The sequence below is a fragment of the Vibrio mexicanus genome (assembly GCF_001012815.1).
GTDB lineage: Bacteria > Pseudomonadota > Gammaproteobacteria > Enterobacterales > Vibrionaceae > Vibrio > Vibrio mexicanus.
This window is the reverse complement of record NZ_JYJP01000086.1, coordinates 1-55,490: the sequence shown is the minus strand read 5'-3', so window position 1 is coordinate 55,490 and position 55,490 is coordinate 1. Positions and strand designations below refer to the sequence as shown.

Annotated in this window: 37 protein-coding genes and 6 pseudogenes; 33 read left to right on the top strand and 10 right to left on the bottom strand. The window is 44.0% G+C overall.

Features of this window, described 5'->3' with window-relative positions; translation table 11 throughout:
- From UA76_RS12250 to UA76_RS12240, 4 genes are all read left to right on the top strand, one after another.
- Nucleotides 1-772: hypothetical protein (locus UA76_RS12250; RefSeq protein WP_238322279.1), on the top strand; the 772-nt coding region annotated here is incomplete at its 5' end.
- An 8-nt stretch (nucleotides 773-780) separates the two neighbouring features.
- The gene (locus UA76_RS22510; RefSeq protein ID WP_157617626.1) at nucleotides 781-996 is read left to right on the top strand and encodes a hypothetical protein; all 216 of its coding nucleotides are present in this window, start codon (nucleotides 781-783) and stop codon (nucleotides 994-996) included.
- Nucleotides 996-4,370 (top strand): OmpA family protein, encoded by a 3,375-nt coding sequence (locus tag UA76_RS12245; RefSeq protein WP_047046489.1) that lies wholly within the window; start codon nucleotides 996-998, stop codon nucleotides 4,368-4,370. The genes UA76_RS22510 and UA76_RS12245 overlap by 1 nt, the downstream gene beginning before the upstream one ends.
- On the top strand, nucleotides 4,328-5,749 hold the full coding sequence (locus UA76_RS12240) for a hypothetical protein (RefSeq protein ID WP_157617625.1): 1,422 nt from the start codon (nucleotides 4,328-4,330) through the stop codon (nucleotides 5,747-5,749). Before UA76_RS12245 ends, UA76_RS12240 begins: the two co-directional genes overlap by 43 nt.
- A gap of 100 nt (nucleotides 5,750-5,849) precedes the next feature.
- Here UA76_RS12240 and UA76_RS12235 read toward each other — a convergent pair whose 3' ends face one another.
- On the bottom strand, nucleotides 5,850-7,505 hold the full coding sequence (locus tag UA76_RS12235) for a sigma-54 interaction domain-containing protein (protein WP_047046484.1): 1,656 nt from the start codon (nucleotides 7,503-7,505) through the stop codon (nucleotides 5,850-5,852).
- A complete protein-coding gene (gene tssH, locus UA76_RS12230; RefSeq protein WP_047046480.1) occupies nucleotides 7,492-10,170 on the bottom strand; it encodes a type VI secretion system ATPase TssH in 2,679 nt (892 codons plus the stop codon). Before tssH ends, UA76_RS12235 begins: the two co-directional genes overlap by 14 nt.
- A 476-nt stretch (nucleotides 10,171-10,646) precedes the next feature.
- Here tssH and UA76_RS12225 point away from each other — a divergent pair, with 476 nt between their 5' ends.
- The 13 genes and pseudogenes from UA76_RS12225 to tssG all read left to right on the top strand — a co-directional run bounded on the left by UA76_RS12225 (nucleotide 10,647) and on the right by tssG (nucleotide 26,074).
- Entirely contained in the window at nucleotides 10,647-11,165 is a 519-nt protein-coding gene (locus UA76_RS12225; protein WP_047046477.1) for an Hcp family type VI secretion system effector, read from the top strand.
- A gap of 70 nt (nucleotides 11,166-11,235) precedes the next feature.
- A pseudogene (locus UA76_RS12220) lies at nucleotides 11,236-13,313 on the top strand (type VI secretion system Vgr family protein).
- A complete protein-coding gene (locus tag UA76_RS12215) occupies nucleotides 13,313-13,804 on the top strand; it encodes a hypothetical protein (RefSeq protein WP_047046474.1) in 492 nt (163 codons plus the stop codon). The pseudogene UA76_RS12220 and the gene UA76_RS12215 overlap by 1 nt, the downstream one beginning before the upstream one ends.
- Before the next feature lie 15 nt (nucleotides 13,805-13,819).
- The gene (locus UA76_RS12210) at nucleotides 13,820-15,055 is read left to right on the top strand and encodes a hypothetical protein (protein WP_047046470.1); all 1,236 of its coding nucleotides are present in this window, start codon (nucleotides 13,820-13,822) and stop codon (nucleotides 15,053-15,055) included.
- 75 nt (nucleotides 15,056-15,130) lie between these two features.
- Nucleotides 15,131-16,117, top strand: a complete 987-nt coding sequence (locus tag UA76_RS12205; RefSeq protein WP_047046467.1) for a DUF2169 family type VI secretion system accessory protein — start codon at nucleotides 15,131-15,133, stop codon at nucleotides 16,115-16,117.
- Nucleotides 16,108-17,046: a hypothetical protein gene (locus UA76_RS12200; protein WP_052772034.1), complete on the top strand. Its 939-nt coding sequence runs from the start codon at nucleotides 16,108-16,110 to the stop codon at nucleotides 17,044-17,046. Before UA76_RS12205 ends, UA76_RS12200 begins: the two co-directional genes overlap by 10 nt.
- A gap of 216 nt (nucleotides 17,047-17,262) precedes the next feature.
- Nucleotides 17,263-19,244: pseudogene (locus UA76_RS12195) on the top strand (serine/threonine protein kinase).
- Nucleotides 19,245-19,246: 2 nt separating this feature from the next.
- On the top strand, nucleotides 19,247-20,818 hold the full coding sequence (tssA, locus tag UA76_RS12190) for a type VI secretion system protein TssA (protein WP_047046464.1): 1,572 nt from the start codon (nucleotides 19,247-19,249) through the stop codon (nucleotides 20,816-20,818).
- A 31-nt stretch (nucleotides 20,819-20,849) separates the two neighbouring features.
- Nucleotides 20,850-21,354: pseudogene (gene tssB / locus UA76_RS12185) on the top strand (type VI secretion system contractile sheath small subunit).
- Between the two features lie 8 nt (nucleotides 21,355-21,362).
- Entirely contained in the window at nucleotides 21,363-22,841 is a 1,479-nt protein-coding gene (tssC, locus tag UA76_RS12180) for a type VI secretion system contractile sheath large subunit (protein ID WP_047046461.1), read from the top strand.
- A gap of 66 nt (nucleotides 22,842-22,907) precedes the next feature.
- Nucleotides 22,908-23,318, top strand: a complete 411-nt coding sequence (tssE, locus tag UA76_RS12175) for a type VI secretion system baseplate subunit TssE (protein WP_047046459.1) — start codon at nucleotides 22,908-22,910, stop codon at nucleotides 23,316-23,318.
- 12 nt (nucleotides 23,319-23,330) lie between these two features.
- On the top strand, nucleotides 23,331-25,079 hold the full coding sequence (gene tssF / locus UA76_RS12170; protein ID WP_047046456.1) for a type VI secretion system baseplate subunit TssF: 1,749 nt from the start codon (nucleotides 23,331-23,333) through the stop codon (nucleotides 25,077-25,079).
- Nucleotides 25,076-26,074: a type VI secretion system baseplate subunit TssG gene (tssG, locus tag UA76_RS12165; protein WP_047046453.1), complete on the top strand. Its 999-nt coding sequence runs from the start codon at nucleotides 25,076-25,078 to the stop codon at nucleotides 26,072-26,074. Before tssF ends, tssG begins: the two co-directional genes overlap by 4 nt.
- A gap of 49 nt (nucleotides 26,075-26,123) precedes the next feature.
- Here the strand turns inward: tssG and UA76_RS12160 are convergent, their stop codons facing one another.
- The 3 genes from UA76_RS12160 to UA76_RS12150 are packed head-to-tail and all read right to left on the bottom strand — an operon-like array spanning nucleotide 26,124 to nucleotide 31,350.
- Nucleotides 26,124-26,576 carry an Lrp/AsnC family transcriptional regulator gene (locus tag UA76_RS12160; protein ID WP_047046450.1) on the bottom strand — a complete coding sequence of 151 codons (453 nt, stop codon included), beginning with the start codon at nucleotides 26,574-26,576 and terminating at the stop codon, nucleotides 26,124-26,126.
- A gap of 41 nt (nucleotides 26,577-26,617) precedes the next feature.
- The gene (tssM, locus tag UA76_RS12155) at nucleotides 26,618-30,016 is read right to left on the bottom strand and encodes a type VI secretion system membrane subunit TssM (RefSeq protein WP_047046448.1); all 3,399 of its coding nucleotides are present in this window, start codon (nucleotides 30,014-30,016) and stop codon (nucleotides 26,618-26,620) included.
- Between the two features lie 14 nt (nucleotides 30,017-30,030).
- The gene (locus UA76_RS12150; RefSeq protein ID WP_047046445.1) at nucleotides 30,031-31,350 is read right to left on the bottom strand and encodes a type VI secretion system ImpA family N-terminal domain-containing protein; all 1,320 of its coding nucleotides are present in this window, start codon (nucleotides 31,348-31,350) and stop codon (nucleotides 30,031-30,033) included.
- Nucleotides 31,351-31,923: 573 nt separating this feature from the next.
- Here UA76_RS12150 and UA76_RS12145 point away from each other — a divergent pair.
- The 5 genes from UA76_RS12145 to icmH are packed head-to-tail and all read left to right on the top strand — an operon-like array spanning nucleotide 31,924 to nucleotide 36,651.
- Nucleotides 31,924-32,526, top strand: coding sequence for a hypothetical protein (locus tag UA76_RS12145; protein ID WP_047046442.1), 603 nt, complete (start codon nucleotides 31,924-31,926; stop codon nucleotides 32,524-32,526).
- A gap of 9 nt (nucleotides 32,527-32,535) precedes the next feature.
- Nucleotides 32,536-34,023 carry a type VI secretion system-associated FHA domain protein TagH gene (gene tagH / locus UA76_RS12140; RefSeq protein WP_047046440.1) on the top strand — a complete coding sequence of 496 codons (1,488 nt, stop codon included), beginning with the start codon at nucleotides 32,536-32,538 and terminating at the stop codon, nucleotides 34,021-34,023.
- Nucleotides 34,016-34,525 carry a type VI secretion system lipoprotein TssJ gene (gene tssJ, locus UA76_RS12135; protein WP_075202574.1) on the top strand — a complete coding sequence of 170 codons (510 nt, stop codon included), beginning with the start codon at nucleotides 34,016-34,018 and terminating at the stop codon, nucleotides 34,523-34,525. The genes tagH and tssJ overlap by 8 nt, the downstream gene beginning before the upstream one ends.
- A gap of 9 nt (nucleotides 34,526-34,534) precedes the next feature.
- Nucleotides 34,535-35,860, top strand: a complete 1,326-nt coding sequence (tssK, locus tag UA76_RS12130; protein WP_047046438.1) for a type VI secretion system baseplate subunit TssK — start codon at nucleotides 34,535-34,537, stop codon at nucleotides 35,858-35,860.
- Nucleotides 35,857-36,651, top strand: a complete 795-nt coding sequence (icmH, locus tag UA76_RS12125; RefSeq protein ID WP_047046435.1) for a type IVB secretion system protein IcmH/DotU — start codon at nucleotides 35,857-35,859, stop codon at nucleotides 36,649-36,651. Before tssK ends, icmH begins: the two co-directional genes overlap by 4 nt.
- 70 nt (nucleotides 36,652-36,721) lie before the next feature.
- Here the strand turns inward: icmH and ald are convergent, their stop codons facing one another.
- Complete coding sequence (gene ald / locus UA76_RS12120; protein ID WP_047046432.1) at nucleotides 36,722-37,846, bottom strand: alanine dehydrogenase; 1,125 nt, start codon at nucleotides 37,844-37,846, stop codon at nucleotides 36,722-36,724.
- A gap of 156 nt (nucleotides 37,847-38,002) precedes the next feature.
- On the opposite strand from ald, the gene lrp reads away from it, so the two are divergent.
- From lrp to UA76_RS25655, 3 genes and pseudogenes are all read left to right on the top strand, one after another.
- The gene (lrp, locus tag UA76_RS12115) at nucleotides 38,003-38,497 is read left to right on the top strand and encodes a leucine-responsive transcriptional regulator Lrp (RefSeq protein ID WP_017033863.1); all 495 of its coding nucleotides are present in this window, start codon (nucleotides 38,003-38,005) and stop codon (nucleotides 38,495-38,497) included.
- 178 nt (nucleotides 38,498-38,675) lie between these two features.
- Nucleotides 38,676-39,233, top strand: a pseudogene (locus UA76_RS25660) (DNA translocase FtsK 4TM domain-containing protein); the annotation flags it as partial.
- 903 nt (nucleotides 39,234-40,136) lie between these two features.
- A pseudogene (locus UA76_RS25655) lies at nucleotides 40,137-41,632 on the top strand (DNA translocase FtsK); the annotation flags it as partial.
- A 71-nt stretch (nucleotides 41,633-41,703) separates the two neighbouring features.
- On the opposite strand, the gene dsbB reads toward UA76_RS25655, so the two are convergent.
- Both dsbB and nhaB read right to left on the bottom strand, forming a co-directional pair.
- A complete protein-coding gene (gene dsbB / locus UA76_RS12105; RefSeq protein ID WP_047046429.1) occupies nucleotides 41,704-42,216 on the bottom strand; it encodes a disulfide bond formation protein DsbB in 513 nt (170 codons plus the stop codon).
- Nucleotides 42,217-42,331: 115 nt separating this feature from the next.
- Complete coding sequence (gene nhaB / locus UA76_RS12100; protein ID WP_047046426.1) at nucleotides 42,332-43,924, bottom strand: Na(+)/H(+) antiporter NhaB; 1,593 nt, start codon at nucleotides 43,922-43,924, stop codon at nucleotides 42,332-42,334.
- 633 nt (nucleotides 43,925-44,557) lie between these two features.
- Between nhaB and fadR the strand changes: the two genes are divergently transcribed.
- Nucleotides 44,558-45,397 carry a fatty acid metabolism transcriptional regulator FadR gene (gene fadR, locus UA76_RS12095; protein ID WP_047046424.1) on the top strand — a complete coding sequence of 280 codons (840 nt, stop codon included), beginning with the start codon at nucleotides 44,558-44,560 and terminating at the stop codon, nucleotides 45,395-45,397.
- Between the two features lie 71 nt (nucleotides 45,398-45,468).
- On the opposite strand, the gene UA76_RS12090 is transcribed toward fadR, so the two are convergent.
- Both UA76_RS12090 and UA76_RS12085 read right to left on the bottom strand, forming a co-directional pair.
- Nucleotides 45,469-46,623, bottom strand: coding sequence for a DUF1887 family protein (locus tag UA76_RS12090; protein ID WP_047046421.1), 1,155 nt, complete (start codon nucleotides 46,621-46,623; stop codon nucleotides 45,469-45,471).
- 420 nt (nucleotides 46,624-47,043) lie between these two features.
- Nucleotides 47,044-49,035 carry a methyl-accepting chemotaxis protein gene (locus tag UA76_RS12085; RefSeq protein ID WP_047046419.1) on the bottom strand — a complete coding sequence of 664 codons (1,992 nt, stop codon included), beginning with the start codon at nucleotides 49,033-49,035 and terminating at the stop codon, nucleotides 47,044-47,046.
- A 239-nt stretch (nucleotides 49,036-49,274) separates the two neighbouring features.
- Here UA76_RS12085 and hinT point away from each other — a divergent pair, with 239 nt between their 5' ends.
- From hinT to UA76_RS12050, 7 genes and pseudogenes are all read left to right on the top strand, one after another.
- Nucleotides 49,275-49,625: a purine nucleoside phosphoramidase gene (gene hinT / locus UA76_RS12080; RefSeq protein ID WP_047046417.1), complete on the top strand. Its 351-nt coding sequence runs from the start codon at nucleotides 49,275-49,277 to the stop codon at nucleotides 49,623-49,625.
- A gap of 131 nt (nucleotides 49,626-49,756) precedes the next feature.
- Nucleotides 49,757-51,163, top strand: a complete 1,407-nt coding sequence (locus UA76_RS12075) for a COG3014 family protein (protein WP_047046414.1) — start codon at nucleotides 49,757-49,759, stop codon at nucleotides 51,161-51,163.
- On the top strand, nucleotides 51,160-51,549 hold the full coding sequence (locus UA76_RS12070) for a YcfL family putative periplasmic lipoprotein (protein WP_047046411.1): 390 nt from the start codon (nucleotides 51,160-51,162) through the stop codon (nucleotides 51,547-51,549). The genes UA76_RS12075 and UA76_RS12070 overlap by 4 nt, the downstream gene beginning before the upstream one ends.
- Before the next feature lie 76 nt (nucleotides 51,550-51,625).
- A complete protein-coding gene (lpoB, locus tag UA76_RS12065) occupies nucleotides 51,626-52,216 on the top strand; it encodes a penicillin-binding protein activator LpoB (protein WP_047046496.1) in 591 nt (196 codons plus the stop codon).
- A 39-nt stretch (nucleotides 52,217-52,255) separates the two neighbouring features.
- Nucleotides 52,256-53,109, top strand: a pseudogene (locus UA76_RS12060) (phosphotransferase).
- A 100-nt stretch (nucleotides 53,110-53,209) separates the two neighbouring features.
- On the top strand, nucleotides 53,210-53,740 hold the full coding sequence (gene ycfP, locus UA76_RS12055; RefSeq protein ID WP_047046408.1) for an alpha/beta hydrolase YcfP: 531 nt from the start codon (nucleotides 53,210-53,212) through the stop codon (nucleotides 53,738-53,740).
- A gap of 418 nt (nucleotides 53,741-54,158) precedes the next feature.
- On the top strand, nucleotides 54,159-55,448 hold the full coding sequence (locus tag UA76_RS12050) for an NAD(P)/FAD-dependent oxidoreductase (protein WP_047046494.1): 1,290 nt from the start codon (nucleotides 54,159-54,161) through the stop codon (nucleotides 55,446-55,448).
- Nucleotides 55,449-55,490: the final 42 nt, after the last annotated feature.

Below are 55,490 nucleotides of genomic sequence, written 5' to 3'. Positions count from 1 at the left end.
AATTTACGTAGGAGAGCACAATTACTACGTGATGGCACCCAGTGAAGTGAGCGAATACAAGGGCACGTTTGACTATCAAGAGAAGCTGTTTCCGCGCTACTACATTTATCGCGCCAATGAGTGGCCGCGAGAAGATCTAAGCGATGCCAGTTCTTACGATTTACCCCGCATCCAGTTCTACTGGGCCAATATGTCTGATGAAAGCCACCCGATGTACACCGATTATGAGGGTCAAGTCAAAGTATGGAGCATGAAAACAGATGGTACGGATTTACGCTTGGTGTTAGATGAGTTTCCTGCGCCAACCGCATCAGGTTCTGGGAAAATGGTTCGTTCGCCGAATATGCGCTATCTCGCCTTTGGCTTTTCTGGCTCTGGGAAAGCCGTGTATGACCTTCAAACTGGCGAAACACATCGTCTAGATTACCGTGGTCCAATAGGTTTTTTATGGGCAGAAGACAGCAGCTATTTGTACTACCGAGTCCATGACGAGAGAGGCCACTCTACTCATAAATGGGATGCAGAGACTCATGAGAAGACTCAGGTTGATGTGGTAATTAATGACACTAGTCTCATTATTGATGGTATTAGAACAACAGTTGATTTTGGTGGAGTTGGCGTAGAAAACGAAGAAACCAATGAGGAACTCAAAGTTCTTATCTGGCATGAGGGTCTCACTTACGAATCGGCGCGTTCCGAATATCGCTCTTTAAGCCTGAAGGGAAATACGCCTGGGCGGCTTCAAAGAAGCACAGATTCTTTGTCGATGTAGAAAAAGAATTGGTTGAAGTAACCAATAGCTATATGCCCTACATCTTAGGAGTTGAAGGCCGTTTTGCTACAGGAGTACGTCACGCTATGGTGATGGATGTGCGCGATAACAAAACCAAGCAAGCATGGAAATGGCGCCCTTTAGGAATGAATCGCTCATTGGAGCAAAGTAGTTTGTATAATGCTTTTGCCAACATGGGCCTGTGGTTTAAGGAGGGGGAGTGATGAGGTGCACAGTTTCAGATGAGTTTTTCCTTTTTGGGTGTTATTTTGAAGCAGAATTTGATGGGCGAACGAACCAGTTTCCAAAGTACCATTTGGAATCGAGTCTAGAAGAAAAAGGTTCATTATTTGAAAAAATCCGCCCAATCCCTCTCACCCCTATAATGATCAACGCCTTTGCTGGTGAAGATAAACAGAAACAGCTGTGGGGTAGTGATAAGTTTGGTAAGTTAAAAGAAGTCTCTTTGGGTAAACCCGACTTGTTGTGTGCGGTAACGGGCGGCAATAACCAAGAGGATACTGATTCAGAAAATGTGGTGTTACGCCACAGTGCACGTAAAGAGAGAATAAAACCGGATGAAAGCCTGCAGTTTACGATTCCGCCACTGAATTTGCTGGCTCAAATGGTTGGTGAACCAGGCAGCGAAGAAGGTGCGAGCGACAATAAAACATTAGCGAAAAACCTTGCCGAATTTTCTCAGGCAGTTGACGCGAAGTTTACTGGTAAAGACAGTACATTCAAGCTAACTCAAATATTGCCTAGCCAGCTTGCGAAATATGATGAAAAAGAGTCTTTAACCGAAGAGCAACAAGAGTACAATCAGTGGCGAGAACAGAAGGTAGAGCAAGGTAAGCCGTTAAAGGGCTTTATGATGCCCTACATGCACTCTGTAGCGGTGGTTTTTAGTGATCCGCTGTATGCCGGAGCTTCCGTTTCATTGGTTCGCCCTAAAAAAGTGTTAGACGGTGGTAAAACAGTTATTCCTGAAAAAATGTTATCTCAGACTACGGTGTCATTACCAGAAACGCTAACCGAAGATTTTGAGAAAATAAAAGGTGAACTCCCATGTGCTTTGCTGAATTTTGATGCAACAGCCATTGATGATGGTTTTTACCTTGTTAAAGTCGAGTTTTGGGAAGAGGATTATAAGAAGTTCTATCAAGACCAAGGTGAAATAGATGTAGAGTTACCTCAGAGCGTGATACATGCGAATGTGGATTACTCCATGGCGGTAAAAGATGACGACTCTGCCCCACAACGACGTTATCGCTATGAATTGCATGAGAAACTGCAGTTTAAGCCTGCCCCCGGTATTGGCAAGATTGCTTGTGTGTGCGGTGACATGGTTTCTCTTGAAGAGACACTGATTCAACAGTTTCCTGAAAAACACCCAAGCTATGCCGACTTTGCTACCAAAGGGCTCACTGACCAGAACGCGGTGAAACCGGGCTTGGCGGCCATGTCTCTCACGGGTACTTTGATGAAAACAGCAGAATCAGTGATGGGTGATTTTGTGACGTTAAACGGCCCGAATATTCCAGGTTCTACCAGTGAACTCGCAGAAACAATAGGCCTTGCATTGTGGGAAAGCTCGGATAAAAGTGAAATTCCTTCGTTTGTGATGAGTGGCTTGGCATTGGGATCTGCACTCGCTGCGTCTAAAGAGTCATTAAAGCAGTTTAATGACGCAAAAGTTCTGGCTAGCAGAGGTATCAGCGCTGCTGAATCGGCTAAGCTGATTTTCAAAAACAATGTGCTGAATATGGACTATTTTCGTCGTTTACACGGAATGGGGCAGTTGGCTGAAGGTCAAAACCAAGTTTCTCGCACCATGGGTAGGATGTCAGAGTCTTGGTATCGGGGTAACCTAACTAAGCGCATCAAGGCCATTGAAACTGCGCAAAGTGCGTATGAAATGTACCAAGATTATAAAGGCTACACTGGAGCGATTGAAGATGCCGATTCGGCTTTTGCTCAACTAGAAAACATGGCCGAGCAATATTTGCAACATCTGACTTATGTTCAAAAGTACGACAACGTAGACGAATGGGAACAGCAGGCTAAGGAAGTGACTAATGCCCTTGGCGAAGAGGCCACTGTGCTCGTCGATCAGCAAGGCGTCGCCATCAGTCTCTATTTTCAGTTTAATTCTGCTGAAAAAGAAAATCAGATCGAAGTCACGAACACCAATTTCGAAGCCATTTGCGAAAGCTTATGCCAGTTCCTAGAAGATAACCTTGATTACCAAGTTGTGATTGAAGGCTTTGCGGGGCTGATTGGCACGGCAGAAGCCAATATGCGAGTCTCTGAGGCAAGAGCAAAATTTGTTAGTGACAACATTTTAGGAAATGCCAATGACAAGGCTGCGCTAGAATCACGAATCGCTGTGCGCTTTTATGGTAAGTCCCAATTAGTGAAGGGGAATGAAGCGAACTATTCGGATCACGATGATCGCTCAGACAGTGCTGAACAAGCTATGGACCGTCGTGCTGACGTTCGCTTAGTGATACCAAACTATAAAGTTGCTCTACCGCCAAGTCGAACGGGTGCAATGAAGTTAGAGAGCATTCACCAAATTTGGCAATCTCATTGTATTGAAGCGAACGATGCCAAGAACAAGATGATCATGTCGACCATCGATGTGCTTTGCGGTATGGCGTTATTTACACCCGCAGCGCCTTATGCGGCCATGTACTTTATGGCCAAAGACAGTGGTTCGCTTATGATGAGCGCTGCAGATTTTATGGACGATCTTCATGGCAATAAGATCTTTGAAGAGATCAAGGAAAAGTTCGCGAACAAACATGACTTAGCCGTTCTGGGCCGCATTAATAAAGTGCTGCTGAAAAAATATGAATATGTGAACGTTGATATTGAAGCTAAAGCGCTCAGTGCAGAAGAAGCCGCGAAGCATTTGAAAAGCAGTTTAACGAAAGAAGAGTTAATCAAGCGCTTTATTTTAAGGGCGTACGCCCTTAACTGCTTAACGGAGCTATTAGCAACGATATCCGTTAAATCGAGCACCTCATTATTTGCACGTGACTTGGAGTCTCAGGTTAAGAAGTACAAAATAAAAGAGTTTATTGAAACGTATGTCATGTCGGAAGATTGGGATATGCCTTTGTACTCGGGTTATTCTTTAGCTCAGTCTTGGGTGAATAGAATAGAACAGTCGGCAGGGGGAAGTTACTGGGGTATCTCCGGTTATGAGTATTTGGGTAAGAAGATTCAAGGTGGTATTTTTAATAGCGGTTTCCCAGTTCAAACTCAGCTTCACCTTGATAGCAAATACGAAAATCCGCTGGTTCAGTTTGCCCGTGACTTTGATATTACTAAGCAAACTATTCGTGAAGGAGATATCGGATTTTCTCGTCTACTTGTCTGGAATACGGGCACGGAGAATTGGCAGTCCTATCAAGAATTACTTGATTCTGGTAAGAGAATTATTTCTCCGTTTACCCGAGTTAAGCTACAGATTATATTGAAAAAAAATGCTTCAGATAAGTCTAAGTCCTTGTTCTTCCAAACCCTGAAATATCGAGCAATTGCCTCGTGGGGGACGCACACGGGCCGGAATTTGAAGTTCTGTTTATGAAGAAAAGTAAGTCAGATTTCACGGTCGATCCTAATGGTGCAATTTCTAACTATTTTAAAACCCAATTTACTGAAGGCGTAACAAGTGGCGGCGAACCGAAGTATTTAACAGGTTGTGAATTTGAACCCAGTTACTGGTTTGGCAGGCACGAAATTCAGGGTGTGAAACCCTTGTTTCCAAAAGATGCTTCGGACTCCATATTCCTTGGTATCAAAAGTCGTTTTTCAGATAAGTCAGTCTTCGAGTTATGGCTTGAAGAGCAACATCATAGAGACATGGAGTATAAGTTTAGGCTGGATAAGGTGGATATTGAGATTGCCAAAGTTAGTCAGCAACGTCGCGTATATGGGGATAAAAATACGTTTGAAGTCATCGTTCCATCAAGTGTTTTCAGTGTAGGGGTTGATAGTAAACTACATGATCAAATGACATACAATGGTCAGCATAATCAACAGCTGCGCCTCTCTGCTGAAGATTTAATGATTGAGGACTTTGTCCGTAGTACCTCTTCTTCAATGGCAGACAATACGACGTTACTTCTAACGGGACAGGTTATTACTGTTGCTGCTATAGACTTAGCAGGTAAGCGCCGATTCTTATCGGAAAGCAATCGTACCGAATCTGCGTTTGACTTTAATTGGGCCACCAATAAACAAGAAAGTATTTATATCGCAATACTGGCTGATGAAATTAATGCCGACGCATACAGTAAGATGTCGCTCGACACAGATTCGGTTCAAATGCAGATGCAGCTTTCCGATACTGGCCCTATTTTCCATACCAAAATGCATAATTTTGGACGTGTTGAAACGAATGAGAAGACAGAATACAAACAGGATAGAGAGGGAAGTTTAACTTCAACTAACACTTACCATTTGGAGCTAAGCGAGACCATTAGCAATGGCGATGATGATTCTTCTAAGAGTGAGTTTGTTCAACAAGCCTTACAACACATCAATGAGAATCTCTCAGACTATGCAGGTAATTTAAAAGGTGGGAAGTCCAAAGCTATTTACGTGATGAAATTTGAGCTTGACTACATTGCACCAACCGGTCAGAAAATAGTTGGTTTAAGGCCATTTGGTAAAGCGGAAGAGTTCAGTACGCATCTCTTTGTTTCGACTTTGAGGCAAGCTGGTTTGGCGAAACATTATGACGTTCCATCCAGCAAGCTGCTGGTTCCGGCTGTTAATGATTTAGCATCCGAAAACAACCCTTGGTCAGGGGATACAGATGTGGGTTCTGCCGATGACCCAAGTGCAGCGCAGTATTGGAATACACTGACGAAAGAAGAAAGAATCGAACACCTTAAGGAGTGGTTGACCAAGCATTCACACTCGCGTGGCGCACCAAGTTTGGAGTTAAAGCAACTTGATTAAGCTGACGCCTTAACAAATCGCGTGGAGTAAACAAAAATCCCCTAGCTGTTTAGCCAGGGGATTTTTATTATTTAACGGTGAGTCAATTTCTGAGAGATTGTTATTCAGTGGTTGAGATCTCATACTTACGCATTTTGTGATTCAGGGTGCTCAATGGCAGTGCAAGCTGTTCGGCAACGCGTTTAGTTTGCCAGTTACAGGCCTGCAGGCAATCGAGAATAACGTTACGTTCATAGTTGCCCACGGCTTCCTTCAAGCTGCTATCTATTAACCCATCGTCATTCATAGTCGTATTTGTTGGCTGGCTGTCTATTGGGGGTTGTATAGCTTGAGTCGATTCAGGTGATACTGCTTGGCTTGTCGTAGACAGTGGCGCGGTTTCAGGTACCTGTTCACCAAATTCGATGTGAGAAATGGTCTCAAAGTCAGATAACAATACCGAGCGTTCGATGATGTTTTTAAGCTCTCTTACGTTGCCGGGGTAGACGTATTCACTGAGCTGTTTTCGGGCATTAGCACTTAGCCCAGGGTCTTGCGAAAGCCCTAGTTTTGCGGACATTTGGCTAACAAAATGCTCCGACAAAGGAAGTATGTCCTCCACTCTTTCGCGCAGCGGCGGCAGAGTGACTGGAAACACATTAAGGCGATAGAATAGGTCAGCACGGAACTCTCCGTTCTTGATTTTTTCCATCAAGTGGCAATGCGTCGCGGCGATGACACGTACATCAACAGAGACTTCTTTGCTTGCACCAACTGGCCTGAACTTTCGCTCTTGCAGTACTCGCAGCAGTTTGGCTTGCAGAAGCATCGGCATGTCGCCAATTTCGTCCAAAAACAGTGTGCCGCCGTTAGCTGCCTCAAACAAACCGACTTTGTCTTTATCAGCACCAGTGAAGGCGCCTTTTTTGTGGCCAAATAGCTCGGATTCAAGCAACTGCTCTGGAATCGCCGCACAATTTTGCACAATCAGGGGCTGCTTCGAACGGTCGGAATTTTCGTGTAAGTAAGTTGCAATTACTTCCTTACCCGCGCCTGTTTCGCCTCGAATGAGGACATCGACCGGCAGAGCCAAGATTTTGTCGATACGCTGCAAGACATTTAGCATTGCTTCGCTCTCCGCAATCGGGCCGTTGTAGCGTTTTTGAGTTCGCTGTTTTAGTTGGGAGTTTTCTCGCTGAAGGGCTTGGTTATCTGCGCTCAGATTGCGAATGACTTGTCCGTGCTGCTCTAGCCAAATCGCTTGTCTGATATGACTTGCTGCAATTTTGACAAACTCGGTAAGTACCGCCTCGTTGTCTATCACCTTAAGGTCTATAAGTACCAATAAGCCTACGGTGTTATGGTTGTCATCAACGAGTGGCCATGCGAGTAGATTTTGGCTTTTTTGACCCAGTGATTTTTCAACGCCATAGACAAGTTCACAGTCATAGCCATTGTACTGATACAAGTCGTTGATGAGCACAACTTCACCATTTTGGATTGCGAAGCTAAATGGGTCAGTTTCGCTGCTGTGTTCAAAAGCCAGCGGTTGCCATGGGTGATTAGCCAACGGCTGTTCGTTGTTGTGCGCAGCACTTGGAATCATGGCTTCTCCCGTTTGGTCGAGTACGTATATCACCCCATGGCTGGCAAACGTAATTTGCCGAGCCGCGGTGAGTACTGCATCCAAACTTTGGGAAAGCTGGCTGCGATCAGCCAAAGACTGGCTGATCGCAAGTAGTGCATCGCTTAAGTCGTTTTGACTAGCTGAATGCATAACTGATGGTTCCTTGTTCATCCACAGAGATGTCGATGTGGCTGTGTTCTTCATCTTTGTCGTGTGTTAGCAGCTGGGTTGAAAGCTGCGGCAACAGTTGACGATTGATTACTGCGTCAATGTTACGCGCTCCGGTTTCTGCTAAACGACAATTACCCAGTACGAATTCAACAAGATCATCACTGTAACGAAGTGCTAGCTTATGGTGGCTTTCTAAGCGCTCAGAAACCTTACGCAGTTTGTGATGGATGATGTCTGTCATTGCGGCATCGGATAGAGGAACAAATGGCAACACTGACATACGCGCCAACAGAGCTGGTTTGAAGTGTTGATTTAGCGTCGGACGAATGGCCTCTGCTATAACACCCGCTTGAATATCGCTAGATTGCTGAACAAGTGACTCAATCTCATGGGTTGCAAGGTTACTGGTCATAATGATCAGCGTGTTTTTGAAGTCGATGCTGCGACCTTCTCCATCATTCAGAGTACCTTTGTCAAATACTTGATAGAAGAGGTTAAGTACTTCTGGGTCTGCTTTTTCAACTTCGTCAAGCAGCACGACTGAATAAGGGCGCTGACGTACAGCCTCGGTTAACATGCCACCTTCACCGTAACCCACGTAGCCCGGAGGTGAACCGATTAGGCGAGAAACGGTGTGTTTCTCTTGGAATTCCGACATGTTGATGGTGGTCATGAAACGTTCACCACCAAATAGTTGGTCAGCAATCGCACGCGCGGTTTCAGTTTTACCTACGCCACTTGGACCGACTAGAAGGAAAACGCCAGTTGGAGCGTCTGGATTGCCTAAGCCTGCTTTCGCGGTTTGAATTCCTTCTGCTAGAGCATCAATGGCATACTCTTGGCCTTTAATGCTTTCAATAAGATTCGCCTTAAGCTTAAGAGTGGTTTCTGCTTCATCTTGAAGCATTTTACCCATTGGAATTCCTGTCCAGTCAGAGATGACGTGGCTGACTTCGTCTGGGCCTACTTCGAAATGAACAAGTGGGTTTCCTTGACGAGTCGCGTCTAGTTGCTCTTGGCAAGCTGCGATCTCAATTCTTACTTCTTCTTCAGTTAAGTGCGAGAACTCAGAAGCTTCGACATCAACGTCATCGAGCACTTCTTCTGTTACTTCTTCGTCAGCTTGTGGAGGGAGAACCAAATCGTGTAAGTGAGAACGCAGAGCAATCATACGGTTGATGTGTTCTTTTTCAGTATGCCACTGGCTTTCAAGCGTAGTGAGTTCTTCGCTCACACCTTCGATTTTGGTTTTTAGCTCAGGGATCGTTGCTAGGCTGTGTTTATCCCCTGTTTGCTGAAGAGAATCACGTTCAAGTGCTTCAAGTTCACGTGTTAGAGCTGCTTTCTCTTGTTGTAAGGTTTCGACTGCCGCAGGTACTGCGTTTAAGCTGATGTTTACACGCGCACAGGCTGTATCAAGCACATCAATCGCTTTGTCTGGCAGTTGTCTACCGGAAATGTAACGTGCAGAAAGAGCGGCGGCTGACGTAATAGCGTCATCTCTAACGTAGACGTTATGTGCTTTTTCATAGGCAGGGCGAAGACCACGTATGATCAAGGCCGCTTCACTTGGTGATGGCTCATCCAATTTCACGAGTTGGAAGCGACGCGCAAGCGCTGGATCTTTCTCAAAGTACTTTTTGTATTCGGACCAAGTGGTTGCTGCAATCGTTTTTACTTCACCGCGAGCAAGAGCCGGTTTAAGTAAGTTTGCGGCATCACTGCCACCTGCTTGGTTACCGCCACCAACTAAGGTGTGCGCTTCGTCGATGAACAAGATTATAGGTGTCGGTGAATTTTTTACTTCATCAAGTACGGCATTAAGGCGTTTCTCGAACTCACCTTTAACGCTGGCACCTGCTTGCAGCAATCCCATATCCAGCCCAAAGAGCTCCACTCCCTTAAGGTTGTCAGGTACTTCACCTTGAACGATTTTTAGGGCTAACCCTTCGACGACTGCCGTTTTACCTACGCCAGGTTCACCCACTGCAATAGGGTTGTTTTTACGTCTTCTAGCAAGAATATCGACGATTTGGCGAATTTCTTGATCACGACAAAAAACAGGGTCTATCTCACCTTTACGAGCTTTACCTGTGAAGTCGGTGGTGAATTTGCTTAACGCTGAACCTTCTTCACGCGCTTCTTTGCTTTCCGATGTTGCCACGTGTGCTTCAATTGAGTGGCTAGTGAGTTCGGCGAAGTTACGTTTTAGCGAATCGGAGTTCACAGATTCAAGAATTGAGGCATAGCCATGTTGACCGTAGCGAAGTGGATTGCTGACTAAGGTGAGCAATAGTGCGCCTGAACGAATTTGGGTTTGAGACAAGTCGAGTGATGAAACTAGCCAACTCTCTTGTAGCCACTCGATTAACAGCGAAGAGAAAACTGGCTTAGCACCACTTCCACTGCTGTTGTTGTCTAAAGTTGAACGAATAGACTGTCTGAGTAGGTTTTCTGAACACTCAAAATGGCCTAGTAACACGTCGAAGTCACTATTTGGTCGCTCCAATAAGCTTAGGAGGTAGTGCTCAATTTGAACTTCTGTTGCTTTTTCGGCGACAGCTAAAGCAGCAGCATCTTCTAGCGCTACCTTTGCTATAGGATGAAGCCTTTCAATTAAAGAAGATAGGTTGATGTTTATCATAATCTTGTATTTCGCTACTTTGTCTAATTAGTGAGGATCTAAGTTGGCAAGAATTATACAAAATATGGCCATACAATTTTTTGAATGAGTTATTTTTACTATTGTAAATTAGGCATTTTAGTTATTTCGTTAAGCAATACAGTGTTAATGGTTGTAAATATTGCCACTAGAACGATTTTTATAATAGTTAAAATGTACATATTGCCAGTTTATATGACTTTTTTAAGGGTTTTGTTCATGGTTAAAATACCTTTTTATTTCGGATCTAATAAATTAAAATCTCAACCAATAATTTGTATAAAATAACAATTTGTTAATTTAATAAATTGACTTGATTTTGATGATTTTAGTGTAAATTATTGTATTTAAAGCAATTTAAAAGTTGGCATGCGAATTGTATTAGAGGTATCAAGTCGCGATGATAAGCGATTTGGTGATTAAACGATTTTATAGATTGAATTAAGAAGGAAATTACGATGCCAACTCCAGCATATATGTCAGTTACAGGTGAAACTCAAGGCGATATCACTAAAGATGCATTCTCAGCGGATTCTGTAGGTAACTCTTGGCAGGAAGCTCACCTAGATGAGTTCCTAGTACAAGAACTTGATCACGTACTAACGATTCCACGTGACCCACAAAGTGGTCAGCCAACTGGTCAGCGTGTTCATAAGCCAGTTGTTGTAACAAAAGTTCAAGACCGCAGCTCTCCACTGCTATTCAACGCTTTGGTTTCTGGTGAGAAGCTTCCTGAGTGTCAAATCCGTTTCTACCGTACATCTGTACAAGGTAAGCAAGAGCACTACTACACAATCAAACTGATTGATGCACTGCTTGTAGATATGGAAACTCGTATGGCTCACTGCCAAGACGCATCAACTGCTGACCGCGTAACTGAAGAAGTGCTTAAGTTCACTTACCGTGCAATCGAAGTTACACACGAAAATTGTGGTACTGCGGGTAACGATGACTGGCGTGCTCCTCGCGAAGCATAATAGTAGCAATATGTTGTCAGGGTCAGCCTATCGCTGGCCCTATTTTGATTATTAGCATCAGGTAAAAGATATGGTTAATGACGTAGAGTTTAAATTTGAAGCCACTGGTGTGGAGCATGAATTTCGAGTGGAGAGCTTTCAGGTGTCTGAAGAGCTCTCTAAGCCGTTTCATATTAGTCTTTCATTACTTTCACTTGATGCAGATATCAGTTTTGAATCTTTGATTAGAAAGCCAGGCGTATTGTCTCTTTTCGGGCAGGGAGTAGGACCTGCTCGTACATTCAATGGTGTGATCAATGAAGTACGTTATTTAGGTCAGGGGCGTCGATTTGCCCGTTATCAATTAACGTTAGTGCCTCAGTTTTGGTTCTTATCACAAAGACAAGATTGCCGCATATTTCAAGCCCAAACGGCGCCAGATATCATTTCCCAAGTACTCGACGAAGCTGCGGTGACCAACTATCGTATGGAGCTATCTGGTACTTACCAAAATAAAGACTATGTTCTGCAGTACCGAGAGTCCGATAGCCATTTTGTTCAGCGCATGTTAGCCGAGCACGGTATGTGGTATTACTTCGAACACGGTATTGAAGCGCATACAATGGTTATTGTTGATAGCAATGATGCCATCCCAGAGCTGCTTTCTACCCCTTTGAACTCTTCATATATGGGGCCCTAGTCTTTCATTCAGATGCTGGTGGTGTTCCTGACCGCGAACACGTGTCAAATCTAGAGCTTTGTAATCGGGTTCGAACAGGTCACGTCACCCACACCGATTACAACTATGATCATCCTAAAACCCCTCAAGAGATGGAGAGTGGTGGTGATCGAGACCAAGATCTGAAAGTGTTTGATTACCCAGGGCGATATACCGACCCAGAATTTGGTAGAACGCGAGCCACTGAATGGATGTCAGATCATTTGGTCGAGCGTGAGCAGGTAGAAGCAGCTGGCGATATCATGCGTTTAATACCTGGGCACAGTTTTGATTTGAGTGAGCATCCGAGAGGCTCATTGAACAGAGATTATCTGCTATTGTCTGTCAGCCATTCGGGTCATGATCCTCAAGTTCATGAGGACGAAACTAATGGTATGCCGACGACCTACCACAACCAGTTTGTTTGTATACCTCGAAACGTTGATTTCCGAGCGCCTAAGTATCCAGCTCCTGTTGTTGATGGCCCGCAAACTGCTGTTGTCGTTGGTCCAGCAGGCGAAGAAATTTACACCGATCCCATGGGGCGCATTAAGGTTCAGTTCCATTGGGACCGGTATGGAGGCTTTGACGAGCATGCAAGCTGTTGGATTCGCGTGAGTCAATCAATGGCCGCACCAACTTGGGGAGCGGTTTATCTACCAAGAATTGGGCATGAAGTCGTCGTCACTTTCTTAGAAGGCGATCCCGATAGACCTTTGGTTACCGGGGCTGTTTATAACGGCTTACATTTCCCTCCCTATTCTTTGCCAGAGAATAAAACACGCACAACTTTCCGTACGCAAACTCACAAGGGTACGGGATACAACGAGTTGAGTTTTGAGGATGAGTCAGATGAAGAAGAAATCTATATTCATGCTCAAAAAGATATGTCGACAAAGGTTTTAAATAACCGTTATCGAGATATTGGCAATGATGAATTTTTAAAGGTAGCCCGACATCAAACAAACGAAGTGCACGGAGATCACTCTGAAACCATCGATGGGCATAAAACAACTCAAGTTAACAGCACATTTACCGAAACGGTAGAGCAAGACGTCACGGTGACATATAACGCCAATGAAACTCAGGCGGTAAAAGAAGACGTTGAGCTAACTATTGGTGAGAATCGAAACACCCAAATTGGCAAAAACGATACTCTTGATGTTGGCGACAACAGCACCTTAAAGGTCGGAGAATCACGAAGTGTTGATATTGGAAAAAATGATACAACGTCTATCGGCAAGGATCTTACAGTGTCTGTTGGTGGCAATACGAACTACAGCACTGAACAGGCGACAGAAGTAATTAGCGGCGACAAGATTGTTCTAAAAACAGGTGGATCTTCGCTTGTTATGAACAAAGATGGTTCGATCAAACTTACGGGTAACGCAATTACCATCGAAGGCAGCGCGAAAGTCATTGTTAAGGGCGGCAACGTAGCGATTAATTAATGGAGCCTTTAGAGACCCGCACTCTAGTTATAGAGAAAGCCTTATCCACAACGCAAGCTGATAAACCAGCTTGCTTTTCTTGTTTTGGTAATGTTCAAGGTTTGTGCGAAGAGTTTGACTTAATAAAAGTAGACTTTAAAGGGAACCCGTTCCGTCACCCTATACCTGCAAAGCTCCAACACCGTTATTTGCGACATGAACTTCAACACGCCGCTAAGGGCCGTTTTGGTTGCCATATCAAATTTCATAACGGAGACTTGACGCTACCAATCGTTGAACAAATTTTCTTTGTGGCTAGCGAAAAAAGTCAGCTTTGCTTGCAGGCAAGCCGAGTATTACTTGAAGCACAAGACCTTCTAACCGTCAAAAGTCGAGAAGCGCTTCAATCTTATTCTAAACAGTCAGGTCGATTGCTCTATCGAGCCAAAGCCATTGATGTCAATGCATCCAAAGGATTGAGAATTCTAGGTGCAACTGTCGCTCTAAACTAATACAAGAGGGTCTATATGCAGCAACGAATTGAGCTAATGCAGCTTGATGAATCTCTCTCGTCAGAGGATATAGAGTTAGCTCAGCAACTTATTCATCAAGAACAGCTAGAACTGGATGGTTGCCCAGAAGAAATTTTACATTTCTGTCGGAGTAAAATTGAATTAGCTGCGGAGAACATAACGTTTTTTGTGAAGCAGTCGTTTATCCATCATCAACAAGGGTACCCAAGTTCAAAGAGCCCCGTTCTTCAATTATCTGCTGATAAGCTAACTTCCCAGTTTAAGGCTTTGCGCGCTTTCTATGACTATCAGCCCGGTTTGATTTGGGAGTTAGAGTCTTCAGCACCGGACGTTCTGTTGTGGTTCGTTCTAGACGCTCAAAATCTCCTTTTTAGTGGCAAACGCATTGAAACTGAGCGCGATAGGTTAATCCACCTTTTTCTTTTTCAAGTAGCAAACCAATTACCAACTCATTACGTGACTTTTATTTTTGCTCAAGTGCCTGGCCCTTTAATAAACATATTGCTGGCTAAGTGGATTGAAGGTGGAGACGGCTTACAAACAAAAGGTTGCATGTATCTTGCGTCTCGCCAAGGCCTCAGTCAATCCTTGGTTAAACATTGGGTTAGAACTCAAAAAATGCCGGAGAAGCAAGGGCATGCATTTTTATCACTCAATGGGGTTTCTGAAAGCACAGAGTGGTTGGAAGAGAATAGCTTAAGTGACAATTTATTCGAGTTACTGTTAGCAAAGCAGGAAAAACGAGCGTGGATGCGCAGAAACTTTGAGATTTCTTATCTTACCGAGGAGCAAGGGCTTTACGCGAGAATGCTTGACTTTAGAGAGCTTGAACATTTTGACCTTGACTCGCAAGGTGCGCCCATGCACTTAGTGATTGGAGCAAGGTTTGATTGGTGTTCCCTAGTCCTAGAGCATCTTCAACAGCTTAGTGAACCAGAAATTTGGCTAGAGGCACTCTATGTTATCTATGGCGATAAATTGCCCTGTCGACCTTCTCAACTAGATATTGATTACGATTTTGATGAAGTGTGTTTGAAAATAGAAGACTGGATCGAGCAAGGCGGACATCTCTTTAGTGGTCAGTTACGAATGGGAGATGCGATGAATTTTTCCAGTACTATAGAAGCGATGAGGTCTGAACATATTGGATTTAGAACGAGAGAGTGGTTGTGGCGACAGATTTGTTTACTGGGGTGCATCTATGTGCCTTGGAGCCTTATTTACCATTGAGCAGTCAAGAGGAGATTTTATCAGCGCTTGAACTGACCAAGGGTATTGGAGAGAGATTTAATATGAGGAGCCAGGATGGAACTTTGGTCCGTTAAACCCCATGAAAAGCTGTCGACAAAGGGACGACTATCGCGAGATCTAGAAGGTGAAGCTGTTTGGTTAATCACGGGAAAGCAGGGGTGGAAGTGGTCTGGCGAAAAGTGGAACAAGCTAGACGATGTCGAGATCTTTGAAGCACCTCAGTACATGGGTGAGCCTGGCATTTCTGCATTAAAATACGAAGATGACTTCGCCTTTTGTAAGAAAAATACTGATGTGGTTGTCGTAGGCAGGGCTAGAAGTTATGCAAAAAAGCCAGTAGACACCATGGAATGTCGCTTATTAGTTGATGAACATGTCGACAAAACGATCAAGATTGTTGGTCAAAGGCACTGGGTACCTCATGCAGGTTCTATTACAGTCTCTACGTCTCAAAAGTTTATTGAACGTGAAACGGATTATTCCCATGCATTAGGTGGTGAGCACTATAATCGAGCGGGAGGAGGGGTAGCAACGTCGCTTAAAGGTTACCAAGAGCGTCCAGTTCCTAGTGTTTTTTATCCTGACGAGAATTGGCAACTGAACACCAATAAAGTTCGCGTCGCAGGTTTTGGTCCGCTTCCTGCGTTCTTTGAAGAGCGAACACAGTTTTTAGGAACTTATGATGAAGATTGGCAGGAGAATCGACGTCCATTGCTACCTAAAGACTTTGACATGCGGTTTTATCAATGTGCGCCTAGTGACCAGCAGTGTAAGGGGTTTCTTTTGGGCGGAGAACGTTTGATGCTCAGTGGCTTTTCTCATGACGAAGTATTGGATTTTAGAATTCCAAGCCAAGCATTTTCAGCCATTGCACAAATTGATGGTGTTGACCACTTATCAGACATGCCTCTACATACGGTATTTATTGATGCAGACGAAGCGGTTATCACATTGACCTATACAGGCTCTGTTGTATGTAAGGGTAAGGAACACCTGTTAGCTAACACTAAAATCGTAGAGAGAGAGGCAGCGTGTCTTTAGAAAAGTTTATTATTGCTTCAGAGTTAGTCACTCCTTCAGGTATGAACTCTTCGATATCAATGTCTGTCGCTAAGGCTGAACTATCGCGCTTCGCTAGTCAGACTTGTCCAACGACTGACAAGAAGTATGCTTGCGCTTCGATTGATTTTATAAAAGCTGATTCGCTAGAAGAAAAATGGGTTGAAGTGACGAATTTGCTACTTGACTCTTTATTGCAACAAATTCCACCTAGCCTAAAACCAATACCGATGCTAATTACGCTACCCCAATCGGTGAAGGAGAATGAGTTTAATGAAAAGTTTGCCACCTCAGGTAATTCAAACTTAATTTCTCACTATGAGGTTATTCATTGTGACTCTGGGCCCGCATTGGTCGAGCAAGCTATCAAGAGTTTAGATAGACATGATGCAGTGCTTGTCGTCGGGTTAGACTCGCTGTTTGAAGCGCGTTTGGGGCTCCTTGAAGCAGGTGAGGTTCTAACCTCTGGTGTCCCTTGGGGCGTGGTTCCGAGTGAAGGTGGAGCCGGTGTTATTCTCGCTCGGCGAAATTTAGTCGAGACTTTGAAACTAAACCACGAGGCGAAATTCAACTATTTTAGTGTTGATTACTCGGGATCCTCTCGTCAAGCGTTGATGAGCTTGGTGAGAAATGCGTCGAGAAACATGGCTCACTTGGGGCGGATTTATACCAACAAAACAAATTCACGCTCGCATACTGAAGACTACAGTTTTGCACTTGGAGCAAGGGCTGAAAAGTTTGCCGCTCCACAGCAACCATTAGCGATTGATAAACTTTGGGGCACTATGGGTAAATGTTCATCATTGGCGCTCATGTGTGTTTTTGCCAGTCAAGACAGTGATAAAGAGGGAACAACGTTGATGATGTTCGACCAAGGTTTTCACAGAGGGTTATTATTTATTGAATATTGATGAAACGTATCTGATTAAGTTGCGACTGAAGATCACATTAATATGTAAAGATTAGACACGAATAATACCGACAAAGCGAATACTATTTATTTATACGAGTTAGTTGTTATAACTAAATTTATAGCGATAGTGTTTGTTTTATTTTCCAGCATTGAAAATAGATATCTGGCCTTATTAATATGCCGCTTACTTCAGTAAATCGGTAAAGAGTAGATAGTGTCAGATAATTCGCAAGCGTCGACTAGCTATATTAACCAACTAGTCGTTAAGGCCATTAAAAAACGAGAAAAAAAAGTTTCTAGTCATAGTAAGACAAAGCTAGAGTACGTTCTTTTTTCTCAGTTTGATGTTCTCGACACAATTCCTTCTCAAAGCGGTGATACGACGCTATATCACCTCGCTAAGAAAGATGATCCTACAAAACAGATTTGTTGCAAAGTACTGAACGAAGGTGCTCCTGAACATAGTAAAACCATTCTAATTAACGAGCTAGTCGGTTAGAGGTGTCTCAGCACCCGAGCGTTGCCGAGTTCATAAAAATTGGCTCTGAGTTTGATCGCCCTTATCTAATGTATGAGTGGATTCAGGGAGAAAGCCTAGCCGAGAAGATGGCCCGCCATTCTAAGAAAGGTTTTAGGCATGATCATATCGCTTGGCTAATATACCAATTAGCGGGCGGCCTAGAATATATGCACACTAGGGGCGTAACTCATCTTGATATTAAACCTGCCAATATCATAATTGCCGAAGGAGATAACGTTAAGCTTATCGATTTTGGGGCGTCCCGTTATATTGGTGAAAAGCAACCTTACTCTGAAGCAAGTATTAAATATGCTTCACCGGATTATTTAGACTCTGGTGTCGCATGCCCAGAAGATGATGTTTACTCACTAGCCTTGTTAGCTGGGCATTTATTCCTTGGCGCTGTATTTGGAGACGGATGGTTAAAGCAGCTCAAGGCTAGGCGATACCCTAAAGTCATACCAAAACATGTTGCTCGCATCCTTCGCAAAGTTATCAGAAATCCACGTGGGCACGGTTATAGCGCATTTACGTTTGCACAGCAGCTTGCTCAAATTGATGCTCAAGCACTTGATAATGAGGCATGCGCGCCTATCTTCAATAACCTTCGAAATGCTGACTTGGTGCTTCGGCCAAAAAGTCGTTTAGACGGTTTTCGGTTCGTGCGGATGCGATATTTAGAAGCCTCCCTAGTCGCGGCGTTGTGTGTAGTGACGGGTTCGTATGTATATCAATCCAATCAACCAGAATGGAAGTCTATTGTACGTGAGAATAATCCGGCGAACAGTTTTGTTAGCTCTATAAAGCCAGCACAAGCCGCTTCATTTTTAGCACAGCCGCCTTGGGAAATAGAAACAGCACTGACTGAAATGTCAAAAGATCTTGTGTCAATGGCTCCCTATAACGAGGCATATCAGGTTCAGCAGCATAGCCTTGAAAAGACTTATAACTCTTGGCGCGAATCGATTGCAGAGAAGCAGATCTATGCGTCTGAAATACCAGCCTCTATACAGGCCATACGTCAAGATGTTGTCTCACTTAGAACGGCGCTAGCGAGTGACGGTGCTTTGTTTCCAAAGACTGATGAACTTCTAATATCCGTCATGTCGCAACTCAATCGTTTAAATGCGGACACTGAACAAATTTCTCGATCGGTAGGCTATACCGAAGATCAGTTGATGGAGCTGATACTGAAGGGCCATGGTGCTCAAGTGGCAGATTATATCAAAGCATCTTGGCATCAAGCGACGGCGAATCAATATTTGTACAGCCAGGCGCTTCCTCAACAGTTAAGTCAAGCTTTGGGTAAAGTGATTGACGAGGACGTGAATCGACATTATTACTCGAGAGCAATTGACAATGTAACCATTGCAATGGGCTACTTCGGTGAGACGCCCGAGCTAAAGCAGAAAGTGCGTGACCTGAAAGTAGCACGAAGCGAGTTTATTCTATTTAGTACTGTGACTGAAAAATCGATCTTCGATGCGAGCAAGCTCAATGCGTCTCTAGTGGACCTTGAACACAATGCGCCGAAAAAGTTCAGTGAAGTAAAAGACTTGCTAGATAAGATGGCTACAGACTCAATTGATAAAAGTCATCAAAAATTTGCACCAGCTAAAGGCGCGATTGCGGTACAGAAGGCTTTACGTGATTACCGAACATCGGTTGAGGGTTGAGTATGAGTATTCAAGATTTAGCCGCACTTACATTACCGATCACTGAAAACTCTCCATCTGGTGATGATGCTCGCTACGAGTTTTGCTACGAGATGATGGAAGCGGAGGTCAAAAAGTTCGGCTCTCTGTTTGGTGAAACAGTTAGCTGGACTGTTGTCGAAAAGCATTCAAAAGAAGTGTTATCTCAACACAGTAAAGATATTAAAGCGATCTGCTACTTAACCCGCGCTCTTATGGAAGAGTTGGGCTTCTCAGGTTTAGTGCAAGGTTTGAGGCTTTTTAATCAACTACTGGATGATTTTGGGAATACTCTTTATCCAAAGCGAAAGCGTGCTCGTGACGGTGCGATTGAATGGTTTAACCATCAAATTGAACTGGCGGCAAGGAAACTATCGATCAATGAAGAAGCGTCCCAGTTACTAGAACAATCATTAACATTGATTGGAGAGGCTCAGCAGCGCTTTGATGAGTGTTTTCCAGATGCAGACGTCGACTTCTTCGAAATTAGAAGTGTCTTAAACGAGATCAAAGAACGATCTGCAATAATGTCTGAAACGGTACCGATCAAAGAAAGTGCTGTGCAAGAGTCAGCAGAAGCTAAACCAAATTTAATTGATACGCCTCCATCCGTAACACCAAACGATGAACATTTACCCGAATCGCCATCCACATCAATAACTCAAGAGCAAACGGCTCAGCCTACAGTGCAGGCGAAACAGGAAAGGCCTCAGGTTGAGCTTGATGTTGATTTCTCGTCTCCCACGGTTGCCAAACGCACCTTGAAGAATGTTGCTGAAATGCTGCTATCAACAAAGCCTAGTGATCCGTTGGCGTATCGAGTTTATCGGCATTTAACTTGGGAAGATATTGACTCTCTTCCTGACGATCGAGAACAAGTGACCGAACTTCGATTAGCCGTGTCAGCGGATCAGCAAGCTGAGTTTGAAGAAAAGTCCAAACAAGGCGGCGATTTAGCGACAGTCAAGCGCCTTGAGAAAATTCTTACCGATGCGCCGTTTTGGCTCACCGGCCACTATTACGTTTTCAGTATGTTGAATCAATTGGGTTACCAGCAAGCGGCGGATGCAGTAAAGCAAGAAGTATTTGCCCTTACACAAGGCCTAAACGGTATTGAAACGCTGAAGTTCAAAGATCAACTCCCATTTGCTAGCGACGAAACTCTGCGATGGATTGAGTCAAGCGCAACCTCAAATACGACAAGTCTACAAACCAGCATTTTTGTTGATGACGAAGAGGATGTGAGCTGCGTGACATTAGACAATTTGGGAGAACATGTAGCAGATTTAGCCACCAAACTGGACCAAGAAGGCTCGGGGAGAGGGCGATTTTTGCTGCATTTGAAAATGGTGAAAATCTATCACCAAGTCGGTTTGTACTCCTTGTGTATGCCATATCTGGAAAGCGTTTTAGATATCTGCAAAGAGTCGAATCTTCCCCAATGGGAACCTCACCTAGCTGCCCAGTTGAATGGTTTAGTAGAAGCGACGTTAAAAGCGCTCTATCCCTCAGACGAACAGCGGCCCCAAAAGTACCAAGATTGGGGTTTAAATTGATTAATAAACACAATTAGATAAGGAACTAATTATGTCACGTGATGGCTCGGTTGCTCCAAAAGAGCGAATCAATATCCGTTATGTTCCAGCGACAGGAGATGCGCAAGAGGACGTAGAACTGCCGCTAAGTATGATGGTTGTTGGTGATTTCTCTGCTCGTTCAGACGAAACGCCAATTGAAGATCGCACGCCGATTAACATCGACAAAGATAACTTTAACGAAGTGCTAGAAGGCTATGCGCCAAATGTAAAAGTTAACGTTGATAACCGCTTGTCTGAAGAAGAAGGTGCGCAGTTAGGCGTCGATCTAACGTTCAAGAACATGAGTGATTTCTCGCCAGAGGCGATTGCGAAGAAAGTTCCTGAGCTGAATAGTCTGCTAGAGCTTCGTGAAGCTTTAGTGGCATTAAAAGGCCCCTAGGTAACGTACCGGCATTTCGCAAGAAAATTGCTCAGTACTTCAGGATGAAGAAGCACGTAACAAACTTCTTGCTGAGCTAAGCATCGGCGATGAAAAAGAAGCTAAAGAAGAGTAAGGAATATCATGACGGTAGAAGCACAAGCGCCTGAACAGCAAGCCTCTCTAGCGGAGTCAGGCTCTCTATTAGACAGTATTTTGAACGAAACACGCTTGAAGCCAAGTGATGAAGGTTTTGATATTGCAAAACGCGGTGTTGAAGCATTCATTGGCGAGCTACTGAGCAGTTCAAACACTGAGAAAGTCGATCAATCATTGGTTGACCTAATGATCTGTGAAATTGATCAAAAACTATCTAAGCAAGTTGACGCAATCCTTCATAGCGATGAAGTTCAAGCTGTTGAGTCAACATGGCGTGGTCTAAAGTACTTGGTAGACCATACAGATTTCCGTGAAAACATTCAGATTGAGCTGATTTCTGCGAAGAAAGATGAAGTACTGGATGATTTTGAGGATGCGCCAGAAGTGGTGAAGTCTGGGCTTTACAAGCAAATCTACACGCGTGAGTATGGCCAGTTCGGTGGTAAACCTGTTGGTGCAGTTATCTGTGACTACCAACTATCAGCGTCTTCTCCAGACATTAAACTGATGGAGTACATGGCGAATGTTGGCGCAATGTCACATGCACCATTTGTGACTTCAGCGTCCGCTAAGTTCTTTGGTGTTGATACTTACGAAGAGCTTCCAAATCTAAAAGACCTTAAGTCTGTATTTGAAGGGCCGCAGTACACCAAGTGGCGTGGCCTACGTGAGCATGAGGATGCACGTTACCTAGGCTTATGTACGTCTCGTTTCATGCTACGTACACCTTACTCAGTGGAAGATAATCCAATCAAAGCGTTTGATTACGATGAGATGGTAACGGATTCTCACGATAATTTCCTTTGGGGTAACTCCGCTTACGCAATGGCTTCAAAAATTAGTGAGTCATTTGCGAAATACCGTTGGTGTCCAAACATCATCGGACCGCAAAGTGGTGGTGCAGTATTTGACCTTCCTGTATACAACTACGAATCTATGGGCCAAATTGAAACTAAGATCCCAACGGAAATTTTGGTTTCAGACCGTCGAGAGTTCGAATTGGCAGAAGAGGGCTTTATTGCGCTGACAATGCGTAAAGGCTCTGACAACGCATCATTCTTCTCAGCAAACTCAGTACAAAAACCAAAGATTTTTGCCAATACACCAGAAGGTAAGCAAGCGGAAATGAATTACAAGTTGGGTACTCAGTTACCTTACATGTTTATTATCAACCGCCTAGCTCACTACATTAAAGTTCTGCAGCGTGAACAAATCGGTTCTTGGAAAGAGCGTTCGGATCTAGAAATCGAGCTGAATAAATGGATTCGTCAGTATGTATCAGACCAAGAGAATCCACCAGCAGAAGTGCGCGGACGCCGCCCACTACGTGCAGCGAAAGTGGTTGTTTCTGACGTAGAGGGCGATCCAGGTTGGTACAAGGTATCAATGTCTGTTCGTCCACACTTCAAGTACATGGGCGCGAGTTTCGATTTATCGCTTGTGGGTAAATTGGACCAGCAGTAACTCGCTGTCGACAAACAGCCAGGCTTTGCCTGGCTGTTTTTCTTGGAATTTACGTGGTGATTCAGCATGGAAAAAGGTTTCCGTTTATTGGAGAGAATCGAATTAGGAGAGCCGAAGAACTCCTACGAACGAGTTTATTCTCATCAACATTTGATCGAGTCTGTACACAATCATTTAGCTGATCTACTCAATACCCACTCGGGCAACGCGATGATAGATGGTGATTATGGCCTGCCAGACTTTAATGATGTACTTGCTAGTAACTCCAACCTAGTGCGTACCGTTCAACAAAACATTCAAGAGACCATCGCCAAATTTGAGCCACGCCTACAAGACGTGTCTGTCCATTACCGAGAGGATCATCATAACCCCTTGCAACTTGGGTTCGGGATCAGCGGAGTTGTTACACATAACGGAGGTAATGTCCCGTTGGCCATTAATGTGTTTTTAGGAACTGATGGCCAGTTCAATGTATAAAAGAGGACTCCAGTGAGTAGTAGTAAGTACTTTCAAGACGAGCTGACCTACCTACGAGAATCGGGCAGTGAGTTTGCAAAATATCATCCTAAGCTAACGCACTTTCTATCTGAAGGAACGTTTGATCCTGACGTAGAACGTTTGTTAGAAGGTTTTGCTTTTTTGACAGGCCGCATTCGTGAAAAAATCGATGATGAGCTTCCAGAGTTGACTCAATCTTTAGTGAACTTGTTGTGGCCGCATTACATGCGCTCGGTTCCGTCAATGTCGATTAGCGAGTTGAAACCACATTCAGGGAGTGTGACCGAGCGGACGACTATTGCTCGGGGTGCTGAAATGGCAAGCGAGCAAGTCGAGGGAACCCAGTGTCTTTTTAGGACGTGTTACGATGTGGATATCTATCCGTTGAGAATTGATCAGGTGAATCAAACAAATAGCCGTTCCAATTCAACGATATCAGTTTCCTTAGCCGGAGAGAATGGGGTAGACATATCGAAGATCAACCTGAATACGCTTAGGCTCCATTTGCACGGTGAACTGCATATTACTCGACCTATTTTTCTATGGCTGTTTCGCTATCTTGATTGTATCGAACTTGACGCTGGTGGCGGCTTCACACATCGTTTATTGCCAAATCAGATAAAGCCTGTGGGTTACAGGGAAGAAGAAGCAATGTTACCTTACGGTGACAATTCGTTTTCAGGATATCGGTTGCTTCAAGAGTATTTCTCTTTGCCTGAAAAATTTATGTTTGTCGATATTGAAGGCTTGGAGTGGCTGAAAGGGGTACCACAACGTTCCCACCTTACGGTTAATTTTGTGTTTAACCGAGCTTTACCCTCAGAAGTCATCGTTAAGCAAAAACACTTCCGTTTGCATTGCACGCCGATTGTTAATCTTTTCGAACAGGACAGCGACCCGATACGTTTAGAGCATCGCCGCAATGAGTACAAAGTTCGCCCTCAAAGTGAAAATCAAGAGCACTACGAAGTGTATTCAATAGAGTCAGTCGACAGTTGGAACAAAGAGGAGAGGCGTCGTAAAAAGCTCATTGAATTTGAATCGTTCGAGCACCACATCAACCAAAAAAGTCAGCAGGATTTCTATAAATCGAAAGTGGCAGAACGAATTAATGGACGAGGATTAGAAAGGTATATTTCCTTCCACAGCCATAATAGCGATGTTGCTAGCCTAGGTTCTGAAACAGTATTGATGAAACTCTTATGCAGTAACGCTGACCTCAGTGAAAGGTTGTCGGTTGGGGATATTATTTATACCACGCATAAATCTCCCGCGTTTGCGTCATTTACAAATCTGACTAAGCCCACTGAATCGGTAAGCCCACAGACATCAGGTGAGCTCCAGTGGCAGTTAATCGCCAATATGTCACTGAACTACCTGTCATTGGCGAATGAAGATGTACTCAAAATACTATTGTCAACTTACGACTTTCCTTCGCGCGCTAATCGCCAAGCACATCGAGCGTCATTGCACCGACTGGAAGGGATACGATCTACAACGCTAAAACCGATTGACCGCGTATTTCGAGGTGTCTCAGTTAGAGGTAGTCAGTTAACTATTAACGCGGACTCCAGTTACTTCGTCAATGAGGGAGATATGTTTTTGATGGCAAGTGTACTCAACGAGTTTATTCGTTTGTACTCCAGTGTTAACTCTTTCACTGAACTCAAAGTGTTCGACGAAAAAACTGGAGAAACCTACCTCTGGTCAAGTTTGGTGGGGCAGCAAACAATATTATGATCGAAACTTTAGTAAAAGAGACTCATGAGTTTAGCTTTTTCCAAGCGGTTTCCTTGCTAGAAAAACACTATCAAACTTCCATTGACCATGATTTCGAAGCGGTTGGAGAGAACAAACATTTTCATCAGGAGTACATTCGGTTTTCGGTTAGTCCAAATCTATGTTTTCCAAAAGCAGATATAGATAGCATCGAAACCTTATCGATTGCTGATTTTGACTACACGAATATCGAAGTTAACTTTTTGGGTTTACATGGATCAAGTTCGCCACTGCCAACTTCTTATACAGAGAAATTGGCAGGTAGGGACCCTGAAGATAACCCGGTAAAGGACTTTTTTGATTTTTTCCATAACCGGTATGTATCGTTACTTTATCGGGTGTGGAAGAAATACCGTTATCACGTCTTGTATGAATCAGGCGCAAAGGATCGTTTTTCAGAAAGGATGTTGCACTTGGCTGGTCTGTCGAGTGTTATTCAGGAGCGAGAAACCGTCGAGCTTGACCGTGCCAAACTGCTTTCTTATGTGAACCAATTGTCCACTCGGACGCGTTCACCAAAAATGATTGCCGGTATTGTTGCTCACTATTTCACTTTGGAAAATGTAGAGATAGAAGAATGGGTGCTGCGGCGGGTATCCATTGCTCCCTCACAAAGAAATATATTGAATCAAGTAAATTGTATTTTAGGTCATGATCTACACCTAGGGCAGCGGTTAAAAGACTTGAATGGCAAGTTTAACCTGCATATTAGAGGTATCGACTTTCGTCAGTTCGTTCAATTTTCCAGAGGTGGTGATAACCACGAGATTTTACTTGGTTTAATGCGTTTTATTCTTCGAGATCCCATGTCTTGGGATTTGGTCCTTACCGTGGATGTTAAAACTGTACCGAAAAACAAGTTAGGGCACGGAGAAGCAAACAGGTTAGGTCAAACCCTTTGGCTTGGGAACCCTACGTCTCATGATATGAGTATCCATGCTATAGGCAATATATAAGGAAAAGCCGCTCTCAGAGCGGCTTTTTCATCAACACTGTCTATAGAGGCTAGCGTCTGATCGGTTGGTGTAAGACAACTGTGGTATTAAGGGAGCCGATACCATCAAATGACTCGATTTCATTGCATAGGTTGTGAATTGACTGAAGGTCAGGCGCCTCAATGAGCGCAATAATATCGTAGGTGCCGCCCACAATGCTGGTTAGTCTTACTTCTGGTAACTCTTTCAGTGCATTGCTGACGTCGTTTTTACGACCTTTTTCACATGAGATAAGTAAGTAGCTTGCGGCTTTTCTTCCTTCATTCTCAATGCGAATTTGAGCGGTATACCCTTTAATGATTCCAGTTTTCTCAAGTCGGTTAATCCGTTCAGCTACGGCTGTACGGGATAAACCTATGTTACGAGAAAGGTTTGCGATCGATTCACGACCGTTGGATAGTAGGTTGGATAATATCTTACGGTCCAGTTTATCTAAGCCCTGTAGGCTCATGTTTGACATCATAAGTTGTGCCTCTGCGTTGTTTTATTATGTATTGTGTTTAATTAAATAATGTTCTCTGGGAGCGTAAATCCATACAACTCAGCCAAAGTGAACGGATTTCTTTGAGTAAGCGGCGTGATTTTCAAACTGATATCGCGTCCGGATACTTTTACGTCGCTAACGAAGCTCCCATTGTGATTATTGGTTAACGTTGATGCGCCAAATAATCGATGCACTGCCCATTGTCCGCTATGGGAGAGTACATGCTGTTTCCCTTCATCAGTCACATCTTGAATCGTAATGTTGACTGAGAAGTCACCACTTTGTGGCGGCCACTGCAGCTCTTGAATTCGACTTGGGCCGTGATAATAGTTAATGCTGGAATCAGCGACTTGGACGTTTGCGCGTATCGCACTCGAATCCAAATCCAAAACTTTGGCACTAAATGGTATATAGAATCTGTTCGTGCTCTTGTTGATCAAAGTATCGCGAATAACATTGTAGTTTCGTAGTTGCACTAAAAGTTCAGGTGATAACGGCATGACTTCACCATCTACGCGCTTAGGGACCCAGAGGTTTGTGTCGTAGAACTGAGCAAGATTTTGCTCTACAAAGCTATCTAGTACACCACCTTGAGCAAAGAAGTGTTCAAAGTCTTCAAGAGATATCTCATCTGACGCGCTAAGATTGAATGGATATCGATTAAGACCAATATCTCTGAATCTTGCATATACTTCGCTATACCACTGGTCTTGAATACCTTTCGCGGATTCAGCCATCATCACAGACCAACTTTGATTAACGATACCCAATAGCCAACTTCGCACTGGTTCTGGAGATTTCTGAGCAATCTGTCTTAGCCTAATGATTGGATCCGCTTCCGCACTGGTCATTCGTGCTTTTGTCGCCTCTAGTGCGGCCATTTGTGCGTTTGGAGAATCGGCAATATCCTTGATATAGGTTCTTAAACGACTGAGAGCCGTTATGATCTCTTCCCAAGGCGTCGGACTGTTTGCTGTTTCGCTAATTTGGAGTTGATTAAGATGCTGGAAAGCATGCTCGACTCGCTGCATTAGCAGATAATCGGGTTGAATCGTCTCTTCAGCGGTGCTTGTAGCAGCCTCAATAGCACCAGCAACTAACGGATTGTTCCCACCCGGAATTATAGCGGCCACACCGCCTTGTGGAGAGAAACGAGTATTGTTATAAACTTGATTGAGCACTGCAGTCATTGGAGAAGATGGTCCAGAGATCAAGTCAATAGCATTCGAGAGCTCACCGATGTTGTCATAACGTTTTACCTTCAGTTCACTGAGAGCGTTTCTCCACATCGATATATAATCGTCGGTGTATCTTTTTCTGACGGTGTCTTTGAATACTTCTTGTTCTTCCTTGGTTGGTACAACATGATTCGATAAACCGAGTACCCAGTTATCCGCAATGACGTGCTCGGACATCAAATCTAGTCTTGGGCGATAGAATGTACTAAAGCCCATTGAAGTAAAGACTCGGTTAATATCCAAAATTTCTGTTTCGACGTCGTCTTGGAAAATGTTGCTGAAATCGAAACCAACGGCTCTTTGGATACTTAAGGTCCCTAGATCAACCTCATCAGCTTGATCAAGCAAGCGGTTATATACTAAGTCGACATTGGATCCTGCTAAAAGGGTTCGACGTGTCGCTCGAACGATATCCATGCTTATTGGAATAGCGGGGAATTCAGTCCGAAAGAGTGCATCCAAGTAGTTCATTGCCTTATTAACAGAATCTGTCTGTGTGCTGAGACGCATGAGGGTGGATTCTGTTTGTTTTCTAAGAAAGCGAGTATCACGTTTACTAGGGTCGTTGAGCATCAAATAGGCCTTTAACAAGGGCAACGACTTCGCTTGTTCAGATTGAGTATTCGATAGGCGCAGTTGGTAACCGTACTCGACGACCGGCATAAGTTCTTGAGTTATCTGATGGATTAATGCTTGATAAGCCTGCTTGGTCGTTGGCTCTAGACGACTCACATTCAGGGATAACATCTCTTCGTCTAGCGCGAGGTTACCATCGATCCAAGCCTGATAGGTCGGCGCTATGCTTGCCACAGCACGTTCGAAGTCAGCATTAAAATCATTGATACGGCTATCCGCCAGTGTATCGTCATTGATGTCGAGTAATTGCGATATCACTGACAAGTTGCTGACTAGATTTTGGCTTAGCAAGTAACCACCACCAACGAGCAATGTGATTGACGCCGCCATAGCTAAATGACTGTTTCTACGGATCTTCCTGAGATATCTCTTGTTTTCGCCTGCAAATTCAGCTTCAGGAAGTACTTTGGAGTCAACCAAGAAACGAACAAAATAGGGAGTTTCCGTGAGTTGACGATGCTCTGAAGCGATTATTGGTAGGTTGAAGTAGTTGCTACAACTTTTAGCTAAAAGGTTGTATTTTCGACCACCTTGCAAACCGGAACAAAAGAAAACTTCACGGAAATCTATTGTATAAATGCCCCTGTTAATGTCGTTCAGGCGCTCTATAATCTTGCCAATCTTATCATTACATAGTTCAAACTGTTTTGAGAAGGTCAGTATTGATTGGCGTTCAGAAGTGCTGTTGGAGTGGGAAGCCGTGTCCAATGCGTTACTTTCGATGACGCGCACCAGGTTGTTATGGCTATCAGTGTAATAGTCGACTAAAGCCCCTTTGGCTTCTTTTAACGGTATAGATAGAAACTCTAACGTAGATTTTAAAGTACTGTATTGGATGTACTCTTTGAATCCATCGAGTTTGTCGAGTTTATTCATGAATAGGTAAAGGGGTAGAGACATCGATGTCTCTTTACCTATACTGTGGATGCGCTCTGTCAATGAAGAAAGCACATAGTCATATTGATCTTCTTCATTTACGATGATGAACTCGAAATCAATAAAAAGTAGGCAACCAGAGAAAGGCTTTCGGGGCCTAAAGGCTATAACTTCTTTTATTAAGCGATTCCACAATCCAGCATCGGAAGCTGATACCTCTTGAAAGACTAAACGTGGGTTTGGTTTCAAATATGCGGCATCGTCTGACTCATACCATTCAAAGAAGTCATTTTTGATGGTGCGTGTCTTGTCGACGGGTTTGATAGCATTAGAATGGTTAAGAAACTGAGCCTTGCCTGAACCTTTGTTACCTAATAGTAAATACAGAGGCTTTTTTCGAGAAGCTGAAAGTAGCGGGTCGATAACCATAGCTAAGCTTTCTTCTTCTGTTTCGATATGCTGATCTTGTTTAGTTTTTCTTCTTTTTAAAATCAGTGATGTGATAAAGGCTAAGTAAATGAGTGCTATCGCCCCAATGCCTATCCAGAAGATATTTGTGCCAAGAGTATCGAGCCAATAATAGTGAGCTGCAGTCCATGATAGAAGCAAGATCAAAGCGCATAATGACGAGATAATCACAGGGTTTCTTGTTAATGAATTTCTTAGCATAAGTTTTCTGGCCTTTATTCCTGCGGTTCTTGATTCATGCGCTGATGAAGCTGGGTTATCTTGTATAAATAGGTATTGACGATTGTAAGTGAACGTTCCAACTCCGCAGAATCTTGATTGCTCTCAGCATATTCAATACGACCCAATAGTGGGAACAGCGAATTGCTATATTGATAGGCACGTTTCGCTTGCCGACTTTCATCATCACGTATTACATTGGCGAAGACTGTTCGTGCTTGAGAGAACTGATTGCTAAGTTGCAGATAGTTGTCATCGAGTTGCTGCTTTTTGGTTGAAAAGTCACTTTCGAGAAGATTGATTGCCGATGAAGAAGGATAAACTGCGTTTAAGGATGTAAAAATCGCCTCGATATCATCTGCCTTCGTTACAGTTTCTGGTCGCAGATTCCAGTCTTTTAATCTGACGTCTAGATTGGAAATAATGACAGGTAGTAAGGATTCCAAAATAGGCTCTTCATATCTAGGTAGTTGAGAGATTAATGGACCAAGTTCGTCAAGCGTTGCACCTGTGATTTGAGATTTGAAACTGGATACTTGATAGTATTTAGCTCCAAAATGTGCGGCAAGTGCGATAGAGAAAATCACTAATATGATAGTGAAAGTGCGCAGTCGAACGTTATTTTGTTTAGGTAGTTTCTTAGCCGTTTCTTCCGTTCTGATCTCTGATGCTTTAATCATAACGGAAACGTCCGAGTTCGCTCTTTGTGCTACTGGCCTTGCTTCTTGCTTTTCATTAGTTTTTGGTTGTTGGAGTAGTTTCTTTTTCTGTTGCTGATCACGGATATCGTCAATCCATTGTCCGAACTGTCGACGTATTGAACCAAGTGAAGGAGCCTTGATGCCGTAATGTAGTCTCATCTCTTCTTCGATTCGGAGACAAATTTGATGGCCGGCTTCGAGTAATGGCAGGTCGTCTTCAGTGACAGACAGACGTTTGATTCTTTTTTCACCGTGCTCGGTGAGCCACTCAATCGCGCCAATTCTTGCATTAGACTTCTCAGCGCTAGGGTAGGCTGTAGTCCAATATACAACAGTAAGGTCAAGAATAGCGTTTAGTCCCTCGATGAAGCCTTTGATACCGTCAAGGTGGGCTGCCGAGACGGCGTAATAGGAGGCGACACGAAAATCTTTACTGTGATGCGTTAGAAGCGTTTTGGCTGATTTGTGAACTTTCTTCCAAGAGACAGTAGCGGTCACTTTGCTAATGTTGTTGATCTGTCTTTTAATGTCATCAAACTCTTCAAGTTCAGTTGGATTTATTCCCTGAGGAATATCACCAATAATTGGTCTCCTGGCAAAGTCTGAAAGATACATATAGATACCGCTACTTAATGAGTGATTAAATTAATTTTTATAACTTTATTTAGGTGTGGGGTTTACAGTTTTTGGATTTTATATCTATATTTTACAAATGGTATATGTAATTAGGTATATTATTTTCTTAAATTGATTTTTGTGATATTCATTCAAGGATCTAATCCTTGTATGCAAGTGTATTGTCATTATGATTGATTGTTTTGTCGCAAAATATAATGAGTAGGTTAGGTGGCAAAATCTGTATTTATTGTTGCCTGCCGTTTGAATGTAACATTTTGTAAAAATATTGAGGTTATTTGTAATAAACTATAGGGTCATTGAAGTGTAAGTCTATTTTATATTATTTATATTTATGGGGCTTTTCTGGCTATTATTTTTAGAAATTATTACTGTTAAAAATGTTATTAATTTCCTTCGTGGTTATTTTTTTGACTTCAATAGTCATAACGTTCTTATTGATGGTCAAATTGCCTAAAGTTAATTCCAATGCGCTACGTATATTGAAAATGAAATATCTTCCGGTATTGTGCGCTAAAAGTGACGGTCTTTAGTTGGAATTAAGGATATATGATGCAGAAGACTATTTATGTTAGTGCAATACTATTGATTGGTTTGCTCTCGTCTGCAGTAAACGCAAAAGGTAACCGATACGGCGGTACAATCAGCCAGTTCAGTATTGAAAGTATCGATTACGAACAGGGTAAAAGTGGTGAAGTAGATGCTTTGCGCTATGGCTTAACTTATACACGCCCAATTGACGAGAACAACAATCGATGGCGTTGGTGGTTTGGTGCCAACTATTTGAATGAATCAGTAAAGGCGCCGGACAATGGCGTCTATCAAGAGGTATCGAATTTCGAATTTCGAGTTGTTCCTCAGTACGCATTAACAAATGTATCATTTATTACACCATATATTGGTGCAGGCGTGTCATTGGGTTACTCACAATATTCTCGGCGTTGGGTCGTTGATGACGAAGGTTATAAGTATGGTGACCAGCTCGACGATATTGATCAGTTTGAGGTGAGTTTAGTTGGATCCGTTGGCACTGTTATTAAATTGGGCAGTAATCCTAATGCTCATTTGCAATTTATTCCTCAGGTCTCTTATCTCTTCCCTGTTTATAACGATGGTATTGGTGGGTTAGAGCTTTCTGTTTCGCTACTTTTCTAAGGTTATTCTATGCAATTGAAACAGCTTATTCTTGTAGTTGATCGGTGCCCTGAAGAATATTTGGGAACAAAGCAGGTTGAGTTGCCCGATAGCGGGGGATCAATTGGCCGAAACAATGGTTGTACGCTAACGTTAGTCGATCATAACCGTTTTATTTCCGGTACACATTGTCTGATATCGGTTTATGGAGACACATACTATCTAAGTGACGTTAGTACGAACGGTACGTTGATCAATGGGGAGAAAATATTAAAGAATCAACCTGTCTCATTACACGATGGTGATTCAATATCACTCGGACAGTATGATTTCTCTGTTTCATTTGAATCGATTAGCACCACTGTGGATATAGCCTCTGATATCGCACCTGAACGTGACTCTATTGATCCACTCGTTTCACTTGGTAAAGCACCTACAGAATCTCTTCAAGAGTCTCGAGGTGCTTTAGAAGACATGTTTTTAGAAACATCTCAAGCCGAGGACCCTAGCTTAGACCCTGTAACGCATTTGCAGTTCTCTATGGGGGATGAAAGTGAGCATTTGATTGCGGATGACCAAGAACATCGTGCAAGTAACAGTGTTGAGTCCACTGCTGAACCATCCACGCAGCAGTGGGTGGATGATAGTTTGTCAATTGATTCTGAGTTTGATGTGCCAAACTTAATTCCTGAAGATTGGATTGGAAGTGCTGGCTCTGCGAATCATGATATCGACTTTGATGCGGCTGAAAATTCTAACATCCTTGCTGGGCGCAGCGGTTCTGTTTCGAGTGATGAAATGCCTCCTAAAGACGTTGAGTATTCTGCAAAAGTAGACTCGAATTTGAAAGGCTCTGCGACCGCAGTAAATGCTCAAAACGAAAGACCGCATTGGGAAGAAGTGACGCGCCCATTTACTCCTAGCCAAAGTGCTCACGATGCCACCGAAGAACCTCAACGTAAAGACAACTTAGATTCACCAGCACTGAGCTATACGGGTAGCGCGTCAGAAGATGCAAGACTTGCTTTTTTTAAAGGGCTCGGAATCGAAGATCCGAGTCTGTTTAGTAATAAAGATGAGTTTTACCTTCAGATGGGGACGTGTTTAAGGCTTTGTATTGAGAACTTTCAGTCTCAGCTCCAAGAAGTTGTCGAAGCGAAAGGGGAAGAGGAGTCTGAACTAACTGAATCTGATTTGACGACTTTGATGCTTACGTTAAACCAGCAAAGTCTGCTATCCCCTAGAGATCTTATTGAGCAAGTAATTGATGAGCTTGAGGAGCATAAACAACATCATCAAAGAGCGACGAAAGAAGCTCTTGATGAACATATGATGCAAATGGATCCCAAGGAGTTTGCAAAAGAGGTGAGTTCAGAATCGCGATTTATGACAAAGCGCGGCCTTTGGAAAGACTACTGCCGTTACTACAACGAGCATGCAAGCTCAAACAGTACACAGAGTATCAATACCCTAATCAAGAATAAATACCAAAGATTGGTGAAAGAAGCGCATGTCTAAAGTGAAAGCCCTTTCCATTCTAATCATTAGCCTGATTATGTCTGGATGCACCATGTGGGGTCAGCTAAAAGAATCGACAGGTCTGACTCCTACAACGTCTTCAATTGAGCTCATTATTGAGGCCGATGATGTGTTGAATTTGAGGGAAGGGGGACAGTCCTCTCCTGTCATATTAAGGATACATGAGCTCAGCTCTCCAGTATTGTTCAGAAGCTTAGATTTCTTCGCTTTGTTTGAAAATGATAAGGCCTCTTTGGGAGATGAATATCTCAAACGTTATGAGTATCAACTACAGCCCGGAGATTCGATTCATGAAATTATCGAACTTACTCCTGAAACAAGAGCGCTAGGTTTCTCCGTAGCATTTCGAAATATTAGTGGTTCCTCTTGGCGTCGAGTCGAATTAGTTGAAGAAAAAACTGAGTATTATCTGAAACTGAAATTAAAAGGTAGTGAGTTAAGTACTGACGCTACTCGTGGTATCGAACAGACTTACTTCTAAGGATTCAAAATGTCTCTATACAACCCTGTAGTCTGGCAAGACGGCATGTTTATGAAGCCGCAACATTTCCAGCAACTCGATCGCTCACAGCATAAGTTTAGTGGTTTGTTGAGCGCTAATACCTCGCCTCTTTATTGGGGCGTAAAACGAATTGAGCTCAACAATGAGCTGCTCAGTCTTGGGAAAATTGGTATTAGTGGTGTGGAAGGTATTTTACAAGACCGAACACCGTTTAAATTGCCCGAATTTGCGGAGCTGCCAGAAGTAAGAGAAGTTGATGCAGCTTTTACAGACAAAATTGTTTTTTTGTGTTGCCCACTCCCCTCTGAACGCAGTGAAGTTTTCGGTCAAAATGGTAGCGGATCTCGCTATACCATTACAAGTCAGGAAGCAATCGATGCTTGTTACGACAGCCAAGATACGGCTAGCATCTTTGTTGGGCAACTGAACTTCAGACTGATGTTTGATCACGAAGACCGAAGCGCATTCACCTCAATTCCTATCGCCAAGATTTCTGAAGTGAAACCCGATGGTAGTGTAGAGTTAGATGAGAACTACATACCAACGTGTATTGACATTAGAGCTTCGAAAGTACTCTCCAAGTTCACGACCGAGTTCGCTGCGATGCTGAAACATCGGGCAGAAACAATCGTGTCACGGCTAGGCGTCGTTGATCAACAGGGCGTCTCGACAGTATCTGACTTTATGTTATTGCAAACGTTGAATAGGTATGAGCCTCTCTTTTGGCATTACTCCTCCGCCGAGGGTATTCATCCGGAGTCTTTATTTCAAACTCTGCTGCAAGCTGAGGGCGAGCTCGCTACATTATGTTCAGCAACGAAACGACCAAAAGAGTTTACCCAGTATAATCATTCAGACCTAACGGGCTGTTTGTCTGAACTGTTGTCTACCTCGAAGATGACTTTGAGTGTGATGTCAGAGCAGAGAGCAATGCCGTTAGTGCTTAAAGAACAAGGATACGGTATCCGTACCGCGCCTATTTCTGATAGCTCGATCGTTGAGAAGACTACGTTCATCCTAGCCGTTAAAGCGGATGTGACACTCGATATTCTGCATACCCAGTTTGTGAGTCAGACTAAAATTGGCTCAATTGACAATATTCGTGACTTGATTAATTTGCAGCTTCAGGGGATTGAAATTAAGCCAATGCCTGTCGTGCCTAGAGCGCTGCCATATCATGCTGGCTACACTTATTTTGAGCTTGATAAAGGTTCAGAAGAGTGGCGAGCGTTATCGAATGCAGCCGCGATCGCGATTCATGTTGCTGGCGACTTTAGTAATCTTTCGTTGCAGCTTTGGGCGGTTAGACAATGAGTTATGTAGACGGTGATGTAACCGTTGTCCTCTATCAGCCCGAACCTGGCAAGCCAATGGAGGTTATGCCCGCTCCGGATTTGTCGCGCAATATTGCAGTTAAAGACTTATCGATCAACAAAATGGGTGTTAACCCATTAGTGGACCAATTTAGTTGGTTGATTGCTACGCTATCTTGTTTACCTTCTATCCCTTGGATTGATGATCCTATGCCGTTTAGAGAGCAGGTAGGGCGCGAGATTCGCAAGGGCGAAAGAAAGCTCAATGAGATGGAAGTAGATCGAGCGTCGGTTCTCGTCATCCGGTATTGCTTGTGTGCGGCTATTGATGAAGCTGTGTGTCGTCAAGAGTGGGGGAGCAACAGCAACTGGAGCCAAAATAGCTTACTTTCAGAGTTTCATAATGAAACGTCTGGTGGTGATAAATTTTTTACTATCTTGGAAAGGCTAAAAGCAGACCCGCGCAAGTATCGCCACCTGATTGAATTTCTCTATTTACTTATCCAGCTTGGATTCCAAGGGAAGTATGGGCGCGAGGAGCGCGGTGGAGAAAAGCTTGCAGATATTGCGAGCACGATCTATCGCTTGGTACGCGACGATAGACTCGCAGATAACGAAAAGTTGACTTTAGTCGACTTAAAAGCGAAGTACTTGAAAAAGCCGCTTAAGAAAGTAATTCCGCCAAAGCTTATTCTTGGGGTCACAGCGCTGATTTTTTCAGGAATGTATTTAGCGACTTATCTTATTATCGATTCACGCTTCCAACAGCTGCTTGAAGTATATCAGCAATAGAATTTTTTCGACTTAGATATAAAAAATGCCGCTAGTTAACTAGCGGCATTTTTGTTGGGTCTAAGCTGAATTAGTTAAACATTTCGATCGCCGTTTTAGGGTCGATGTATTCTAAATCAAAGCTCTCTGCAACCTCTTTGCAAGTCACTTTTCCGTGGATAACGTTTAGGCCTTCCAAGAAACCTTCATCTTCCAATAGAGCAGATTTGTAACCTTTGTTCGCGAGCTTCACGATGTATGGCAGTGTTGCATTGTTAAGCGCGAATGTTGAAGTACGTGCTACAGCACCTGGCATGTTCGCTACACAGTAGTGAACGACATCATCAACAATATAAGTTGGATCAGCGTGTGTGGTTGCACGCGATGTTTCAAAACAACCGCCTTGGTCGATGGCAACGTCAACAACGGCGGCGCCTGGCTTCATTTTAGCGATATGTTCTTTAGTCACTAGTTTCGGTGCCGCTGCACCTGGGATAAGAACCGCGCCTACTACAAGATCCGCTTCTAACACGTGTTTCTCAATAGCATCTTCTGTTGAGTAAACGACTTTTGCGCGGCCTTGGAACTCTTCGTCAAGGCGACGGAGCGTGTCGACATTGCGGTCTAGAATAGTGACGTCCGCGCGTAGGCCGACAGCCATACGTGCAGCGTTAGCACCCACAACACCGCCGCCGACAACAACCACTTTTGCGGGCTCTACACCCGGTACGCCACCAAGTAATAGACCACGTCCACCGTGAGATTTCTCTAAAGTTTGAGCACCAGCTTGGATAGACATGCGACCTGCGACCTCAGACATTGGCGCAAGTAGTGGTAAGCGACCCATATTATCTGTTACAGTCTCATATGCTACGCAGACAGCTTTGCTCTTGATTAGCTCATCAGTTTGTGGAAAATCTGGTGCTAGGTGCAAATACGTAAATAATATTTGCCCTTCTCGAAGCATAGCTCGCTCGACAGCTTGAGGTTCTTTAACCTTTACAATCATTTCTGCTTTGGCGAAAACCTCAGCAGCAGTAGGAAGAATGGATGCGCCTACAGCGATGTAATCATCGTCTGAAAAGCCGATGCCCGAACCGGCACTGGTTTCTACAAATACTTGGTGACCATGTGAGATTAGTTCTCTCACACTAGCTGGAATCATACCGACACGATACTCGTGGTTCTTGATTTCTTTAGGTACGCCAATGATCATCCTGACTCCTCGTTTTATTTTGGTTGTATTATCTATGTGTAGGGTAATTCTGTCGAATTAATATCTAGTATAGAAGTTAGTTATCAGAATTTGATACTAAATATTAAGAAGTTGTAGTATATTTTTTTGCAAGGAAGTAATAAGGTGGAATAAAACATGGCAGACAACTACAAGAAGCCGTCCAAGGATCTAGACCGTATCGATCGCAATATCTTAAACGAGTTGCAAAAAGACGGTCGTATTTCTAACGTTGAACTATCGAAACGTGTGGGGCTATCTCCAACACCATGTTTAGAGCGTGTTCGTCGTCTAGAGCGTCAAGGCTACATTACGGGTTACACTGCGCTACTCAATCCGCAGTACCTTGATGCCTCTCTATTAGTATTTGTTGAGATTACGTTGAATCGTGGTGCGCCTGATGTGTTCGAGCAATTCAACACCGCGGTTCAAAAATTGGATGATATTCAAGAATGTCACCTAGTATCAGGTGATTTTGATTATCTTCTAAAGACTCGTGTATCGGACATGAGTGCTTACCGTAAGCTACTTGGCGATACGCTATTACGTCTTCCGGGTGTCAATGACACAAGAACCTACGTGGTTATGGAAGAAGTGAAACAAACCAATCAGCTTGTTATTAAAACTCGTTAATTGCTAACGCAGTCAGGATAGCTGTCCATATTCTGACGTTAGACAATTGGGTTTTTGACTTTGATATGGTTAAATCGATCTGAGCGGCTTTTGCCGCTCAGATTGTTTTTATCTCTTTGTATTTCCGCTATCAACCGTCACAATAGGTTGTTGATGCGTAACGAATTCAAGTTGGTGTATGTTTAAGCAGACCAAAAATCTATTAGGCTCATCGAGTTCTAAAGTCGAAACCATTGTGAAAACGGGTCAAGAGTCTCAGCCTTCTCGTTTATCAGGCCCTCAGCGTCTTAAAGAGTGTGGGCTAATTTTATCTGTCCTTCTCGCTATGCTCCTAACTGTTGCATTGATGTCTTTTAGTCCGGCGGATCCTTCGTGGTCGCAGACTGCTTGGGGCGGAGAGATAGAAAATGCAGGTGGCCTTGTCGGAGCATGGATTGCCGATACTCTATTTTTTACCTTTGGCTCATTGGCGTATCCCATTCCGGCGATCATTGTCGTTTTTGCGTGGGTGACTTTAAGGAATCGAAAAGAAGATGAAGCGATCGATCTTATGCTTTGGGGGACTCGTCTTCTCGGCTTAGTGATTGTTATTTTGACCAGTTGTGGCCTTGCAGATATCAACTTCGATGATATTTGGTACTTCTCCTCAGGTGGCGTAATTGGTGACGTGTTAACGAGTTTAGCGTTACCAACATTGAATGTATTGGGTACAACACTTGTACTTCTATTTTTGTGGGGAGCGGGCGTGACGCTTCTCACCGGAGTATCATGGCTAACTATTGTGGAGTGGGTCGGCTCCAGTGCAATTGCTCTGTTTACTTCACTGATCAATAAACTTCGTGGTGAGCAAGATGAAGTCCATGAGCCTGTTCTAAAAGAGCCAGCAGAGGATAGCGTCGTTCAAGAAGTGTCGGCGCAGCAAGAACCCATTATCGGTGACTTAGATGAAGCTCCGTCGAAAGAGCCGCGTCGATTCAATATTCACATGCCAGAATCTCATCAGCAGGACACTATTCAACCGCTCCGCAACCAAGAAGCTCAGGTTGAAGAATTTACAACAGAGACAAAAGAAGAAAAAGACATCGTATTTGCTGATAATCAGCCTGAGCGAGTTACTCAGTTGGGAGCGACAATCGAAGAGCTTGAGGCTGCTGCATTGTCCGCAGACGATATGCCGTTACAAGAAGAGCCTATAGAGCCTCAGATGCAAGAACATCTTGAGTACGCTTCTATGCCAGATCCTGCAGCTTTGAACCAAGATAATATATCCAACCCGCAGACGGGAGATCTGCCTTGGCGGCGTGAAACAGTCGAAGATACAGAATCTGACGAGCAGAAGCCGATGATCAGTGAGGAAATTCTTGAGCAGATCACTGAACAAGTCGAACCAAATCAGCACGTAGAGCCAACGATATCGGACATAGACACCGTTGATATCGAAGAGGTTGTCGAACAGCCTTTGTCAGAGGAAGGATCTTCTTTTCAAGAGCCTGTGGTTGCAGAGCCTTACGAGCCAGAAGAAGAACAAGATGAAGACGTACAAGCTTTTCAATCAATGGTGTCTGACGCGCAAGCCAACATGGCTGCGCAGCAAAACCCATTCCTTGTACAGAAAGAGCCAAATCTGCCTAAACCGGCGGAGCCAATGCCGACGCTTGAGCTGCTGTATCATCCAGAGAAACGTGAGAATTTTATCGACCGCGCCGCTCTTGAAGATATTGCTCGCTTGGTAGAAGCGAAGCTAGCAGATTATAAAATTAAAGCGGAAGTGGTTGATATTTTCCCAGGGCCGGTTATTACTCGCTTTGAGTTAGATCTGGCACCAGGTGTTAAAGTAAGCCGTATTTCAGGCCTATCGATGGACCTCGCGCGCTCTTTATCAGCAATGGCGGTTCGCGTTGTGGAAGTGATCCCTGGCAAGCCTTATGTTGCTTAGAGTTGCCAAATATGAGCCGACAGACAGTGTACTTCTCGGATGTTGTTGGCAGTCAGCAATTTATTGATTCTAAATCACCGACTACGGTTGTGCTTGGTCAAGACATAGCGGGTGAAGCTGTAGTTGCTGACCTGTCGAAAATGCCGCATGTGCTCGTAGCAGGTACGACAGGCTCTGGTAAGTCGGTTGGTGTGAACGTCATGATTCTGAGTATGCTGTATAAGGCGACACCAGAAGAAGTGCGCTTCATTATGATCGACCCTAAGATGTTGGAGCTGTCGATATATGAAGGAATTCCACATCTTCTGTCAGAAGTAGTGACGGATATGAAAGACGCATCCAATGCTCTTCGTTGGTGTGTTGGCGAGATGGAACGTCGCTACAAGCTGATGTCTGCTCTTGGGGTAAGAAACATCAAAGGCTTCAATGACAAATTGAAGATGGCAGCAGAAGCGGGTCATCCGATTCATGATCCTCTTTGGCAAGAAGGGGACAGCATGGATCAAGAGCCACCTTTATTGGAAAACCTCCCTTATATTGTCGTCGTCGTCGATGAATTTGCCGACCTAATGATGGTGGTGGGCAAGAAAGTTGAAGAGCTTATTGCGCGTCTTGCTCAAAAGGCTCGCGCGGCAGGTATTCATTTAATCCTCGCGACGCAAAGACCTTCGGTTGATGTGATCACCGGCTTGATTAAAGCGAATATCCCAACTCGTGTTGCATTTACGGTTTCAACGAAAACTGACTCACGTACCATTCTCGATCAAGGCGGCGCCGAGTCGCTGCTAGGTATGGGTGATATGCTTTACTTACCACCAGGTTCGAGCCACACCACTCGTGTGCACGGTGCGTTTGCATCTGATGACGATGTTCATGCGGTCGTAAATAACTGGAAAGCACGTGGTAAACCGAATTATATTGATGAGATCACCAGCGGTGATCAATCGGCAGATACTCTACTTCCGGGTGAAAAGCCAGAAGGTGAAGAAGAGATGGACCCGTTATTTGACCAAGTGGTTGAGCACGTTGTGCAATCACGTCGCGGTTCGGTTTCTGGAGTACAACGTCGCTTTAAGATCGGTTATAACCGAGCCGCTCGTATTGTTGAGCAGCTTGAGGCGCAGGGTATCGTGAGTGCCCCGGGTCATAATGGTAACCGTGAAGTATTGGCACCCGCACCGGGACGAGAGATGAACTAATCAAATTAGACTAACAGCAAAAGGAGCATTCATTGAATGCTCCTTTTTTTGTCTGCTGGTTAGAGAGTGGTTTATTTACTTTTAGCGAACTGAGCTAAAACAATCACGCCAAGGGCAATAAGGTTACCGGCGAAGATCACTACTAGCCATTGAGGCATAGAAAGTGACAGGAACTGCCAAACGACTTTGCTGCATTCACCGTAAGCTTCAAATAGCCAAGGGGCCCATTCGTTAAGTGGTGCCCAATCAGGGAAAGTGACAAACAGATCGCACGTTGCAAACGGAGAAGGGTTAAATTGGTACCCGACGTGCTCGACAGAAAGCGACAAACCTCGGTAGGCGCTGTATCCCCAACCGGCTAAACCTAGCCAACGCACAATTGTATTCTGAGGGGCAATAGCACCAAAGATAGCGGCTCCACCAATGCCAAACATAGCGATGCGCTCATAAATACACATCACACAAGGTGGTAGCATCATGACGTGCTGAAAGAACAGGGCTGCAGCCTCAAAGAATACGACGAAGCCTAACAGCAAAAGCCAGGCGACACGCTGTTTGGAGAAAGTTTGATGAGAGAAAGGTATTTCACAGATGGTCCTTGCTATAAAAAAAGCTCTGATAACTCAGAGCTTTTTATCTTGGATTAGTTTCACATTCAACTAAAAACTTTGTTCTCTGTCGAATTAGTTACTAGTCAAATCAGTGCCCAGTCGAGCTACTGGCGCTGCTGACGTCACCAACGTGATGAGAAATCCAACCCCAATCATAGAAATTTGCTGTCATTGGTTCGATGAAGAACACGATGCCAATCATGCCAACAATCGCTAGTACGATGGTATAAGGGAATGCCATGACGACCATGCGACCGTATGAGAGTCGGATAAGCGGTGCAAGTGCCGACGTTAACAAGAACAGGAATGCCGCTTGTCCATTTGGCGTCGCTACCGACGGTAGGTTGGTACCAGTGTTGATTGCAACGGCAAGCAGGTCGAACTGATCACGGGTGATCATGCCTTCAACGAGTGCAGTTTTAACTTCGTTAATGTAAACCGTACCCACGAAAACGTTATCCGACACCATGGATAATAAGCCGTTTGCCACATAGAACAGCGCTAACTGTGTGCCTTTGTCTTCGACCGCTAAAACAGCATCGATAATAGGCTTAAACAGTTCTTGGTCGATGATTACAGCAACAATTGAAAAGAACACGGTGAGTAGGGCGGTAAATGGAAGCGCTTCTTCGAAAGCTTTGCCAAGCGAGTGTTCTTCTATAACACCAGTAAAAGAAGTCGCTAAAATGATGACAGATAGACCAATTAGGCCGACTGCTGCAAGGTGAAGCGCAAGGCCAACGATGAGCCATACCGCAATGAAACCTTGAACCCAAAGTTTGGCAACATCTTGCTTGGTGCGGTTAGCACGCTCTTCGCGATCAAAGTCTACAAGGATTTGGCGCACATTTTCAGGAAGCTTAGCGCCGTAGCCGAAGATTTTAAGTTTCTCTACCGCCACACATGTTGCTAGTCCACAGAAGAATACGGGAAGGGTTACCGGAGCCATACGAATGATGAATTCACCAAATAGCCAGCCTGCTTGGTCTGCAATGATAAGGTTTTGTGGTTCACCAACCATGGTCATTACGCCGCCAAGTGCAGTACCGACACCGGCATGCATTAACAGAGAGCGCAAGAAAGCGCGGTAGTTTTCTAAGTCGTCACGAGTAAGTTCACACAAGTGTTCATCTTGAGTGTGATCGTGAGACACCGTCGATACTTTGCCGGATGCCACCTTGTGGTAAATAGCGTAAAAGCCGACAGCTACACTGATTACGACTGCAATAACCGTCAGGGCATCAAGGAAAGCAGATAGAAAAGCCGCTGCAAAACAGAATGCCACAGAGAGAGTTGACTTAGAGCGAATGCCTAGAAGTATCTTGGTAAAAATGTAGAGCAGCAATTGCTTCATGAAGTAGATACCAGCAACCATGAAGATCAGCAGTAGCATAACTTCGATATTCGCGACCAACTCATGCTTAACTTGCTCAGCGCTGGTCATCCCAATTGCTATCGCTTGAATGGCCAATAAGCCGCCAGGTTGCAGTGGGTAACATTTTAAGGCCATGGCCAGAGTAAAAATGAACTCAACGACAAGTAACCAACCAGCAACGAAAGGGTCAACGAAGAAAAAAACGAAAGGGTTAATGATTAGGAAGGCAATTATGGCAACTTTGTACCAGTCCGGCGCTTTACCAAGGAAATTCTTGATAAAGGCATTTCCAAGAGACATGGGCATAAAAAATACTCTTACTGTTGTTATATATTCGACACGCTAAGGCTTGAATTTTTTCGTCGGCGGGTGGGCTACGAGTTCCGACGCAACAGTGACTTAGAAAAACAACAGCTGCACATAATCCATTGTGGTCTTGCCAAGTCACTCCCTGAGAAAGACAAGCACTCATACTTCGCCCGCAACTCTACTCTTAGTTTATTCATAGTCAATAAAAAACTTTATATAGATATTTAGGCAGATGATATTTTGTCTAAAAACGCGATCAAAGTGGGGAATTTGTGAATGCATAGTTGCCAAAAAGTGAATTGGGTGAGTTATGAGAACTAAATCTATGCTCATGAGCAATTTATAAGATGTAAATGAGCTAAAAAGATAATACTAAAGTGTAGGTTTTTAGCTAACAGTGGACCGTGAAAACCCCTACAGTTATTAGGTGCCTATTAATAACAATGGAGTAAACTTGATATTTTATATGCTTGATATTAAAAACATCACCTATTCATATGATGAACATTTAGAGCTTTTGCTCTATTGTTAGTGTTTTGATAGTTTATTGTGTCTAGGTTTCCGATAGCGCTTAACTAGTGGTATGATGAGTTAATTCTACGTAATTAGACAAAATTGGATTCATACCGAATGGTCATCAAGGCAAAAAGCCCAGCAGGATTTGCTGAAAAGTACATTATCGAAAGTATCTGGAATGGCAGATTCCCACCTGGTTCAATCTTACCTGCTGAGCGAGAGCTATCAGAACTGATTGGTGTAACGAGAACAACGTTACGAGAAGTACTTCAAAGGTTAGCACGTGATGGCTGGTTGACGATTCAACATGGCAAACCGACGAAAGTAAATCAGTTTATGGAAACGTCTGGATTGCATATCCTAGATACGTTGATGACGCTTGATGCAGATAACGCAACATCGATCGTTGAAGATCTTCTCGCAGCGCGCACAAATATCAGCCCAATTTTTATGCGCTATGCCTTTAAAACCAATAAAGAGACGTCTGAGCGTACAATTCATAACGTCATCGAATCTTGTGAAGCGTTATTAGCCGCGCCATCTTGGGATGATTTTATGGCGTCTTCTCCTTACGCTGAGAAAATCCAACAGCATGTGAAAGATGACGGAAACAAAGATGAGATAGCGCGCCAAGAAGCATTGGTGGCCAAGACATTTAATTTCTATGATTACATGTTGTTCCAACGTTTGGCATTCCACTCTGGTAACCAAATTTATGGTCTAATTTTCAATGGCTTGAAAAAGCTTTATGACCGAGTAGGCAGCTACTATTTCTCGAACCCAGAAGCTCGTGAACTAGCAATGAAGTTTTATCGTGAGTTGCTTGAGGTGTGTGAAACAGGTGATAGAGATAAACTACCTGTGGTTGTTCGCCATTACGGTATTGAAAGCGCGCAGATTTGGAACCAAATGAAAACCACACTGCCAACGAATTTCACCGAAGATGACTCTTAGTCATTGAGCTATTGTGATTTGATGAAAGAAAACCCGCTGCTTAGCGGGTTTTTTTGCATTTAATCGAGCTCTTATTCGTAGCCGCCCGCGTCCTTAAACCACTCGGTTAGATGCGTTTTAAGCTGCTTCAGCTCATCTGGGCCAATAAGCGCTAAGCCCAGGTCCTCAGCACGAGTAATGTCATTGTAGCGAAGCGGTCTGAAGCTCACTAGCATGGCACGTGCTTGCAGGCCGCCAAGTAGATCTCGCAACGATTCAAGCTTGTATAGGGTGTCATCGCCATCGTCGCGCATACCTTTGGTTTTACACTCAATGATATGGAGTTTGTTGTTCACAACAGAAGCGACATCGAGTTCATTTCTTACTTCTCTGTCGCCGCGCTGGCGATAAACTTGAACGTTCAATGATCGGTCTTGAATGGTCGGCATATCGTCTTGGATCTGCCTTACCGTGCTATGGACTAGTGTTTCGAGCCATTCGCCATTAGAGAATCGTCTGGCATCTTCGCTGACGAAAGTTAGTAAGCCGTTCTCATAAGAGGCTATTTCCGTTTCGACCAGATCATCGATGAGCATTTTTAACTCTCGATAGCCTTGCTGTTTCTCCGTTAACTGAACCGATAGGGTTTGCTCTTTACGGCAGGTTGTCGCGAGGTAGTTTAGGGTCGCTAAGCCAGGGCCAAGTTCAAGCGCGTTACTGGCCCAACGCTCTCCAAGATCATAAAGTTTCTTATCAAGTTGAGGTGGAAGTTCGACGTCGTTGAACTCGCCCCGCGCTCCAAAAATAGTCAGGTAATCTGAGATGGTGATTCGATCTTGAACCTGTGCGTCTTCTCTTGCATCTGGATATAACCAGCACAGACGGTCGCTATTCGGTTCAACAACAAAGATTGGCCAGTGATAGGTACGAAATACTTCGTAGACAGACAATAGTCGGTGTCGTAAACCGCAGCTCGCATTTAGCTTTATTTCTTCACCGCGCAGCTTTAGATCTTGAGCAAGTACCGATACAGACTCTTTTATCTTAGAGGTGTTCGCTACATTCGGGATCTGATAAAACTCCGAAGTAATGTCCCGTTGTGCAAGGACTTTGTGCAGTCGTAGATACATCTCTTCTTGGCTTTCTACGCCAATGAAAACAATATGGGTGCTAACGGTGCGGTTATCTAAAAGTGGAGTGACTAATCGAATGGGGTCTTGATCGATAATCCCTACATGTACTGCCATAAAGCGTCCTCAATTATGGCCTGCAGAGTGATAGTTAGAAGAATAGCGCAGGCTCTTATACCGATATAATACCCATGCATTAAAAAAACAAGGGCGACTTAATCAATAAGTCGCCCAGAGTGGTTAAATAAGTAATTGTGTGTAATTAGGGCGTGTTGATCTTTCGAGCTGATTTTTGCAGCACTTTGCGGGAAGTTTATACAAGGCAGAGGCATTGATGTGTAGCTAGCTACATGAGAAGCCGATAACGCAGTAGAAATGAACCGCAAAGGCTGCCCGAAGGGTTCGGCTAAAATCGTTTTATGCTTTGTTGAAGACTCTTTGCTTAGAATAACTAGGCTAAACAGTCTTCGCCGCGCCTAAACCGATTTTATCTCGAACAAAAATTAACCACTAAAGATCAACACGCCCTAGTTATTTCTATAGTTTGAAGCGGTGAACCAAGTCACCTTGCTGGTTAGCTAGTGCGGTTAAGTCAGCACTGGTTCTTGCGATCTCTGACATAGCTTCATAACTGGTGCCAGCGATTAAATTGATCTCTTCGATGTTACGAGCAATATCTGAAGTTGTATGGCTCTGTTCACCCGCCGCTTCAGAAATGTAGCTACTCATTTGACTGATTTCTAAAATCAACGCTTGTATCTCTTCCATCGCACTGTTTGCATTAGAGGCTTGCTCGACCGACAGTTCCATGTCGCTCATACAGCTTTCAATCACTTTACCGGCGGTTGAAGACGAAGACTGCAGATTGCTGATCATGTTTTCAATCTCAGACGTCGATTCAGTGGTACGTTGAGCGAGAACTCGAACCTCATCGGCTACGACTGCAAAGCCACGGCCCTGTTCACCCGCACGTGCCGCTTCGATGGCTGCATTCAACGCAAGCAAGTTTGTTTGCTCTGCGATATTGCGAATAACATCCAAAATAGAGCCGATGTGGCCACTCATTTTCTGCAGTTCAGAGACGGCTTCGACCGATTCGTTAAGACGAGCTTCAAGCTGATTGATGGTTGAGATATTGGTGCTCATGATCTGACGTCCAGACTCAGAGGCAGTTTCAACTTGCTGAACCATGCCCAGTGAGTTTTGAGCGCTTTGAGCAACTTCTTGCACTGAATGCGCCATTTCTGTCATGGCCGTTGCAACATTTGCGGTTTGTTCACGTTGGCTATTAAGCTGCTTTTGCGCTCCGCTAGAGGTTTCTTGGTTGCTGTTTGCCGTCGACGTTAAGTTGTCTGACGCATCGTTGAGCTTCACTAAGATGTTGTGAAGGTTGTCAGCGAGTGAGTTGATGTGACCACTGACGCGGCTAAACTCGTTGTTGTAACGAATGTCGATACGCTGAGTCATATCACCATCCGTCAATCCTTCTAGCGTTGACAGAATGCGAGTAAGCGGCTCACGCACGCTTTGTGCAATGTGGTAACCAATACCACCCGCAAAGAGCGCCATGACGATACCGATAGCAATCGCTTTGATAACACCTTGATCGTAGACCTTACCAGCAGCCACAAGTGATTGGTTTAGACCATCAGTCGCGACTTGGTTGAAAGAGTCTAAGATTGCCAAAGCCGTATCCACTTCAGCGGCAAGGTTGCCAATGTTTTCATACAGCGCAGCGCGAGCAATAAGGTAGTTGTTGTGCTGATCCAATACACCGCCACTTTGGCCGATGTCGATAGTAAACTGTTTAACCGACTCATCAAACGCATCTTTTAATGCAGGCAATTGAGTTGCCAGACCTCGGAAGGCATAGTTTAAGTGGGTGACCGCTTTTTTGTTCTTCTTCACTGCGGCATCAACAAATGCCACATCGCTGCTTGCCAGCGCGTCTGAGGTGATGACCTCGGCATCTTTCAGTTTAATGAAATAGCTTTTAGCCATTACTTTTACAGCGATGCTGTCTTGGTCATCAACAAACTCTTTCATGCCAACGCTAAGCTCAGAATGCAAACGTTGGAATTGACGAGTGGATTGTTGAACTTGCTCTTGTGACACAAACATTTGCTGGTAATTATCCATGGCTGTTTGCGCTTCACTGAAGTAGCGAGCTTGCATTTCTTTCAACTGAACAATGCGTTCCTCAAGTTGCGGATTGTTAGCACTTGCCAGCTCTAATCGTCCTAGAACATCATTGAACGCGTTTTCCGACTGAGCAAACTCGTCGCGCATAGCTGCCATGCGCTCTTGGTCTTGCGTTGTCAGGAAATCTTTAAATGATTTGTCTGCTGATAACAAACTGACGTTGGTTTGATTTGAAAGTGACACCAACGGTAGTGATGTGTTTGAAACTGTCTCGAAGTCTGAGTGGATTTGATTCATACCGCTCATCATCATTGCTGTTGTCGCAATGAACATAATGATGATGAGGGTAAAACCGGCATACATCCGCCTAATTACCGAACCCTTCATAAACAACTCTCCCTAAAAACTAAAAAAGACAAATCCGTCTCAAAAAAAAGGTAACAAAGTATCGGCCATTGTATTGAATCTGAGATACGCGTTTTATGACGCACAATACAAATTTTTGCCTCGAAATTAATCGAGTTGTCATTCGTGTTAACTAGGTTGGGTTTTCAATTGAGCTTTTATACAGCATGGCGCATACTATCCGAAAACAATCAAGCCAAACCCAGATTACGGAGAGTTCCATGGCTGAAGAAACCATATTTAGCAAGATTATTCGCAAAGAGATCCCTGCCGACGTCGTATACCAAGATGATTTGGTGACAGCATTCAGAGACATCAATCCACGCGCGCCACGCCATATTTTGATTATTCCTAACAAGCTCATCCCTACGGTAAACGATATTGAAGAAGAAGATGAAGCTGTAATGGGCCGTATGTTTACTGTTGCCAAGAAGCTTGCAAAAGAAGAAGGCATTGCAGAAGATGGTTACCGCCTTATTATGAACTGTAACCCTCATGGTGGCCAAGAGGTTTACCACATACACATGCACCTTGTTGGTGGCCGACCACTAGGACCAATCCTAGTGAGCTAACCCAGCGATAGAGGTTTGGCAACTTTTTCCAATTTTCCCTGTCAAAAGTCTATATCAAATAGATACGCCACCTTTTTAGGTGGCGTGTTATCCTTATTAGCACGACTCTTCTAACCTCGTTCATTATCTATATGGAGCAAGGATTGCAAAAATTACTACGTTCATGTGTTGTTATCGTTTCAGCAGTCGTATTGAGCGCATGTTCAAACTTGTCAGCAGGTAATCTGTTTAGCCACTACACGGTGCAAAATCAGAAAGTACAAAGGTCAGTGAAAGCCGGTGATTATGAAAAAGCGGCCAGCCAACTGCCCGAATCAATGGCGGGCGATATCCTCGACAACTTTGAAAAAGGGCGCGTTTACCTACTTAATGAACAGTACGAGGAAAGTAGCGCCGCATTTAGTGTCAGTGATCAAGCGGTAAGACAATGGCAAGATCAAGCGACCATTTCCATTTCTGAAACGGCGACAGATATTGGATCGCTGGCGGTCAACGATAACTTAAAAAATTATCAACCTTCAGATTATGAGCTTGGCTTTTTGCATTTGTATATGGGGCTAGGTTACCTGATCGATAATGATCTTGAAGGTGCGCTGATTGAAATGCGAAGAGCAAACCAAGTTCAAGAGCGCGCGAAGCAAACGCGAGAAAAAGAACTCCAAGCCGCGGAAAGCGAGCTAAAAAAACAAGGCATTTCACCAAACTTGGGCAGCGTATTGTCACGTTATCCAGATGCCGGTGAAAAACTGCAAGCTGTCCAAAATGGGTATCTACTGTTTTTGTCTGGCCTATTGTATGAAACGGAAGGGGACTTAAACAGCGCGTATGTGGACTATCGAAGAGCTTTGACTGTCTTACCCGATAACCTTCAAGTTATTGAAAGTTCGATGCGTGTCGCTCGTCGCTTGGGAATGAATCAAGATTTAGAGTTGTTAACTAAGCGCTATGGGGAACTTCGTTTACTCGCCGATGATGAAGCGCGAGTCATTGTCATCGATGAACAAAGCGTGGTTGAAGCGATGCAAGGTTGGCAGCTATCGCTGCCTGTTTACGATAGTCGAGGTAACGGCGCTATTTACTCGTTGGCGCTTCCATACTATCAAGACCAAGGCTTAGAAAAGTTTTCCTCGCTACAATTAAATAATCAAGCACTGACATCGAGCCAGCTAGTTGATGTTAACTTAATGGCGCAGAATGATCTTTCCGAGCGCATGACGAGCATTGTGATCAGACAGGCTTTACGCGTCTACGCTAAAGATCAGATTCGGAAAAGTGCCGCAAAGGGTGATGATGTCGGAAATTTACTGTTCAACGTTTGGAACACGTTGACGGAACAGCCGGACACTCGCAGTTGGCAAACTCTACCAGGGCAAGTTAGAAGTGCAAGTATGCATGTCCCTGCGGGTGAACAAAGCCTGAAAGTGGGTGGTGAAGAATACAAATTTAACGTTGATGCTAACCGAACCGTGTTGGTATGGGTATCTCGCCAAGGTCAGAATTCGACTATTTGGCACAAACAGTTAGGGAACTTACGATGAAAAAATGGTGGATGGCTTTCGCCGCGTGTATTGCCTTAGTCGGCTGTGCAGAAAATACCTCAGGGCTAAGAATAGACGGCGGAACGCAAAATGTTTGGTTTGCAGATAACGTTCTTGCGTCGCGTTTGATTATTGATGATATCGCGACCACTGAGGTCGACGGTTATGCCCGCGGTGTAGTGCGCTTAACCAGCAACTATAACGGTGACCAGAACGTTCAGTACCGTTTCTACTGGTACGACGAAGAAGGCTTAGAGGTTAACACTAAGCTAGCTCCTTGGAAGCCTGCGATTATCCGCGGTCATGAAAGCATCGCAATTTCTGAAGTGTCGGTTAATCCGAATGGTAAAAACTTCCGGGTTCAGATTCGTGAGCTAAAACAGTAATTATTTAAGCGGGTTTCAATGCATGAAGCCCGCCCATCTTATTGAATGATAAATTGGTAATTTTGAGGAACCAATGATGAAAAAAAGCGTTATTGCATTACTTGGCCTAGCAGTTTTACTAGGCGGCTGTTCTAACAAAGTGAGCTACGGGGATGCTCAAGCGGTAGAAACGACCACGATTGATTTTGGTTCAACGGACCTTCAAACCATCGCTGGAGAAATGGTCGATAGCATGATGATGTCAGGTTCTGTGGCGGCGATTACTCGTGATGAGCGTCCAATCGTTTTTGTGGAACGCATCAAAAATAAGACCAGTGAACACATTGATACGGAATCAATTACCGATAGTATCAGTACTAAGATGCTGAATTCTGGCAAGTTCCGTTTTGTAGATATGGATCGTGTCGAGTCTGTTCGTGATCAGTTGAACTTCCAAAACAACGATGAGCTAGTCAATCAAAGCACGGCAATTCAGTTTGGTAAAATGGTTGGTGCTCAGTACATGCTATACGGCAACCTATCCAGTATCGCTAAATCTGCAGGCAGCGACAAAGATGTCTACTACAAAATGACCATGCGCCTGATGGATCTTGAAACAGGTCTTATTGAGTGGGCGGATGAAACTGAAATCCGTAAGCAAGAGTCAAAAAGCTTATTGGGACTTTAAAGTACGAGGTCTATAGACCTGTAAGAGAAGGAGTGTTTTATGGCGAGGATGTCTTGGTCTGAAGCTGTCAGCTTGATGAAACCTTAGTTGGCTTAGAACACTTTTTCTCGACAAGCCCTTCTTATGCACAAACGCTGACAGGAGGGCTTACCAATCGATGTTGGAAAATCGTACTGCCAGATGAGTCTGCGTTTGTTTGGCGTCCGACAACACACCTTACGAAAGCCTTTTCTATTTCTCGCTTTCAAGAGTACCAAATTCTCTCCTCCATTGAAGATAGTCAAATTGGCCCTAAACCTTGGTTCATTAATGAAAAAGGGCTGCTTGTTGAGTGGATAGAAGGTTCACCTTTAACCGACACCCTCACATTTGATGAACTTCTTGAGACTATGGTTCAGATTCATCAGCTCGATACCACCCGAGTCCCCGCCGTCCCTTTCAGTTTTACAGCTCGTGTCGACCATTATTGGATGAAGTTGTCTGCAGAGAATCGCTGTAAGGAAGTAGAAGCAATTTATCAGCGATGGAGAAATGCGCCGAATCTCGCAGAAGTCGGTCAGACCCTATGTCATTTTGATTTGGCCGGTTACAACATGGTGGCGACCCCACACCAGTACCGAGTGATTGATTGGGAATATGCCTCAATAGCTGATCCTCGCTTGGACTTGACCTTAAGTATCGATGTTATGGGGGTCGAACCCACACAGGCTGTGCTTGATTACTGCCGACTTCGTGGTGTGGAAGGTGTTGACGACTGGGTTGAAGGTGTCATGGCATGGAAACCAAGAGCAACGATGATGGCTTTGTTATGGTATCGCTTAGCCCATCAGCTATGGGGTGATGAGCAATACCTGACACAAGCAGACCTGATCAAAGAGGCTTTTTGTAGTTAGGATCACGTTTCAACTTGTTAGCCTTCAATTTTGGCTCGATTCTCTTCCTTTGACTAAGGTTCATGGTAGATTGAAGTTATAAGAACTCGGGGACATTTTTATGATTATTTACTTACACGGCTTTGATTCAACAAGCCCGGGCAACCATGAGAAAGTGCTGCAATTGCAATTCATCGACGATGATGTCCGTTTTATTAATTACAGCACTCTTCATCCTAAGCATGATATGCAGCATCTTCTTAAAGAAGTTCATAAAGTCATTGAACAGTCTGACGATCCAAACCCAATCATTTGTGGTGTGGGGTTAGGTGGTTTCTGGTCTGAACGTATCGGCTTTTTATGCGGAATTAAGCAAGTCATTTTTAATCCCAACCTTCGCCCGCAAAAGAACATGCAAGGTCGCATTGATCGTCCTGAAGAGTATGAAGACATTGCGACTAAGTGTGTGGAAGAGTTTAGAACCAAGAACAAAGATCGCTGCTTAGTGATTTTGTCGCGCGAGGATGAGATTCACGACAACTCAGCGACGGCAGAAGAGCTCGAACCTTTCTATGAAGTGGTTTGGGATGAGACCCAGTCTCACAAGTTCAAGAAGATCTCTCAACACCTTCAGGCGATGAAGGCGTTTTAAAGAGTCTTAACCCTGCAACTTATCTGAAAAATAAGCGCCTCCATTCGGAGGCCGCTTTTCTTTTTAAATTCAGTAAATAGAACTAGATAGCGCTTAGCCAATAGATTGACTGCTGCTAATCCGTACAGATATTAGTGATTTGGCGTGAATTGCGTGTTGCGAGAAAGATTTTCGCCTATATAATGGCTTTACTATAAAAAAATTGATATTTATCAAAAAAAAGTTGAGAGCGAGTAAAAAACTTGCCCATTAAGCGTAGCAATACGCATTCCAATTACGTGCAAAGCAATTGAGTTGTGAAAGACAACCTCTAACTAAAGCGAGAAACATCGCATTAAGAATTTTTGATTGAGCATTTTTGATTGAAGATCGGATTGCTTGGTCATACTTAGATTATTCATTTTTGAGGATTGTTATTGTGACACGAATTATTGTAGTAGGCGGCGGTGCTGGTGGACTTGAGTTAGCAACCAAGTTAGGCCGTACTTTAGGTCGTAAGAATCGTGCCAAAGTTACCTTGGTCGATCGTAAAGCAAGTCACTTATGGAAACCTTTGCTACACGAAGTAGCGACAGGCTCATTAGATGAAGGTGTTGACGCACTCAGCTACCGTGCTCACGCCAAAAACCATGGTTTTGAGTTCCAAATGGGCAGCCTGTCTGACATCGATCGCGAACGCAAAGTCATTGTTCTGAGTGAGCTAAAAGACGATAACGGCGAGCTACTAATGCCAAGCCGCGAACTAGAATATGACATTCTTGTCATGGCAATTGGTTCGACGTCGAATGACTTCAACACACCGGGTGTTCGTGAAAACTGTATTTTCCTCGATAGCCCAGAGCAAGCTCACCGTTTCCGCACAGAGATGAACAACCAGTTCCTTAAGCTTCATGCTAAGAAAGGTAATGGTACTGTCGATATCGCGATTGTAGGAGCTGGAGCAACGGGTGTAGAGCTTTCAGCTGAACTGCATAACGCGGTAAAAGAGCTCCGCACATATGGCTTTGGCGACTTAGATTCATCTAAGCTAAACGTAAACCTAGTCGAAGCGGGTGAGCGTATTCTTCCAGCTCTACCACCACGTATCTCAGGTGCTGCACATCAAGAGCTGACTAAGTTAGGCGTGAATGTTCGCACTGCTACTATGGTGACGGAAGCGGATAAAGATGGTCTAACGACTAAAGATGGCGAGAAGATTCCTGCGCAAATCATGGTTTGGGCAGCCGGTATCAAGGCTCCAGACTTCATCAAAGACATTGCGGGTTTAGAAACGAACCGTATTAATCAGCTAGTGGTGAACGATACGCTTCAAACCACACGTGATGAAGATATTTTCGTTATTGGTGACTTAGCACAGTGCACGCAAAAAGATGGTTCATTTGTACCACCTCGCGCACAAGCAGCACACCAAATGGCAAGTCGTGCGTTCAGCAACATCGTGGCAAAAATCAATGGTCGTGAACTTAAACCGTATGTTTATGAAGACAAAGGTTCATTGGTGTCACTGAGCCGTTTCTCAACAGTGGGTAGCCTAATGGGTAACCTCACTAAGGGTTCGATGATGATTGAAGGTCGAATCGCGCGTGTGGTTTATATCTCTCTTTATCGAATGCACCAGATGGCACTTCATGGCATGTTCAAAACGGCACTCATTATCCTTATGGGACGAATCAATCGAGTGTTGCGTCCAAACTTGAAGCTTCACTAATCAAGGTTGCTAGGGCGTGTCGATCTTTCGTGGTTAAATTTT

Coding starts and splice junctions, on each gene's coding strand:
- UA76_RS12245 (WP_047046489.1), top strand. CDS start 996: ATGAGGTGCACAGTTTCAGATGAGTTTTTCCTTTTTGGGTGTTATTTT.
- UA76_RS12235 (WP_047046484.1), bottom strand. CDS start 7,505: ATGCATTCAGCTAGTCAAAACGACTTAAGCGATGCACTACTTGCGATC.
- tssH (WP_047046480.1), bottom strand. CDS start 10,170: ATGATAAACATCAACCTATCTTCTTTAATTGAAAGGCTTCATCCTATA.
- UA76_RS12225 (WP_047046477.1), top strand. CDS start 10,647: ATGCCAACTCCAGCATATATGTCAGTTACAGGTGAAACTCAAGGCGAT.
- UA76_RS12215 (WP_047046474.1), top strand. CDS start 13,313: ATGGAGCCTTTAGAGACCCGCACTCTAGTTATAGAGAAAGCCTTATCC.
- UA76_RS12210 (WP_047046470.1), top strand. CDS start 13,820: ATGCAGCAACGAATTGAGCTAATGCAGCTTGATGAATCTCTCTCGTCA.
- UA76_RS12205 (WP_047046467.1), top strand. CDS start 15,131: ATGGAACTTTGGTCCGTTAAACCCCATGAAAAGCTGTCGACAAAGGGA.
- tssA (WP_047046464.1), top strand. CDS start 19,247: ATGAGTATTCAAGATTTAGCCGCACTTACATTACCGATCACTGAAAAC.
- tssC (WP_047046461.1), top strand. CDS start 21,363: ATGACGGTAGAAGCACAAGCGCCTGAACAGCAAGCCTCTCTAGCGGAG.
- tssE (WP_047046459.1), top strand. CDS start 22,908: ATGGAAAAAGGTTTCCGTTTATTGGAGAGAATCGAATTAGGAGAGCCG.
- tssG (WP_047046453.1), top strand. CDS start 25,076: ATGATCGAAACTTTAGTAAAAGAGACTCATGAGTTTAGCTTTTTCCAA.
- UA76_RS12160 (WP_047046450.1), bottom strand. CDS start 26,576: ATGATGTCAAACATGAGCCTACAGGGCTTAGATAAACTGGACCGTAAG.
- tssM (WP_047046448.1), bottom strand. CDS start 30,016: ATGCTAAGAAATTCATTAACAAGAAACCCTGTGATTATCTCGTCATTA.
- UA76_RS12150 (WP_047046445.1), bottom strand. CDS start 31,350: ATGTATCTTTCAGACTTTGCCAGGAGACCAATTATTGGTGATATTCCT.
- UA76_RS12145 (WP_047046442.1), top strand. CDS start 31,924: ATGCAGAAGACTATTTATGTTAGTGCAATACTATTGATTGGTTTGCTC.
- tagH (WP_047046440.1), top strand. CDS start 32,536: ATGCAATTGAAACAGCTTATTCTTGTAGTTGATCGGTGCCCTGAAGAA.
- tssJ (WP_075202574.1), top strand. CDS start 34,016: ATGTCTAAAGTGAAAGCCCTTTCCATTCTAATCATTAGCCTGATTATG.
- tssK (WP_047046438.1), top strand. CDS start 34,535: ATGTCTCTATACAACCCTGTAGTCTGGCAAGACGGCATGTTTATGAAG.
- icmH (WP_047046435.1), top strand. CDS start 35,857: ATGAGTTATGTAGACGGTGATGTAACCGTTGTCCTCTATCAGCCCGAA.
- ald (WP_047046432.1), bottom strand. CDS start 37,846: ATGATCATTGGCGTACCTAAAGAAATCAAGAACCACGAGTATCGTGTC.
- lrp (WP_017033863.1), top strand. CDS start 38,003: ATGGCAGACAACTACAAGAAGCCGTCCAAGGATCTAGACCGTATCGAT.
- nhaB (WP_047046426.1), bottom strand. CDS start 43,924: ATGCCCATGTCTCTTGGAAATGCCTTTATCAAGAATTTCCTTGGTAAA.
- fadR (WP_047046424.1), top strand. CDS start 44,558: ATGGTCATCAAGGCAAAAAGCCCAGCAGGATTTGCTGAAAAGTACATT.
- UA76_RS12090 (WP_047046421.1), bottom strand. CDS start 46,623: ATGGCAGTACATGTAGGGATTATCGATCAAGACCCCATTCGATTAGTC.
- UA76_RS12085 (WP_047046419.1), bottom strand. CDS start 49,035: ATGAAGGGTTCGGTAATTAGGCGGATGTATGCCGGTTTTACCCTCATC.
- hinT (WP_047046417.1), top strand. CDS start 49,275: ATGGCTGAAGAAACCATATTTAGCAAGATTATTCGCAAAGAGATCCCT.
- UA76_RS12075 (WP_047046414.1), top strand. CDS start 49,757: ATGGAGCAAGGATTGCAAAAATTACTACGTTCATGTGTTGTTATCGTT.
- UA76_RS12070 (WP_047046411.1), top strand. CDS start 51,160: ATGAAAAAATGGTGGATGGCTTTCGCCGCGTGTATTGCCTTAGTCGGC.
- lpoB (WP_047046496.1), top strand. CDS start 51,626: ATGAAAAAAAGCGTTATTGCATTACTTGGCCTAGCAGTTTTACTAGGC.
- ycfP (WP_047046408.1), top strand. CDS start 53,210: ATGATTATTTACTTACACGGCTTTGATTCAACAAGCCCGGGCAACCAT.